The organism is Gammaproteobacteria bacterium, from assembly GCA_028817225.1.
GTDB lineage: Bacteria > Pseudomonadota > Gammaproteobacteria > Poriferisulfidales > Oxydemutatoraceae > Oxydemutator.
Window position 1 is genome coordinate 1 of the sequence record JAPPQC010000030.1, and the last position, 46,388, is coordinate 46,388.

Consider the following 46,388-nt stretch of genomic DNA (forward strand, 5'->3'; position numbering starts at 1 on the left):
CCCCCCCCCCCCCCCCCCCCCCCCCCCCCCCCCCCCCCCCCCCCCCCCCGAGAAACGGCGTCATATCGTGCTTTCCGGCGATTTCTCGCCGACTCCGCACAACAATTCATATGCGATGGTGCCGCAATGTGCGGCGACTTCGGTCACCGGCAGGTTCGGGCCCCACAATTCGGCGGCGTCGCCCGCCTCGACATCGGCGCCGCCGACATCCACCGTCAGCATGTCCATGGACACGCGCCCGGCCAGCGCGCGGCGCGCGCCTGCAATCCACACCGGCGTGCCCGATTCGGCGTGCCTCGGATAGCCGTCGCCGTAGCCGGCGGCGACGATGGCCGCGCGCATCGGCTTGCGGCAGACATAATCGCCGCCGTAGCCGATGCGGTCGCCCTTGTTGAACTCGCGCACGGCGATGACCGGCGCCGTCAGCCGCATCGCCGGCTTCAGGCGGGCGCGGTGGCGCTCGTCGCAGTGCACCGGCGCGGCGCCGTAGAGCGCGATGCCGGCCCGCACCCAGTCGCGGTGCGTTTCCGGCAGCCGCAACGCCGCCGCCGAGTTGGCGAGCGACGCCGGCAGATTGTGTTCGCGGTAGTGCGAGCAGATTTCATCAAACGCCTCGATCTGGCGGCAGTCGGCGACGGCGTCGGCGTCGTCGGCGCAGGCCAGATGCGACATCAGCACCGGCGGCGACGGCAGCCCGCCGATGTCCAGCACCGCCGGCACGATGCGCGCGTGGGCCGACGCCGGAAAACCGAGGCGGTGCATGCCGGTGTCAAACTTGATCCACAACTCAACGCCGCCGCCGGCGTCGCGGCTCCATTCAATTTGGCGCTCGCGGTGCACGACCAGCGCCAGTTCGTGCCCGCGCGCGACGCCGTATTCGCGCGCGTCGCGGCAGCCCTGCAACACCAGTATCCTGTGCGACACCCCGGCGCGGCGCAGCGCCACGCCCTCGCCGACGCAGGCCACCGCAAAACCGTCCGCCGCGCCGAGCGCGCGCGCCGCCGCCGCCAGGCCGTGGCCGTAGGCATCGGCCTTGACGACCGCCATCAGGCGCGCGCCGCCGCACACTTCCCGCAGGTACTCGCAATTGCCGGACAACGCGCCGGCGTCGAGGCTTTTGACGAGCGGCCTGGTCATTGCGGAAGGGGACCGGAACCGGTCAGATTTGCTCGAAGTCGGAGACGACGGCGTCGTTGTAGTCGGGCCAGGACGGCGCGCCGCCGGCGGCCTCTTCCGGGAGATGGCTCTCAAAGCGCGTGTATTTGCCGATGAAGGTCAGCCGCATCTTGAAGGTCGGGCCGTTGCGCTGTTTGACGACCTCGACATCAACGGCGCCGGTGTTGTCGTCCTCGCCCTGCTCGCCGCCGCGGTAGAGCACCGCGATCAGGTCGGCGTCCTGCTCCAGCGCGCCGGACTCGCGCAAGTCCGACATCTGCGGCCTTCTCTCGGGGCGGCTTTCAATGTTGCGGTTCAACTGCGACAGCGCCACCACCGGCAGGTTGACCTCCTTCGCCAGCGCTTTCAGCGAGCGCGAAATCTCGGAAATCTCGACGGCGCGGTTCTCGACGCTGGCGTGCGAACGCATCAATTGCAGGTAATCCACGACCACCAGCGCCAGGTCGCGGTGTTCGCGCCGCAGGCGCCGCACCCGCGCGCGCACCTCGGTCGGCGTCAGGCTCGGGCTGTCGTCCACATAAATCCGCACATCGGAAAAACTGCCGTAGCATTCCGTCAGGCGCGCCCATTCCTCGTCGTTGAGGTTGCCGGTGCGCAGGTGCATCTGATTGATTCTGCCGAGCGACGAATAAAAGCGCGTCGCAATCTGGTGCGCCGGCATCTCCATGCTGAAAATCGCGACCGCGCCGCAGCGCTCCCTGGCGGCGGCGTGCTCGGCGATGTTCAGCGCAAAACTGGTCTTGCCCATGGACGGGCGCCCGGCGATGATGACCAGGTCGCCGGCCTGCAAGCCGTTGGTTTTCTCGTCGAATTCCCGAAAGCCGGTCGCCACGCCGGTGATCAGCCCCGGCGACTTGCTGCGCTGCTCGACCTGTTCATACACTTCCCGCCCCAGCGCTTGCAGCGTGTGGAAGTCCGCCGTCTTGCGCGAGCGGTCGTCGGTGATTCTGAAGATGTTCTGCTCGGCGCGGTCTATCAATTCGGCGCTGTCGCCGTCCATCGAGCGCGCGTCCTCGATGATGCCGGCGGCGACCTTCAGCAACTGGCGGCGCACCGCGTTCTCGTGCACGATGCGCGCGTAGGCGACGATGTTGGCGGCGCTCGGCGTTTCGTTGACGAGGTCGGCCAGATACGACAGCGTGTTGTCGTCGGCGGACGCCGCGCCGTCCTTGCGTTCGCCCTTCAGGCGCTCGGCCACGGTGACCGCGTCGCACGGGCTGCCGCTTTCGGCCAGGCCGCTGACGGCGCGGAACAGCGTGCGGTTGGACTGCGAGTAGAAGTCGTTCTCGGTTACGATGTCGGAGACCTTGTCCCACGCCTCGTTGTCGAGCAGCAGCCCGCCGATGACGGCCTGCTCGGCCTCGATGGAATGCGGTGCGCCCGCCGCCGCGCCCGCGCGCTGCTCCCCGGTCGGTGGCGCGTCCATCGTCAGCTCCGCGCGGATTATTTGCCGACGACTTTCAGCCGCACGACGGCGTTGACATCGGCGTGAAAGTGCAGTTCAACCCGGTAGTCGCCGAGTTCGCGGAACACGCCGTCCGGCAGCCGCACCTCGTGGCGGGCGATTTCAACGCCGGCCTTCGCCACCGCCTCGGCGATCTCGGCGGTGCCGACCGAGCCGAACAGGTTGCCCTCCTCGCTGACCGCGACTTCCAGCACCACCTCGCGCTCGTTGATCTTGTCGGCGCGCTCCTGCGCGGCAGCCTTCTCGCGCTGCGCCTGCTGTTCCAGTTCGGCCTTGCGGCGCTCGACCTTCTCCATGTTCGCGGGCGTCGCGAGTTCGGCCTTGCCGCCGGGAATCAGGCAGTTGCGGGCGTAGCCCGGGCGCGTGCCGACGACATCGCCGATGTCGCCCAGTTTCTCGACCTTTTCCAGCAGTATGATTTTCATGTTCTTCATGTCTTGTTGCGTCTCCTTCAGGCCCCTCAGTCTTTGTTGGCCGGCGCAAACCGGCGGCGCAGGCCGAACAGGCTTTCGACCAAGCCGATTAAAACCACCAGCAGCCACAAACGCGGCTCGATGACGGTGATAACCGCCAGCACCGTGTAAAACGCCGCCAGCGGCAGCCGCCGCTGTTCCAGGCCGGCGAGCAGGCCGTGCACCACGGCCACGCCCTGCAGCAGGAACAGCGGCGCCGCGACGATGGCCAACTGCCTCCAGACCGCGGACTCGGCCTGCGTTGAAACCGCAAAGACCGCGAGGCTGAGTATTGCAATTCCCCCGCCGATTTGCAACGCGGTGAATTCATCGCGAAAACGCCCCGGAGCGTCCAGCAGGGACTGCCACCACCGCCCCAATAGTAACATCAGCGACCAGACCATCACCAGCGACGACAGCGCGATGCCCGTCATCACGGGCACGATGGCCTCAAGCGCCGCCGTCAGGCGCTCGTCGGCGGCCAGCAGCGCGGTGTAATCGCGCAGCGCCTCGCGCCACCAGTCGTCAAGTTCCGGAAACGGCAGCGCCGCCAGCACACCGGCGGCGCCGGCGGCCAGCGCCGCGGTCAGCGGCCACGACAGCGCATGATGGCGCCGCAGTATCCAGGCGAAGCCCGTCAGCGGCAGCCATTGCAGCAGCGAGGTCATGATGATGACCGGCACGCCGGCCTGCCAGCCGCCGGCCAGCAGCGTCAGCGCCGCCAGCACCGCGCAGGCGCCGGCGATGACCGAGCAGGCGCGGCGCCAATCCAGTTTCAGCGCAATCAGCGCGATGCAGCCGCCGCCCAGCAGGCCGACGACCGGCAGCAGCGCGGACAGCAGCGTGAACCCGATGACCGAGACCAGCGCCTGCGGGTAGCCGGAGACGACAAAAGCGGCGATTTTTCTCATGCCCGGCGAGTGGGTGGCCGCGGCGGCGGCGGGGTGCGCGGGAGCGCGGGATTCAGTGGCGGTCGGTGTACGGCAGCAGCGCGAGATAACGCGCGCGCTTGATGGCCGTTGTCAGTTGGCGCTGGAAAACGGCTTTGGTGCCGGTGACGCGGCTCGGAATGATCTTGCCGGTGTCGGTGATGAAGTCTCTCAGCAGCGCGACATCCTTGTAGTCTATCGCGGAAACCCCCGCCTTCGTGAAGCGGCAGTATTTGCGGCCTTTCTGATGGGAGGGCATTTCAGTTCGCGCCTTTGGGGGGTTCTTCGGCTGATTCCGTGGCCGGGGCGGGTGTGGCGGTTGTGGCGGTGGTTGTGTCGGCATTCGCGGCGGTGGCGGACGGTGTTTCGGTGGCGGATTGTGCCGGGGTTGTGTCGCTTTGTGCCGGTGTTCCGGCGGCGGCCTGTGCCGGGGTTGTGTCGCTTTGTGCCGGTGTTGCGGCGGTGGACTGTGCCGGGGTTGTGTCGCTTTGTGCCGGTGTTGCGGCGGTGGACTGTGCCGGGGCGGCGGCCCGCGCCCGGGCCTCGGCGGCGCGCTGTTCTTCCTCGCGGGCGGAGCGCATCAGCGGCGACGGCCCGGTAACCGCGTCGTCACAGCGGATGATCATGTTGCGAACCACCGCGTCGTTGAACTGGAACGAACTCTTGATCTCGCCGACGGTCTCGGATGTGGTCTCGATGTTCATCAGCACATAGTGCGCCTTGTGCACCTTGCTGATCGGATACGCCAGCGGGCGCACGCCGAGGTTTTCCAGCCGGTGCATCGTGCCGCCGCTGGACTGCACCATCGAGCGGTAACGCTCGACCATGCCGCCCACCTGCCCGGTCTGGTCCGGATGCACCAGAAACATGACTTCGTAATGTCGCATTCGTTGATATGGTTGCGCGCGGAGTCTCCCGCGCGGAACCGCGTATTCTATGCGGGGATTGACACGCTGTCAAGAATCCCGCCGATTTGCGCGGTCAAGGCGGCCCGCAGCAGCCGCGTTTGCAGCCAACAACGCAAGCAATGGAAATTGCGCCTCACCCCCGCGCACGGCGGCGTTGTCGACGCTCGAAGAACTTGCGGCGGGCGGCGTCGCCGGGCGGGGCCAGGTCAATCTGGCGTTCCTGCGGGTCAACGCGCATGACGGTCACCTCGGCGACATCGCCCAGCCGCCAGATTTTGCCGCGGCGTCCGCCGACCAGGCGGTGGCGCACCGGGTCGTGCTGGTAGTAATCATCGTCGAGCAGGCGGATGTGCAGCAGGCCCTCGACATGCAGGCCCTCCAACTCGATGAACAAGCCGAACGATGTCACCGCGGTGACCAGGCCGGTGAAGGTCTCGCCGACGCGCTCTTCCAGCGACACGCATTTGTAATAGCGCTCGATGTCGCGCGTCGCGTCGTCGGCGCGCTTCTCGGTGAACGAACAGTTCTCGCCGAAATGCCGCATCGCGCGCGCATCGTAGTCGGCACCGTCGGGCGAATCCAGCGCGCGGTGGATGGCGCGGTGCAGCAGCAAATCGGGGTAGCGGCGTATCGGCGATGTGAAGTGCGCGTAGGATTCAAGCGCGAGGCCGAAGTGCCCGGTGTTGACCGGCGTGTACACGGCGCGCGCCAGCGAACGCAGGATGACGCCGGTGATGACGCGCCGGTGTTCGTGCCCCTCAATCTTGGCCAGCACGCGCGCCATGCCGGCGAGGTCGCCGTCGCCCGCCGAAAACCCGAGGTCGCGCAGAAACAGGTCAAGGCTCTCAAAGGCGTCTTTCTTGAAACCCTGGTGGACGCGGTACAGAAAATGCAGGCGGCGGCGCTCCAGAAAACCGGCGGCGGCGACATTGGCGCAAATCATGAACTCCTCGATCAGGCGGTGGGCGTCGTTGCGAACCAGCGGCGCGATGGCACGCAGGCGCCCGTGTTCGTCAAGCGCCACGCGCGCCTCGGAGGTCTCGAAGTCCAGCGCGTTGCGGCGTTCGCGCGCGCCGCGCAGCGCGCGCCAGGCGGCGTGCGCGGTGCGCAGCATCGCCGCCACCGACGCCGGGCACCCCGGTGGCAGCGCCGCGCCACGCGCGAAAAAGCCGCCGGCCTCGCCGTAGGTCAGGCGCGCGTGCGAATGGATGACGGCCCTGCAGAAGTCGTAGTCAAGCAGTTCGCCGTCGCGCGACAGACGCATCCGGCACACCAGCGCCGCGCGGTCCTCATTCGGGCGCAGCGAACACAGGTCGTCCGACAGCAGCGGCGGCAGCATCGGCACGACGCGCCCGGGGAAATAAACCGAATTGCCGCGTTCGGCGGCCTCGCGGTCCATCGCCGTGCCGGGCTTCACATAACTCGCGACATCGGCGATTGCGACCCACAGCATCGTCGCATCGCCGTCTTTCTCGCAGCACACGGCGTCGTCAAAGTCCTTCGCGTCGCTGCCGTCTATCGTCACAAACGGCATCTTGCGCAAATCGCGCCGACCGGCGCCGGGCTGCGGCACGCGGCGGCGCTTGAACGCCTTGCATTCGCGCAGCACTTCCGGCGGCCATTCGTGCGGAATGTCGCAGGCGCGTATCGTCATGTCCACTTCAAGGTCGGCGGCGCCGCGCCGCCCCAGCACCTGCACCAACGCGCCGCTCAGGTGCGGCGGCTGCGGCGACGGCGGGCGCAGGCGCACGACCACGGCGTCGCCGTCGTCCGGGCGCAGGCCGTCGTCGTCGCTGACCGCAACGCTGCCGAGGTGGCGTTCGCGCAGCGGCACGATGCAGTGGCCGCGCTTTGAGAACAGGCCGACCAGTTCGTGGCGGCGCTCGACGACCTCGACGGCCACCGGCTTCGCCTCGCCGCGCTTCGGGCCGACGCTGCGCAAACGAACCCGGTCGCCCGCGAACAGGCGACGCGACAACCTTTCCGGCAGTTCCACATCATCGCCGCCGGCGCGCAGCGCGAGGCCGCCGTCGCAGCGGACGATGTCGCCGGTCACAAAACGCGGCGCGCGCGCGGCGGCCCAGGCACCGCCGGTGTCGCATTCAATCTCGCCGTCGCGCGCCATCGCCTTCAGCCGCCGCGTGAAAGCGGTGATCTCGTCGTCGCCCTTGAGTTGGAAGTGGCGCAGCAGTTTCTGAAAACGCAGCGGCGCGGCGCTGGCGTCGAGCACCTCGTAAATGGACTGCCTTTCGGGAATGACAACTTTGCTCATGACAGAGGCAAACGGAAGGAGTTGCGGCGCCGCGCGTGACCGCCTGCATTTGACATTCATCCGGCGCGGCTATAAATTCTTTCGTTCGTTACCTGCCATTTTACATGTAAATCCCTGCCGAGGTGGCGGAATTGGTAGACGCGCTGGCTTCAGGTGCCAGTGGGGGCAACCCCGTGGAGGTTCAAGTCCTCTCCTCGGCACCAGCGGGCAACCGGATGGACAAACTGCTGCTTCATTTCGACACCGACGCCGTTCCCGGCACGTTTGACGCCGTCGTCGCCTACGACGGCGGCGCCGACCGCCTCGCGCAGTACGGCGGCGTGTCGGCGGACAACTGCGGCAAACTGACCGAGGGCGCGATCTACACGCGCGCGCCGGCGGACAAGAAAAACACCGCCATCTTCATCAGCGGCGGCGACCTCGACGCCGGCCAGCGACTGCTCGACGCCGTCACCGGCGCCTTCTTCGACCGCTTCCGGGTGTCGGTCATGCTCGACAGCGGCGGCTGCAACACCACCGCCGCCGCCGGCGTCGCGCTGCTGGCGTCGCAATACGACATCGCCGGCAAGACGGCGGCGGTGCTCGCCGGCACCGGCCCCGTCGGCCAGCGCGCCGCGGTCATGCTGGCCGCGAGCGGCGCGCGCCGGGTCGTGCTGACATCGCGCAGCCTCGAACGCGCGGAGCAGGCCTGCGCGCTGATGCAACAGCGCTTCGGCGCGGCGCTCGAGGCGCGCCAATGCCGCGACGCCGCGGAAACGGCGGCGGCGCTGGACGGCGCGCAAATCGCCTTCGGCGCCGGCAAGACCGGCGTGCAACTGCTGGGCCTGCCGCAGTGGCGCGACCTGGCGGCGCTTGAAGCCGTCGTGGATGTCAACACGCGCCCGCCCGCCGGCATTGAAGGCGTCGAGATGACCGACCGCGCGGCCCCGCGCCACGGCAAAATCGCGTTCGGCGGCCTCGGCGTCGGCGCGCTGAAACTGAAACTGCACCGCGCCTGCATCGCCGCCCTGTTCAACACCAACGACCAGGTGCTCGACGCCCCCGCCATCCTCAACCTCGCCCGCTCGCTGGCGGACTGAGACCCGCAACCGGGCCGGGGCGGCCGCCGCCCCGCTGCCTCCGGAAACGCCGTGCTATCATGCGCGGCAGGACGGGAAAATGAACGCCGCAACGGACCAAAACGAGACCCACCACAAGATTGTCATCGGCGATGCCCGATAGTATAAAATACCGGAAATACATCATGTCCACCAACAACCAAGCGGCTATTTCGTTTCCTCCGCCAACCGCGCTCCACCGCCCTCGCTCTCGTAGCCCGAAGAGTCGCTGGTTGAATCATATCCACCAAGGTGATTGCGTTGCCTTAATGGGCAGGATGCCGGCAGAGTCCATCGATTTGAGTTTCTGGTCGCCGCCCTATTTCGTGGGGAAATCTTACGAGAAAGATTTGACCTTCGAGGATTGGCAAGCGCTACTTCGAAACACTATCGGCGCCCACTTTCGCATTCTCAAAAGCGCGGGATTTATGGTGATAAATATCGGCGATATTCTGTGTTTTTCGGACCCCGGCATGCCTTCATTTCAGGCCAATCTTCGCCACGGTAAAAAGCACCGCATCACCCGTGAAGACGTGCTTGCCGCGCGGAAAAAACATCCTGATGCCAACCGTCACCGTCTGGCCTCAATACTGGGTTGCAGCGAACAAACCATCCAGCGCCGATTGGAAAACAACAATGTGCGCGGAGGAAAGCATGGTGCGTCAACCAAAACTCTGCTGGTCGGCGGAATGCTTCAGCAATGGGCGGAAGATGCGGGTTTGTATTTGTATGACCGCCGGATATGGCACAAGGATCCTTGCTGGGCGAACAGCCGATGGCACGGCAATTCCTACCGGTCAGTTGACGAATTCGAATATCTGTTCGTATTCTGGAAGCCCGGCATCGTGGAAGTAGATCGAAAAAGATTGAGTCCGCAAGAATGGGCAATGTGGGGTTCCAGAGGGGTTTGGCATATTCCTTCCGTAACCCGTAATGAACGCCACGAAGCGGAATTCCCGGAAGCACTCGCAGAGCGCGTTGTGCGCTTGTATTCCGATAAGGGAAATGTGGTGCTCGATCCTTTCTGTGGGTCGGGCACAACTGCAGTGATTGCGAAACGCCACAAGAGAAAATACATCGGAATAGAAATTAGCGAAAAATACGTTGGAATGGCGATTAGCCGCGTGTCAAATGCCTCACCCTGACAACGATTGCCATGGACAATGATATTAAAGACATCGACATCTTGAAAATCGAGCAAGTTTGCCAACGCATGGTTGTCCGTGCAATGCGCGATTACGAGGTGAAAGCAAAAGACATCTTTCGCAACGAGGGGGAAGATGCCAAAGAAGTCGCCGAGGATGTCACACGAGAAGCGATGGAAGCGCTCGGGGTTTCCCGGATAGATTACAGACTTTACGGCAAAGTCGATTATAAAAGAGCGGCGTTTGTTTTCCTGCCGGAAAGCGAACAAGGAGTTGCGCTGATGGTTGACTCCAAAGCTGAAAAAGACGGTGACACAGTAACAATCCAGATGTCACAAACTTCCATGGAGGTTCGTCAAAAACGCGGAGGGAAGTCTAAAACGGTGCCCGGTAAACTGGAAAAAACCATAAAAATTAACGGCAAATCTTTGCTGACGGTGACCATTTTCGTGAAGTATGTGTACATCCCTTCCAACGGAAAGGGATTAAATCTTAGAGAAATTGTTGTTGCATGTGTCCCTAATGGGCTATTGCAAGAACGCTACAACCCATCTTCAGAGAAGAAGAGTTTTTGGAGAGCAGGGCGTAATGCCCCTTCTCTCGGCGAAGAGTTTCGTGTCCGGGTCAATCTTAAAACGCTGGCCCAAATCGACGCTTGGCGAGTCACTCGGTGGAGTGTGGAATAAAGTTCGGGGGCTTATATGGGAAAACTAACAAAGGAGTGAATGTCTATTTCCTGCATCGTCATTTTCAATCATCCGCGAATTCAACTCGCAAGTGCATCAAAACAACTGTTGCACTTGCAAGTTGAATCTACATTTATCAATCTTTTCCATGTAATGGTCTTACCAGCTGCCATCTTTTTTCAGGTACGTTTTTCTTTTGTGCTGTTTGTGTTTTTACAAGTCTTCCCTCTTCAATCAACCGGTCAACCATCCTGCTTGTTCTTCGCTTTACCTTCTCTGTCAGCATCTGAAAGTCGTCTAAATCAACCTCGTATATTTCTTTTGCCATTTCTTGTTCGACAGCGAAACCTCCGTCTTCAAGCATGCTTTGAGCCAACCGACAAGATTCATTTAGAAATCCTTTCTCTAAACTTAGCCTGGCAATTATTCTCATCCAGTAAAATTCTGCCCGCGCCTCATCCTTATATTCTTTCATCCTTTCCGCAAATTTTTCGCCTCCCTCTCTCTTATATCTTTCAAACATGTCCTCGCACTTATTTATAGCTTCTTTCCACCTACCTTTCGCCAAATGTTCACGAGCCTCTTTCCATAATTCCATATACTCTTCTCTTTGTTCATCTTCTCGAATACGAGTTTTAATTTCACGCCATAATTTGACTACTGCTTCTCTTTTCATAGGCTTTCCAGTTTCCGTAGAAACGAGGTTGCTTTTGTATTTTTGATTGTCTTCCCCTAGTTTTTCATCCACAGCAAGTGCTCGTTCTATATCTATTTTTGCTTGTTTTATACTTCCCATTTGCCTATTTATCTCTGCCCGCAGGGCATAAAAAACTGCCATTTCTTGCAAGTCAATCGCCTTTGTCAAATCTCTATGTGCCCTCTCCAAGTTTCCGGAAATTGCCCTGATTTGCCCTCGCAGCGCCCAGCCTGACGCATATTTAGGATGTTCTTGAACGACCTTGTTTAGTATTTTTTCTGCTTTATTGTTCTCTCCATTCATAAAGTACTTCTGACCTTCACCAATTAATTTTTCAGCTGTGCTTTGTTGATTAAATACAATCGATCCAACAACAGGAGAAGTTTCTTTATATATTAGCGTCCCGCCTTCAATGCAATATGCTGCCACTTTTTTTATCGCAGGATACTCGCCTACTCTCTCATAATTTACTTTTTGCTTTAGAAGTTTCATTGCCTCCCAATTTCCTTTATTGCCCGGCATTTTTGATTGTGCTTTCCAACTCCAATATACGAATTTTGCCGCTGTATATACTGACTGTTCCGCCCTCTCCCATTTCAAGCTTTCCCCGCCATCGCTCATATAATGTCTTGCAAAAGTTTCCGCTTCTGCTTCCAACTTTTCCCATTGTTCAGTTCGTTCCAACTCGAACCCATTTTGCTCTAATCTCTCATAAAAACCCATCGGATAAAACATGTGCCCAAATGCACCTGGCTTAAATATGCTCACCCCTGCTTGATTTTTGCTTCTACCTGGAACTATGATTACCCTGTTCATCGCCTCTTTCTGTACAGGTGGGATTGTGTAATCTCTATTCGGCTTTTCACTCCAATATTTCACCTTTTTCCAGTTTTTCCCCTCTTTATACATCACCCATCGTGCTCCCTGCTCATCTACATATACCCCATGGCACTTACACTTGAATTCCGGTTTATCAATTATTTGCCCTTCCCTTTCCTCATTACATCTCTTATGCATTGGTTGGTAATTCCAATCTCCAATGAATTCCCTGCTGTTGTCTCGTGTCTTTACATAGTCCTTCGGGATTATGTGATCTTTGGTTGCTTCATTTCTCTTTATATCTTCTCCACAACCACCCGTATGTATTCCGCATTTATAATTGTCCCTCCTTAACAATCTGATAATTCTTTTGTTCATTCTTGACTCCTGTTTTTGGCCTGAGTTCAACCCGCAAGTGCAACTCCACCAGTCGGCATAAAAGGCAAGTTGCGATAACATGCTTGCTTTTCATCCGAAAAAGAGGAGAAGCACCATGCGATATTACACACAACTTGCACAAAAGCAACGATACCGGATTTTGCCCTGATGAAAGCAGGAAATAACCAGACCGATATTGCCTGCATTGTCGGCGTGCACAAATCCACAATCAGCCAGGAGTTTCGATGCAGCCTCATCAAGCCAACTGTTGCACTTGCGAGTTGAATCTGCGAATCTTCAATCAGAAGCGAGATGCAGCGGCTGGGTTGGCGCGAAGAAAAGCGGTGACAGAAACCCGCCCCGGCGCACAACGCCGGGGGCGCCGGATGCGAAGACCGGACAAACGACGAGGATGTTGTCAGCGCCCGCCGAGGGTGCGTTTGTAGAGGCGGTTGCGGGGCAGGCCGCTGAGTTCGGCGACGACGCCGGCGGCGGCGCCGGGCGGCAGGTGGCGCGACAGTTCGCGCAGCAGGTCTTCGGCGGACAGCGTGATTTCGTCGTCCGGCGCGGCGCCACCCTCGACCAGCAGCACGAACTCGCCGCGCCCCCGCGCGGTGTCGCCGTCCAGCCACCGCCGCACATCGGCCAGACGACCGCGGACGACGGCCTCGTGCACCTTTGTCATCTCCTTCGCAAGACAGACGGTGCGCTCCGCGCCGAACACGGCGGCGAGGTCGTCCAGCATCGGCGCGAGACGGTGCGGCGCCTCGAAGAAAACCATCGTGCGCCGCTCGCGGCGCAACTCGCGCAGGCGCGCCGCGCGCGCCGCCGCGGTGGCCGGCAGGAAACCCTCAAACACAAACCGGTCGGCGTCGAGGCCGGCGCACGACAGCGCCGCCGACGCCGCGCCGGCGCCGGGCAGCGGCGACACGCGCACGCCGCGCTCGTGGGCCGCGGCCACCAGACGGCGTCCGGCGTCGCGTATCAGCGGCGTGCCGGCGTCGCTCAGCAGCGCGAGGTTGTCGCCGCGCAGCAGTTGCGCGACGAGCGCGCCGCTTTTGCCGGCCTCGTTGTGGCGGTGCAGACTGACGGCGGGCGCGGTGATGCCGTAACGCCGCAGCAGCACCGAACTGGTGCGCGTGTCCTCGCACAGGATGCGGTCCACACCGCGCAGGACTTCCACCGCCCTGAAAGTGAAGTCGCCGAGGTTGCCGATGGGCGTGGCAACCACATACAAAGTGCCCGTGATGTTTTCTTTCTCCGTCATGCCCCGACTCGCCGCGTTTCGCCGCGCCATGCGCCATTATAGTAAGATACCGGCGGCAACCGCCCCTTGATGCCGCCCCGATGCAGATTCTCCCCCAAACAATGACACGCCAGACGACAACACGCCCGCCGCGGCGCGGCCCGCGCCTGCGCCGTCTTCTCGCGCCGGCGTGGCCGGCCATCGCCGCCGTTGCCGTCGCCGGCTGCGCCGCCCTTGATGTGCAACTGAACCCGCTGCAACAGTTCTGGATGAACAGCGCCTACGAGAAGGCGGCGGAACTGAGCGCCGAGGGGCGCTACGCGCAGGCGGCGGAGACATTGTGGGACACCGCCGACGACCTGCCCTCGCCGCACCGCGAGCGCATGCAGATCAAAAGCGTGCGCGCGCTGATCAACGGGCAATACCTGCTGAACGCGCACCAGCGCCTCGCCGAAATCCGCGAGACCGGGCTGAAACCGTCCGAACTGCTGGAAAAACGCATCCTCGAGGCGGCCTTCCACCGGCAGACCGAGCAGCCCGCGAAAGTGCTGTCGCTGCTGTCGGAGGAACTGATCAGCGGCGGCGGCGCGGCGCTGAAGAGCGAGGCGCTTGACCTGCTGGCGGGCGCGCTGTTTGACGCCGGGCGCTACGCCGACAGCGTCGCCGTGCGCGTGCGCCGCGAAAGTCTGCTCGACGGCGAGGCCGCCGCCGACAACGCGATGCAACTGTGGGAGGCGCTGGTGCTCGCCGGCGGCGACGAGGTCGAGGAACAACTGGCCGGCAGCGACGACCGCAAACTGCGGGCGTGGCTTGAGCTGCACGCGCTGGTGGCGCCGCCCGGCATTGACCGCCCGGCGCTCGAAAGGGCCTACGCCGACTGGCGCCGCAAAAACAACTTCCTGGTCGTGCCCGACGCCGTCCGCGAGCAACTGCAAGCGCGCTGGAACTACCTTGATTTCCGCCCGCGCAACATCTCGCTGCTGCTGCCGCTGACCGGGCGCTACGCCCGCATCGGCAAGGCCATCCGCCGGGGTTTTCTCGACGCCCACGAGGCCGGCGGCGGCGGCCTTGATGTGCGCTTCCACAACACCGACCAGGAACGCGGCGCGACCGAACTCTACCGCGAGGCGATTGAACAGGGCGCCGAACTCGTCATCGGCCCGCTGCTGAAAGAGGCGGTGGACGAATTGCTCGGCGCCGCCAACCTCGGGGTGCCGCTGATTACGCTGAATTACCGCAGAGACCGGCGGTTGCAGCCGCAGGGCGAGTGGTTCCAGTTCGGCCTGCTGCCCGAGGACGACGCCGCGCAGGTGGCCGAGAAACTGCTCCAGAAAGACCACCGCCACATCCTCGCGCTGACCTCCGACGACGACTGGGGCGGGCGCCTCTACCGGCAATTCGCCGAACGCTACACCGAACTCGGCGGGCGCATCCAGGAGGCGCGGCGCTACAACATCAACATCCTTGATTACGCCAACACCGTGCAGGCGGCGCTGCAACTTGATGAAAGCCGCGCGCGCGGCGCCGCCGTCCAGCGCACGCTCGACGCCAAAGTCAATTTCACGCCGCGCATACGCGACGACATCAGCGCCGCGGTGCTGTTCGCAAACCACGAAAAGGCGGCGCTGATCTACCCGCTGCTGAAATACTATTACGCCGACGAACTGCCGGTGTACGCGACCTCGCATGTCTATGCGCCGGACCGCGAGAAAATCCTGCGCGAACTCGACGGCCTCATCTACTGCGACATCCCGTTCATGCTCGACGCCGACGCCGAGATACCGGACGAACACCCGCGCCTGTTCGCGCTCGGCGCCGACGCCTACCGCCTGGCCTGGTCCATCCGCCGGGTTGCCGGCGGCAACGCCAAAATCAGGGGCGCCACCGGCCTCATCTCGCTTGGCCGCGACCGCCGCCTCTACCGCCAACTGTCGTGGGCGCGCTTCGCCCGCGGCAAGCCGGTGCCGCTCGGCGAAGGCTGGTGACCGGCACTGTCGGCGGCGACCGCCGCGCCGCCGGGCGCGCGGCGGAAGACGCCGCGCTTGAGCACCTGCGCCGCAACGGCCTGAAACTGATCAAGCGCAACTACCTGTCGCGCTGCGGCGAGATTGACCTGATCATGCGCGACGGCGCCACGCTGGTCTTCATTGAAGTGCGCTACCGCGCGCGCAAAAGCCACGGCAACGCCGCCGAGACGGTGGACGGCCGCAAGCGCGCGAAACTGATCGCCACGGCGCAATCCTACCTGCAGCGCAGCCGCTGGCGCCACGCCTGCCGTTTTGATGTCGTCGCGCTGTCGGCGGACAGCGTGGACTGGATACGCGACGCCTTTCGCGGCGACTGAGACGCGCGCATACGCTATAATCAGCGCCGTGACAACGCCCGCGACCACGCCCGCTCCCCCCGCCGCCGACGCCGCCGCGCAAAACGACGCCGCGGCGGGCCGCGAGCGCGTGCGCGCGCTGTTCAACGCCAGCATCGAGGCCAAGCGCGAGGCGCTCGGCGCCGTCGAGGGCGCGATTGCCGAAGCCGCCGCGCTGATCGCGCAAAGCCTCGCCGACGGCGGCAAAATCCTCAGTTGCGGCAACGGCGGCTCCGCCGCCGACGCCCAGCATTTCGCCGCCGAGATGGTCAACCGCTTCGAGACCGAGCGCCCGGCGCTGGCCGCCGTCGCGCTGACAACCGACTCGTCCATCCTGACATCGGTCGCCAACGACGACGATTACTCAAGAATCTTCGCGCGCCAGGTCGAGGCGCTTGGCCGCGCCGGCGATGTGCTGCTGGCCATCAGCACCAGCGGCCAGTCGGGCAATGTCAACGCGGCCATCGCCTGCGCCCACGACCGCGGCCTGCGCGTCGTCGCGCTCGGCGGCAGGGACGGCGGCGCCATGGCGCAGGCGCTGAAAGACGGCGACATCGAGATTCGCGTGCCCGCCGCCTCGACCGCCAGAATCCAGGAAGTTCACCTGCTGACGCTGCACTGCCTGTGCGACCTGACCGACCGCCTGCTGGCCGGCGCGGCGCGCTGACGCGCGGCGCCGCGACCGCCGCCTGAAACATTGGCGCTGACCGCCGACTTCATCGAACGACTGCGACACGCCTGCGCGCCGCCGCGCGTGCTGACCGAAGCCGCCGAATGCTGGCCCTACGGCTACGACAACAGCCGCCTGCACGCGCCGCCCGGCGCCGTCGTCTTCCCCGAAAGCCATGACGAGACCGCCGCCGTCGTGCGCGCCTGCCGCGAACACCGCGTCGCGCTGACGCCGCGCGGACGCGGCACCGGCACCACCGGCGCCGCGGTGCCGCTGCGCGGCGGCGTCGTCGTCTCGTTCGAGCGCATGGACCGCATCCTTGAAATGGACGCCGCCAACCGCGCGCTGCGCGTGCAGCCGGGCGCCACCAACCGCGCGGTGCAGGAACACTGCGCCGGCGCCGGTCTGTTCTGGCCGCCGGATCCGGGCAGCGCCGACTACTGCACCGTCGGCGGCAACCTCGCGTGCAACGCCGCCGGCCCGCGCGCCGTCAAGTACGGCACGCCGCGCGAGAACACGCTGCGACTGAAGGCGGTGACCGGCGCAGGCGAAACGCTGCAAACCGGCGCGCTGACCAGCAAGAGCGTCGTCGGCCTCGACCTGACGCGGCTGCTGATTGGCTCGGAGGGGACGCTCGCGGTCATCACCGAGGCCGTCCTGAAACTGACGGTGCTGCCGCCGCGCAGGCGCACGATGCGCGCGCTCTACGACTCGGCGGAAGCCGCCGGCGAGGCGGTGTGCGCGATGATGTCGCAGCCGGCGGCGCCGTGCGCGCTTGAATTGATGGACGCCATCTGCCTCGACCTGCTGCGCGCGCACCGCGGCTGGGCGGCGCACCCGAAGGCGCGGGCGCTGCTGATGATCGAGGCCGACGGCGGCGACGACGCCGTGCGCGAGGCTGCGGCGGCGCTGCGCGGGGCCGCCCGCAACGGCGGCCTGATTGCGTTTGAGGAGGCGGCGACCGACGACGAAAGCGCGCGCCTGTGGCACGCGCGCAAGACGCTGTCGCCGGTGCTGAGAAATTTCAGGCCGTGCAAGATCAACGAGGATGTCGTCGTGCCGGTGGCGCGCATCGCCGACCTGCTGCGCCGCCTGCAAGAGATCGGCGGGCGCCACGCCGTCGCCATCGCCGCCTTCGGACACGCCGGCAACGGCAACCTGCATGTCAACATCCTGCACCACCCGTCCGAGGCGCGCGCCGCCGAAGACGCGCTGGCCGAAGTGTTCTCGACCGTCGTCGGCATGAACGGCTCGATTTCCGGCGAACACGGCATCGGCCTCGGCAAGCGCGATTTCGTTTCCCTTGAAGTGGATGCGGCGACGCTTGAAGTCATGCGCCGCGTGCGCGACGCGCTCGACCCCGACGACATCCTGAACAGCGGCAAGGCGCTGCCGCCGCGCTGAGTGTTCGCGCCGCGCGCCGGTTAGACGCCGCCGCGCTTCGGTTCAAACGCCGCCGCGCGCCGCTTCAGGCGCCGCCGACACTGAAGACGCGGTGTTCAAGGCACGGGAAACTGCGCCGCAGTTGGCGCTGGCGGTCGAAGTCCACCTCGGCCACCGCGACGCCCTCGCCGCCGGAGACGCCGGTGCGGACGACGCCCCAGCAGTCCACAATGCAACTGTGACCGTAGGTGCTCTTGCCGTTGGCGTGGCGCCCGGTCTGGTTGGCGGCGATGACGCAAACCTGGTTTTCTATCGCGCGCGCGCGCACCAGCGGATCCCAGTGCGCGGCGCCGGTCGCCGCGGTGAACGCCGACGGCATGGCGATGATGTCGGCGCCCATTTCGGTCAGCAGCCGGAACATCTCCGGGAAACGCAGGTCATAGCACACCGCAAGGCCGACGCGCCCGAACGGCGTGTCGGCGACGACGGCGTCGGCGCCCGGCTCGAAGGTGCCGGATTCGCGGTAACTCTGGCCGTCTTCCGGCAGATCCACATCAAACAGGTGTATCTTGCGGTAGGCGGCGACGGCGCCGCCGCCGGCGTCCACCAGCGGCGACAGCGCCCAGGCGCGGTCGCGGTCGGGCGATTCCACCGGCAGCGTGCCGCCGACCAGCCACACGCCGTGGCGCGCCGCCTGCTCCGACAGAAAATCCCGGATGGGGCCGCCGTCGGCGGCCTCGCGCACGCCGAGTTGGTCGCGCTGGCGCTCGCCGATAAACGCGAACATCTCCGGCAGCACAACCAGCGCCGCGCCCCGCGCCGCAGCCTCGGCGACGAGGCCGGCGGCGCGCTTCAGGTTGTCACGCAAGTCCGCCGACGAGGTCATCTGGATTGCGGCGCACGACAGCGTGCCACCGGCCCTTGTTTCGGCCCTCGTTTCAGTGCTCGTTTCAGTGCTCGTTTCGGTGTTCGTTTCCATCACAATGGCATGATAGCCCATTCCGGCGCCGCCGGCGCGGGCGCGGGAACAGGAACCGGCATGCGCGCCGGCGGCGTCATTCGCACCAGTCGGCGAGGCAGTCCGAGAATCTCTTCCACAACGGCCCCGGTTCGCCGGCGCCGACCCGGTTTCCGTCCAGCGTCGTCACCGGCACGATGCCGCGCGTTGAACTGGTCAGCCAGATTTCGTCGGCGGCGGCCAGTTCGGCGGCGGTGACGGTGCGCTGCTCGCAGCCGACGCCGCACACCGCCGCCATCTCGATGACGACGCCGCGCGTGATGCCGCTCAGCAGTTGCGGCCCTTCGGGCGGCGTCGCCAGCACGCCGGCGGCGGCGATGAACACATTGCTGGCGGCGCCTTCGGTGACGCAGCCGTCGCGCAGCAGAATCGCCTCCGATGCGCGGTAATCGCGCGCGCGGCGGCGCAGCAGCACATTCGGCAGCAGGCTGACCGACTTGATGTCGCAGCGACTCCAGCGCGTGTCGTCGGCGCTGATGGCGGCGACGCCGGCGGCGGCGTCATTCGGCGGCGGCGGCATCGTCATCGCAAACACCGTCGGCGCGGCGGCGGCGGCGATGACATGCTCCCTCGGCGCGACGCCGCGCGTGACCTGCAGATAAACGACGAGACTGGACAGGCCCGAACGCTCAATCAGCCCGTCCAGCACCTCGCGCCAGCGTTCGGGCGGATACGGGTCTTTTATTTCGGCGCGCTCAAGGCTGCGGGCGAGGCGGTTCATGTGCGCCTGGTAGCGGAACGGGCGGCGGCGCCAGACCGGCATCACCTCATAGACGCCGTCGCCGAACAGAAAGCCGCGGTCGAGCGGGCTGATGCAGCAGTCTTCGAGTTCGAGAAAACGACCGTCGTGGTAGGCGGTCATTCAAACAGCCGCATAAAGCCGTCGCTCAGGCGCCTGAAAAAGCCCCCTTCGGGCACCATTTCCAGCGCCGCCAGCGGCTCCTCCCGGAGCAGGCGGTCGGAGAAAAACGCCCGCGCCGCGCCCAGCGTCTGGTGGCGTCCGACCGGCGCGCTGACATCCTCGCGCACCGACAGTTCGGTGCGAACCTTGCCGCCGCTGACTTTCGGGTAGGTCACATAGAAGTCGTTCATCAGGCCGAGGTCGGCGTACTGGCGAAGCCCGCCCCAGACGCGCACCTGCGTCAGCGCCTGCGCCGACTCGAACAGGCGCGAGGTGCGGTAGAAACGAAAGCCGTAGCGCAGCAGTTCGGTGGTCTGCTGAAAGCGTTTGGCGTCGCCGGCGCTGCCGAGCACGACCGACACCAGGCGCATGTCGCCCTGCTTCGCCGACGCCGCAAGGCAATAGCCCGCGTCTTCGGTGTGGCCGGTCTTGAGGCCGTCCACGCCGAGGTCGCGCGCCTGCCACAGCAGTTTGTTGCGGTTGTGCTGGGTGATGCCGCCGTAGGTGAATTCGCGCTGCGCGTAGAGGCGGTAATGGTCGGGAAAATCGCGGATCATCGCGCGCGACAGCGTGGCGACATCAAGGGCGGTCATGTAATGGCCCTCTTCCGGCAGGCCGCTGACATTCCTGAAATTTGAACCCGAAAGTTTCAGCAGGTCGGCGGTCTCGTTCATCATGCCGACAAACGCCTCCTCGGTGCCGGCGATGTGCTCGGCCAGCGCGATGCTGGCGTCGTTGCCGGACTGCACGACCATGCCGGCCACCAGGTCGCGCAGCGCCACCTCCTTGCCGACCTCGACAAACATCCTTGAACCGCCGGTGCGCCACGCCTTCTCGCTGATTCGGACGCGGTCGTCCATCGCCACCAGTTGGTCGGCCAGCGCGCGGTACACGACATAGGCCGTCATCAGTTTGGTGATGCTGGCCGGCTCAAACGGCTCGCCGGCGTCTTTCTCGGCGAGAATCGCGCCGCTGTGGTAGTCCATCAGCAGGTAACTCTTGACCGGAAAGTCCGGCGCGCGCGGCGCCCAGTCGCCCGCCGCCGCAGCCGCCGCGCTCCACAGCAGCAGCGCGACGCCGCAACACCACGCCCAATGCCGTTTCATCGCGGCAGCACGATGTAGTTGTGGAAACCGCCGGTCTTCAGCAGTTTCTCGACGACCACCAGTTCCGGCGACGCATAAGGCCCGAGCCGCACGCGATAGACCGGGCGCGACGCGAAAGGCTGCGTCTTGTCCACGAACGGCTTGAGGTTGTGGCGCCGGATGAGGCTTGCGACCCTCGCCGCCCGGTGGCGGCTGGAATACGAGCCGACCTGAATGAAGGCGCCGGAGCGCACCGGCGTTTTCAGCACCTCGACCACGACCGGCACGACGCCGTCGTTCACCATGTCAATCCGGCGCGCGGCGGCGTAGGACAAATCAATAATCCGCTCCTTGCGAAAAGGCCCGCGGTCGTTGACGCGGACGACGACGCTTTTCCTGTTCTTCAGGTTGGTCACCTTCACATAGGACGGCAGCGGCAGCGTCCTGTGCGCCGCCGTCAGTTTGTTCATGTCGAAAATCTCCTGGCTGGAGGTCGGGCGCCCGTTGAAACGCCCGCCGTACCACGACGCCTCGCCGCTCTCGCGGTGGCCGACCGGGCGCGGGCGCACCCAGTAGCGCCGGCCCTTGACGACATATGAACTGAGCGCGTCGCCCGGCCCGGCGTCGGCGGGCGCGGGAATGCCGCGCGCGCGTTTGGCGCGACCGGCGCGCGGTTTCTCGATCAGGTCGTCGGGCACGGCGAGCGGCTGCGGCTGGCGCACGCCGCCGCAGCCGCCCAGCAGCGACACCGCGACCACGGCGGCGACCGCCATCGCCGCCGCGCGCGCGGACGCGCGCGCGACCGGGACCGGGTTTGCTGTGGCTGCGTTTCGCATGAAAATTCGTTGGCTACTGTTCAGCGGGCCGGTACGCGCCGTGAATCATCTGCGCCAATTGATGGACGGCCAGCGCGTAGCGGCGGCTCGTATTATAGCGCGTGAGCACGAAAAAGTTCTGGTAGCCGACCCAGGTCTTGCGGCGCCCGTCCTCGTGCTGGAAATCAAACAGCGAGAACTTCTCCTCGCGCGGCATGAAGCCGCCCATGCGGATGCCGCGCACATCAAGGTCGGAGGCCGAAAGCCACGGCTGCATCTTGCGGTTCAGCAGCGGTTCGTAGTCGCCCTCGGGCGCCGCCACATATTCGCCGAGCGGCGCGCGACCGCGCCAGCCGTGGCGCACCAGAAAATTGGCGACGCTGCCGATGGCGTCCGCCGGGCTGTCCCACAAATCGCGCGCGCCGTCGCCGTCGAAGTCCACCGCATAGGCGCGGTAACTGCTCGGGATGAACTGACCGAGGCCCATGGCGCCGGCGTACGAACCGCGCACTTCGGCGCAATCCATCTTCTCCTCGCGGCACAGCAGCAGAAATTCGGTCAATTCGCGCAGGAAAAAGCGCGAACGGCGCGGGTAATCAAAGCCCAGCGTCACCAGCGTGTCGAACACCGGAAAGCCCCCGGTGATGCGCCCGTAGTAGGTCTCGACGCCGATGATCGCGAGGATAATCTCCGCCGGCACGCCGAAGCGCCGCGATGCCCGCTCCAGCGTCTCGCGGTGCTCGCGCCAGTAGCGCGTGCCGGCGCGCACCCGTTTGCGGGTCAGGAAGATGTCGCGGTAGGCGTGCCACGGCTTCGCCTCCGCCGGGCGGTCCATCGCCTCGATGGCGTCTTCGCGTTTCTCGACATCGCGGAACAGTTGCTCAAGCGCGTCGCGCTCGAACGAATAACGCGAGACCAGTTCGCCGATGTAGAGCTGCACCCGTTCGCGCTCGTGGTACGGCTGCGCCGCCGCCGGCGCGGCCAAGGCCGACACCGCGGCAAGCGCCGCGAACGCCGCGGCGCGGGTTGCGGTGGTGATGAAACTTCTCATCCGGAATTCAATGTCACTGGGGCACGGGGGGCACAGGGGCACGGGAAGGGGGCAAATTGACAGGTTGCCCGGCGCTTGTCAACCGCCCTACACAATCCCCCTTCTCATCATCGGGCGGTAGGTGGAAATCGCCATCAGGATGCCGAACGAGGCCAGCAGCGTCGCCGCCGAGGTGCCGCCGTAACTCAGCAGCGGCAGCGGCACGCCGACGACCGGCAGCAGGCCGCTGACCATCGCCAGGTTGACCAGCACATAGACCGCGAACGAGAAAGTCAAACTGCCGGCCAGCAGGCGGCTGAACTGGTCCGCCGCCGACACCGCGATCATCATACCGCGCACGACGATGCCGAGATAAACCGCGAGCAGCACGCAAACGCCCATGAAGCCGAATTCCTCGGCGAACACCGCGAACACGAAGTCGGTCGAGCGCTCCGGCACGAAGCCGAGATGCCCCTGGGTGCCGTTCATCCAGCCCTTGCCCCAGAGGCCGCCGCCGCCGATCGCTATCTTCGACTGGATGATGTGGTAGCCGGCGCCCAGCGGGTCGCTTTGCGGGTCGAGAAACACCAGCACGCGCTGGCGCTGGTATTCGCGCAGCGCGTTCCATATAAAAGGCGCCGCGCCCAGCGCGCCGGCCAGTATCAGCACAATCCAGCGGTAGTGCAGGCCGGCCAGGAAGATGACGAACAGCCCGGAAACCGCGACCAGAAAGGCGGTGCCGAGGTCCGGCTGCAACAGAATCAGCGCCGCCGGCAGCGCCAGCAGCACAAACGCAATCGCCGTCCTTGAAAAACCGGGGCGGGCGGCGACGCTGCCGGCCAGCAGCGCGCACAACAGCATCGGCGTCGCGATTTTCAGCAGTTCCGACGGCTGGAAACGCACCAGCCGGATGTCGAGCCAGCGCTGCGCGCCCTTGATGACCTCGCCGGCGAAAAGCACCAGCAGCAACAGCACGAGGCCGCCTGCGTACAGCGCCGGCACCCAGCGGCGCCAGGCGTGCACCGGCACCGTCGCCAACGCGAACATCAGCGCGAAGCCGATCAGCAGCCGAACCAGTTGGCGCTCGATTAGTTCGGCGTCGCCGCCCGCCGAACTGACCAGCGTCATCACGCCGATGAGCGCCAGCGCCAGCAGCAGAAACAGCAGCGGGTAGTCCACCCGCACCAGGCGGAGCAGCCGCGCAAGATGGTATGCGCGCGCCATCAGCCGGAAGCGTGCAGCGAGAATTGCGCGCGCAGCAGGCCGAAATACACATCGAGCAGCCTGCGCGCAATCGGCGCCGCGGTGCGGGCGCCGCTGCCGCCGTGCTCGACGACGACGGCGACGGCGATTTCCGGGTTGTCAATCGGCGCGAAGGCAATGAACATCGCGTGGTCTTCCAGTTCGCTGCCGGGTTCGTGCTCCTCTTTCTCGGCGAGGCCGTAGCGGACATCCTCCTTGATCTCCCTGACCTGCACGGTGCCGGTCTTGCCGGCGGCGACATAGTCCATGCCGCGGCTGATGCGGTAGGCGGTGCCGTTGGGGCTGTGGATGACCGCATTCATCGCGTCAATCACATAGTCCCAGTGTTCGGGCGGGCTGGCGATGACGCGCTTGCGCTCGGCCACCGGCAGCGGCTTCCACAGGCCGGTGTCGGACTGGCGCACCGCCTTGACCAACCTCGGCACGACGCGCTCGCCGCGGTTCGCCAGCGTCGCCGCCATCGCCGCCATCTGCAGCGGCGTCGCCAGCATGTAGCCCTGGCCGATGCCGGCGATGATCGTCTCCGCCGGGAACCACGACTGCCCCAGTGCCTCGCGCTTCCACTGCGGCGACGGCACGATGCCGGCCAACTCGGCGGTGGTGTCCACGCCGGTCGGGCTGCCGAGGCCGAAGTCCTCGAGAAACAGCGCCAGCCGGTTGATGCCGAGGCGGTGCGCGGTGTCATAGAAGAACACATCGCACGACTGGACGATGGCTGTGTTCATGTTGATCCAGCCGTGCCCCTCCTCGCGCCAGTCGTGGTAGCGGCGCGAGTAGCCGGGCAACTGGTAATACGGGCCGGCGAATATCTTGCGCTGCATGTCGCCGACGCGGTTGTGCAGCGCGGCCAGCGCCACCATCGGCTTGATGATCGAGCCGGGCGGGTACTGCCCCGACACCGCGCGGTTGAAGAACGGCTTGTCGGGGCTGTTCAGCAGGTGGCGGTAGCGCTCGCGCGAAAAACTGCCGGAGAACAGGTTCGGGTCGAAGGACGGCTTGCTGACCAGCGTCAGCACATCGCCGCTGCGCGGGTCGAGGGCGACGACGGCGCCGTCGTAGTCGCCGAGCGCCGAATACGCCTGCTCCTGCAGCGCCGTGTCGATTGTCAGCATCACATCGCTGCCCGGGCGCGGCTTGCTGCCGCCGATGGTGCGAATCAGGTGGCCGCCGGCGTTGACCTCGACGCGGCGAAACCCGGGCAGGCCGTGGAGTTCGCGCTCGTAGTGGTTCTCGATGCCGGTCTTGCCGACATGGCGGGCGCCGCGGTAGCGGCGCTGGTCGAGGGCCGCCAGGTCGTCGCGGCTGATGGCGCCGACATAGCCGATGGCGTGCGCGAACAACTCGTCGTAGGGGTAGTGGCGCACGAGGCGCCCGACGACATCGGCGCCGCGCAGGTGGTGGCGTAGCACCGCGAAACGCGCGACTTCCTCCTCGCTCAGGCGCGTGCGCAACTCGATGCTGCGCGTGAAGCCGCCGGCGCGCAGCATCTTGCGAAAGCGCCGCAGGTCGTCTTCGCCGACCTCGACGACAGCGCGCACCTGGCGCAGCAGCGCATCCATGTCGGCGACCAGCGACGGCGTGATCTCAAGGCTGTACACCGTGCGGTTGTCGGCCAGCAGCAGCCCGCTGCGGTCGTAAATCAGGCCGCGCGGCGGCGGCGACGGAATCAGGCTGAGCCGGTTTTCGTCCGACAGCGTGCGGTAGTGGCCGTGTTCGGTCACCTGCAGCGTGAACAGGTGAAACGCCAGCGCCGCCACCAGCGCCAGCATCACCAGCGCGGCGACCCGCGTGCGCTTCAGAAACAGCAACTGGCGCGCGCGTTCGCTCACGCCGGGGCGCCCTCCTCCGCGGCGCCGGTGCAGCGCCGCACGCTGTCGAGAATCTCGGCGCGGGTCTTGTCGGCGCCGAGCCAGCCCTCAACCTTGACCCACTTGCCCGGCTCGAGTTTCTTGTAGTGCTCGAAGAAATGCACCATCTGGTCCACCAGGTTGGCGGGCAGTTGCGCGACGGTCTCAACCTCGTCGTAGCCGCCGTTCATGCCGCGCACCGGAAGTGCTACGATTTTCAGGTCGCGGCCCGATTCGTCGCTCATGTCGAGCGCATCAATCGGGCGGCACGGCAGCACGCAGCCGACCGCGACCGGCACCGGCGTGACGACGAGGACATCCAGCGGGTCGCCGTCTTCCGACAGCGTGTTCGGCACAAAGCCGTAGTTCGCCGGATAGTACATCGGCACATTGATGAAACGGTCCACCAGCACCGCGCCGCTTTTCTTGTCCACCTCGTACTTGACGGGCGCGGCGTGCGCCGGAATCTCGATGACGACATTCAGGACATCGGGAACCGGGTCACCGGGCGGCAGTCGGTCCAGGTGCACGCCGTCACTCCTCGGCGCCGCCGACGGCGTCGTCCACCATCTTCTGCAACTCGCCGCTGGCGGCCAGTTCCAGCGTGATGTCGCAGCCGCCGACCAGTTCGCCGTTGATGTACACCTGCGGAAAGGTCGGCCAGTCGGCGTAACCCGGCAGACTCTCGAAAATCTCGTGGTCGAGCAGCACATTGACATAGACGAACTTGTGCCCGCACTGCTTCAGCGCCTCCGCCGCGCGGCTCGAAAACCCGCACTGCGGCAACTGCGGCGTCCCTTTCATGTAGATGACAACCGGATTGCCCTCCACCTGCCTTTTGATGCGCTCCATGACATCCATTTCAGCCTCCTTTGTTCTCTCGGCAAATAAAGAATAATTTACCACAACGGCAAGCCGAGGGGCAATTCCAGGCAAGTCCGCGGCATTGGGCGCCGCCGCCGGCGCGTTCGGCCCCGTTGCGCTGATGATGCCCGGCGTTCTCGCCTCACCGCTACTGTCGGCATCACCACTGCGTTGCCGCCGCATACCCTGACCTTCGCGCAGGCGCAGTTTGGCGCGCAAAGAGAGCCTATTCCAGGTCGAAAGCATACCGGGAAAGGTCGCTTCTTTGGCCACCCTGCAATCTGAGTTCAAAGTTTCCTTCAGCAACAAATATTCGCACATGCCACCGGAGAATCTGGTTTGTGTCTTTGTCATATGCTGGATTCAGTTTTTCCTTGATTTCACTGAATTCCTTGATAGAAAGCGCAATCGCCCCGGTTTGCCCCTCCATCCCAAAAAGAAGATAGCCCTTGTCCGCATTCTGAAGAAAGTCAACAACCTTCTTTCTAGGACCAAACCAAAAAAATTGGTTTCCTTTTTCTTCGTACAATTTTGAGATGTAACAGCCAACACAAATTGTTTTCGACTCATTGTAAAATGTCGCTTCACTCCTTTTAAGCAATGTCACATTCTCCCTGTCCTGGAAAGCAATGAGAACTTTTTCTCTCAACCCGGGTGTTTTTTCTCTTTTCTCTTCAGCCTTAACGTCTTTCCCTGTCTCTCGCCGGATAGTTTTCGGTTTTGTAAACGCCTTAATCTCGACTATCGGAAATATCTGGCATGCCTTTTCCAGGAAATTTCTTGTGTCAGCCTCGTCTGCCTTTGAAATGTGCGGCTTATTTGATTGGTTGTCATTGTCAAGATCGCATCGGTTGATTTCCTCCGCTTTTTCTATCAGATACGACTCCATCCATTTGAAAGGATTCGCCATAATTAATGCCTCCCTTGAAATTAATCGTTGCATTTTACCACACTACGTCTCTCCATCCCCGCTTGGGTCGCCTGTCACCATCAGTCTGCCACACTCAGAATATCGCCGGCGACAGGCGTCTGCGTTGTCATCGCGTTTCAGCAGCGAGGGCGCAGTGCAACACCATCCACCGAATGACCCTCATTTTTTCAGAAGCAGCAAAACAAGCCCGATGATTTTCTCCTTTTCTTTCGGGTCGGATTCGGCAATCAGCAGGGTCAGCGCGGTCAGGGTTTGTGCGGTTATTTTTTCCTGAAAGCGCAGTTTCGCTTTTTGCAGAAACCAGACAAAGGCAAACGCCCCGGCGCGCTTGTTGCCGTCGTTGAACGGGTGATTTTTGACGGTGAAGTAGAGCAAATGGGCGGCTTTTTCCTCTATGCTCGGATACGCTTCTTTGCCGAAGGCGGATTGAAAGACATTGCCCAGGATTGCGTTCAGACTTTCCCCGCTTTTTTCCTGCGCGAACAGTTCGGTGGCTTCGCCTTTTCTCATCAGTTCCGCCTTGAAAGCGGCGATGTCGGCATACAGGTCCCGCGCCTGCACTGTGAGCGTCTTTCTGGTCAGCCCCTTTTGCGGAAACTGCTGTTTGTCGTAGGCGTCCAGCGAGAACCATGTCCCGGCAAAGGCGCCGACCAGTTCCAGAACATCGGCGTTCGCCAGTTTGTCGTTTCCGGCGGAAAGCGTTTTGATGTCGGCCACCGCGCGCATGAACTTCCGGTAATTTCCGCTGATGCGTTTTTTGTTTATCGTGTAGCCGTCCAGCAGATGCTGTTTGAGGGTTTTGGTCGCCCAGATGCGAAATTGCGTGGCTTGCCGGGAGTCCACCCGGTAGCCGACGGAGAGAATCATGTCCAGATTGTAGTATTCAACCTGATAGGTTTTTCCATCGGTGGCAGTTGTTGCAATTTTTGCAACAACTGAATGTTGCTCCAATTCTCCCGCCTTGAATATATTTTTGATATGCCGCGAAATAACCGACTTGTCGCGGCCAAACAACTCGGCGATTTGATTGAGATTCCCCCAAATGGTGTCACGCTCAAGGTCCCCGCGGAACTCGATTTTCCCACTTTTTGCCTGGTAAATAACGGCTTGCTTTTGTGCCTTGTTTTTCATCTGCCCGGGTGCCAGATCAGGCGGATGGGTAAAGTGTCTTCTTCTTTACTCATGGTCATCCCCGCCGACAGAGTATATCGCCAGTGGCCAACAATGGGGAAACCAGTGTTTTCCCGGCGCATTCCGGCCTTTGGGGCTCTTGTCTGGCGGCGGCTACACTGACAGATTGAATCCACAACATCGCACGACTTCCCCGCCCAGCCAGAACCCCTTCTGTTTTCGGGCTTTTCCGCAAATTTAGAGGAAAGACTAAAATTTGGCGGGTATGCTGAATTTACAGCACTGTATCATGCAAGCCGCGATGAAAAACAACCTGTCCCGTCCCGAACAAATCACCCGCCAGGTGCGCGCCTGGTGTCGTGAACTGGGTTTTGACGGCGTCGGTTTCGCGCACACGCGGCTGGAGAAATACGAGGCGCGGCTGATGGAGTGGCTTGGCGACGGGATGCACGGCGAGATGCATTACATGGCCGCGCACGGCGACAAGCGCAGCCGTCCGGCGCAACTGGTGGAAGGAACCGTCAGCGTTATCTCGGTGCGGATGAACTACCTGACCGACGCCGCCGACCCGTGGCGGGTGCTGGAGCAGCCGCGCCTCGGTTATGTGTCGCGTTACGCGCTCGGGCGCGACTACCACAAACTGATGCGCAAGCGGCTTCAGGCGCTGGCGACGCGGATGGAGCGCGCGTTCGGGCCGTTCGGCTACCGCGCCTTCGTGGACAGCGCGCCGGTGCTGGAAAAGCCGCTGGCCGAGCAGGCCGGCCTCGGCTGGATTGGCAAGCACACCAATTTGATTGACCGCGCATCCGGCTCGTGGTTTTTTCTCGGCGAACTCTACACGACGCTGCCGCTACCGCCCTCGACGCCGCAAAGCGACCACTGCGGGCGCTGCCGGCGCTGCCTTGACATCTGCCCGACGCAGGCCATCGTCGCGCCGTACCGGCTGGACGCGCGGCGCTGCATTTCGTACCTGACCATCGAACTGAAAGGCTCCATCCCGGTCGAATTGCGCCCGCTGATGGGCAACCGCATCTACGGCTGCGACGACTGCCAGTTGGTGTGTCCGTGGAACCGCTTCGCGCGCCTTTCCGGCGAGAGCGACTTCCGCCCGCGCCGCGGCCTCGACGGCGCCGCGCTGCTGGAGTTGTTCGCCTGGGACGAGCGGCAGTTCAGGCGCAAACTGGCCGGTTCGCCGATTCGCCGCATCGGACACGAACGCTGGCAGAGAAACATCGCCGTCGCCCTCGGCAACAACGATTATTCACGCGACATCGCCGCCGCGCTGGAAAAGAAACGCGACGACCCGTCCGCGCTGGTGCGCGAACATGTGCGCTGGGCGCTGAACGAGATGGAGCGGAAGCGCGGCGCGCGCAGCGCTCAGCCGCCCCACTCGCGGTAGCGGCGCGCCAGACCCCGCGTTGAGGCGTCGCCGCCGACATCGGCGCCGGATTGCAGTGCGCGGTGGATGCCGCGCGCCAGCGTCTTACCGGCCTCGACGCCGGACTGGTCGAACGGGTTGATGTTCCAGACGACGCTTTGCGTGAACACCTTGTGCTCGTACAGCGCAATCAGCGCACCCAATGTGCGCGGCGTCAGGCGGCGCAGCATCAGCGCGTTGACCGGGCGGTCGCCGGCGTGGCGGCGCCACGGTTCGGACGCCTCGACGCCGTGCATCAGCAGATGCGACTGCGCCAGAAAGTTCGCGCACGGCCACGCATCCGCCGCCGCCGGGCGCGCGCTGATGATGAAGTCCGCCGGCACCAGGCGCGTGCCCTGGTGCAGCAACTGGTAAAAAGCGTGCTGGCCCTCAAGCGCGTTGCCGCCCCACACGACCGGCGCGCTGTCGCGCGCCAGCGCCCGCCCCTGGCGGTCCACCGACTTGCCGTTGCTTTCCATTTCAAGTTGCTGCAAATACGCCGGCAGCAGCGCCAGTTCGTCGTCGTACGGCAGCACCGCGCGGCTTTGCGCGCCGTGGAAATTGACATACCAGACATCGAGCAGCGCCAGAATGACCGGCGCGTTGGCCTCCGGCGGCGCCTGTTCAAAATGCCGGTCCATGCAGTGCGCGCCGGCCAGCATCTCGTCGAATGCGTCCATGCCGGCGTGGATTGCAAACGGCAAGCCGGCGGCGGCGCACAGCGAGTAGCGCCCGCCGACCCATTGCGGCAGCGGCAAGTGGTGTTCGGGCGCGATGCCGAAACGCCGCACCTCGCCGGCGTTGGCCGACACCGCAATGAACTGTCCGCGCGCAACACCGCCGAGCCAGTCCGCGGCGCGGCGCGCGCTGTGCAATGTCTCGGGTGTCGTGAACGACTTGGAGACGACGATAAACAATGTCCGCGCAGGGTCGAGTGACGGCAACAGGCGTTCCAGTTCGCCGGCGGCGGACACGAAGTGCACTCGTGGTGCGCCGTTGGGCGGTGCGTTGTGAGGCGGCGTGCCGCCGGGCGGCGCTTCGGCGAAGGCGCGCGCCGCCATCAGCGGGCCGAGGTGCGAGCCGCCGATGCCGATGCTGACGACATCGCACACCGCAGCGCCGCCCGCGCCGCGCCACTCGCCGCAGCGCAGCGCGTCGCTGATTTCTCTCATGCGCGAACGCACATCGGCGACCTCGCGCATCACATCGCACCCGGCGACCGTCAGCGGCGCGTCCAGCGGGCGCCGCAGCGCGGTGTGCAGCGCCGGACGCTGCTCGGTGGCATTGACCTCGCCGCCCGACAGCAACCGCGCCCGCCACTCGTCAAAGCGGGCGGCGCGCAACAAATCAAACAGCAGGCGCAGCGTCTCGCCGGTGACCCGGTTTTTGGAGTAGTCCAGGAACAGATCGCAGCATTCCAGCGAGTAGTTGTCAAAACGCGCCGGGTCGGCGTCGAACAAATCGCGGATGCACGCATCGCCCGCGCCGTCGCGGTGCGCGCGCAACGCATCCCAGCAAACCGCTGATTGATTGGTCATGCCTGCCTTGTCCGCCTGTTCCACAAATCGTTCAGACGATTATATCGGAAAGCCGGCAAACCCCTTGTGTGCGTCATTCATTCCCGCTCCAGCCCGGCCGGATTCGCCGGAATACTTGACTTTTTCGGCAAGTATATGTTATCATTCCGCAGTCGGGAGTTACCACTTTAACCATGTAAAGGAGACCATTGTGATGAGCAAACAAGAGCACAAATTGCCTGATGGCCGGTCAATGAGCCAAATGACCGCCGCGGAAGCGGAAGAGCATGAGCACGCCCGCGCCGTCGTACAAGAAAACGCCTCGCTGGCCGAGGAGGAACTCGACAAAATACACGGCGGCCTGACTTTCCGCGAGACGAAATGGGATCGGTTCCGTTTGTGGAACTACGCGTTCTGGAACGGCGAATTGGACGTCATGTCGGACCTCATGCAGGGCAAGCCGTTGAGCGAAATCTCCTGGAGGCCGTGATCGCGACATAAGCCAATGAGGGCACGGTAAATCCTTCCGCGCCCTCAATTCACCGCCCCACCCCGTCTATCACCGCCGCAGAGGTGCAAAAACTGCACCGGTGCGGCCCATTTCCCCCAGTCTTTCCCGCCTGCTAAAATGGCGGCACGCAAAACATTGCCGGCAAACGGGCGGGTCGGGCGCCCGGAGGCGAACGGCAGATGAACGACACGCCAACGACAGGAGACTTGCCATGAAAAAACAACGCTTCACACCCACCGCGCCCGGCACATCACGGCGGTCGTTTTTGCGCGGCGCTGCCGCCGCGGGCGTTGCCGCCGCAGCCGGGCCGTGGATTGTCAGCCCGCGCGCGCTGGCGTCGTCGGGGGAACTGAATATCCTGATGTGGTCCGACTACCTGCCGCCGGATTTTCTGGAGGCGTTCACCGGCGAGACCGGCATCAGGGTTCGCTACACCGGCATCGGCTCCAACGAGGAAATCATCAACAAGATGAAAGCGACACGCGGGCGCGGCGTGGACATCTGCTCGCCGACCAACCTGCGCTCGGGGCAGTGGGTGAACCTCGATTTGCTGCAACCGTTCGACTACGCCCGCATCGGCAACCTGAAAAATGTCAACAAGGCGATGCTGAAGGTCGGCGACAACGAGTGGAACTTCAACGGCAGGGGTTCGCACTGGCTGCCGCACATCTGGGGCACCGAGGCCGTCGGCTGGCGCGCCGATTTGTGGGCGCCCGAGGACGACCTGCCGAGTTACGGCGACATCTGGCAGCCCGAAGTGCGCGGCAAGACGATGTGCCGCCCGCACTCGGGAATGCTCGGCGCCGGCCTCTACATGGAGACCATCGGCGAACTGGAGCCGGGCGACATCTGGAGAGCCTACCGCGGCGAGGATGTGATGCGCCCGATCTGGTCGAAGATTACCGACTGGTGCATCGCGCGCAAGGCGCAGATCAAACTGTTCTGGAACGACGCCGACAGCCAGAAAAACGGCCTGCTGAACGACGGCGTCGTCGTCGGGCAGACCTGGGACGGCCCGGTGCTGGCGCTGAAAACGCAGGGCGAGCCGGTCGCCTACCGCGCGCCGAAGGAAGGCGCGCTCGCGTGGGTGGACGGCATGGCGCTGTCGGCTGCGGCGGAGAACACCGACGAGGCCTACGCATTCATTGACTTCTGCTTCCGGCCCGAACCGGCGGGCAAGGCGATAGACAAGCACGGCTACAACTCGGCGGTGGCCGGCGCCGACCGCCACGCCGGCGATGTGTACAAGAAGAACTTTGACGACGCCTACCCCGGCGACGCGCTGTCCAACCTGAACCCGTGGCCGCTGGAACCGCAGTGGTACGCCGATGTTCGCACCGAGTACCGAAACAAGTTCGTCAACGCCTGAGTGACGGCGCCGTGGCCGTGCCCCCGCCCGCGACCGGCAGCGCAAAACCCCGATGACCTCGGAAGTCGCGCTGGAGAATGTGTGGATACGCTTCGGCGACTTTGTCGCCGCGCGTGACATCAACATCACGATACGCGCGGGCGAGTTTTTCAGTTTTCTCGGGCCTTCGGGCTGCGGCAAGACCACGCTGCTGCGGGCGGTGTCGGGCTTTCTCGAGCCGAGCGAGGGGCGCGTGCTGATTGGCGGCGCCGACATGGCCGGCATCGGCCCGAACAAGCGCCCGACGGCGCTGATCTTCCAGAACCTCGCGCTGTTTCCGCTGATGTCGGTGTGGGAGAACATCACCTTCGCGCTCGAGGTGCGCGGCGTCGGCGCGGCGCGGCGTCGCAAGCGCGCCGACGAACTGCTGGAATTGATCGCGCTGCCCGGGCAGGGCGACAAGACGGTCGGCGAGTTGTCCGGCGGCCAGCGCCAGCGCGTCGCCGTCGCGCGCGCGCTGGCGGCGGAGCCGGAGGTGCTGCTGCTGGACGAGCCGCTGTCGGCGCTCGACCTGAAACTGCGCCAGCACATGCGCACCGAACTGCGCGACATTCAGCGGCGCGTCGGCATCACTTTCATCTACATCACCCACGACCAGGGCGAGGCGCTGACGATGTCCGACAACATCGCGGTGATGCGCGAGGGCGTCATCGAGCAGGTCGCCGACGGCAACACCCTCTACGACAGGCCGGACACCGCCTTCGTCGCGTCGTTCGTCGGCGAGAACAACCTGTTTCGCGGTCGGGTCGGCGCGGTGGAACGCGGCGCCGTCACGGTGGAAACCCCGGTCGGCGCGCTGCGCGCGCGTTCCGCAAGCGGCGGCGCGCTCGCCGTCGGCGACGATGCGTTCGTGTTCATCCGCCCGGAGTCGCTCCGGTTCGACGACGCGATGACAATGGAAAACCGCATTGACGCGCGGATTCAGCGGCGGGAATTCGAGGGCAGTTTCTGGCAGGTGTTCTTCGACGCCGGCGGCGGCGAGCAGCAACTGAAACTGTCCATGGTCAACGACGGCGCCGCCGTCGCCCGCCGCCCCGGCCAGCGGGTGACGCTCGGCTTTGCGGCGGAACTGGCGGTGGCCACCCCCGCCGGCCCGCTCGCCGCCGGGTAACCGCCGCGCGCACGCGAGTTGACGATGACGCTTGTGCGCCACCTGCGCGAATTCCACCGCCGCAACGGCGCCGGCCTGTCGGTGTTTCTGCTCGGCGCGACGGGCTTCTGGATATTGTTCATGATCGTGCTGCCGCAGTTGTTCATGGTGGACTTCTCGTTTCGCGCCAATGTGCCGCCGCCGAAATGGGGCACGCCGGAGCACCACTACACGCTGGAGCACTACCGCTACATGATTTACGGCGGCGGCGGCGAAGGCTCGTTCAATGTCATTGATTTGCAGGTGTTCTTCAAGACCATCGCCGCGGCGATTCTCGTCACGCTGTTCGACGCGGCGCTGTGCTACCCCATCGCCTGGTATCTGGCGCAGGTCGCGCGCGGCGGCTGGGCGCGGCTGATGGTGCTGGCGCTGGTCGTGCCGTTCTGGATCAACGAGATTCTGCGCGCCTTCGCGTTCCACATCCTGTTCGGCGCGAGCGGCGTGCTCAACCGTGGGCTGATGGCCGCCGGCGTTCTCGACGAACCGTACGACTTCGTGCGCGAAGACATCGCCCTCTACGCCGGCCTCGGCTACGCCTTCATCCTGCTGATGATCTTCCCCATCTACAACGCCATCGAAAGCCTCGACAAAAACCAGGTCGAGGCGGCGCGCGACCTCGGCGCGCCGTGGTGGCGCATTCACTGGCGCGTCGTCATTCCCCACGCCAGGCCCGGCATCACATCCGGCTGCACGATGGTGTTCATGCTCACGGCGGGCGCGCTGGCCGCGCCGCAGATACTCGGCGGGCCGGGCAGCCTGTGGTTCACGCAGATTATCTACCAGGCCTTCAACCAGGCCGGCAACTGGGCGCGCGGCTCGGCCTACGCGATCATCCTGCTGGTGTCGTGCATCGTGCTGGTGCTGGCGCTGATGAAGGCGTTCAAGGTGCGCCTCGGCGAGATTGCGAGATGACGGCGTTGCTGACAGCCGCCGCCGCGCGCGGGCCGGCGGCGCGCATCGGCCTGGCGCTGTTTGTCGCGCTCTTTTTCGCCTACCTGTTCGGGCCGCTGGTGCTGATGGGCATGACCGCGTTCAACAGTTCGGCCTTTCCGCGAGTGTCGCCGTGGGAGTGTTTCTCGGTCGAGTGGTTCGAGGTGCTGGCCGCCGACAAGGCGCTGATGGAGGGCCTGCGCAACAGCGTCGTCATCGGCCTCGGCGTGGTCGCGCTGGCGGTGCCGACCGGCCTCGCCGGCGCGCTGATGCTGATGCAGATCGGCGAGCGCGCGCGCCCGTGGTATTACACCGTGGTCATCTCCCCCATCCTGATTCCCGGCGTGGTGCTCGGCATTTCAACGCTTCTGTTCTGGGATCGCATCGGCGCGATGTTCGGCGCCGGCCACAAGACCTTTTTCTACGACGGCGTGTTTCTGACCGTCATCGGCCAGGCGACCTTCATCTCGGCGTACTGCATGCTGGTGTTCATCTCGCGCTTGCAGCGCTTTGATCCGGTGCTGCACGAGGCGGCGCTGGATCTCGGCGCGACGCCTGTGCAGGCTTTTCGCAGGGTGCTGCTGCCGTTTCTGAAGCCTGCCATCGCCTCCGCCGCGGTGCTGGCGTTTCTCGCGTCGTTTGAGAACTACAACACCACCGTGTTCACGATTGTCTCCGAGAGCACGCTGACAACGGTGCTGGCGGGCAAGGTTCGCTACGGCATCAACCCCTCAATCAGCGCGCTGGCGGTGGTGGTTGTCGCCGTCACGCTGTTCTTTGCGGCGGTGTTCGAGGTGGTCCGGCGGCGCGGGCGAAGGGCCGCCGCCGAATCGGAAAAAACCGCGCGCAACCCGCCGCGTCGTTCGCGCACGCGCAAGAAACCGCTGCTGCTGGAGCCGGCGCTGCTGTTGATTCTGGTCGTGTTTGTCGCGGGCATCGGCACCGCGTGGTTCGCGGGCAGCGTCGGCCTGGAGGAATGCAAGGCCGCGGTGCTGGAGGAAAAACGCCGCGACGCCGAAGAGCGCGTGCGCACATTCCAGCAGCGCCGCATGTTCCGCCGCGCCGCGCCGGCAACGGATTAACAATCCGCCCGTTTTGCTGTACAATGGCCCCCTGCACTTTCCCCCAACCACCATGCGACCGGAACAAATCAAAGCCGATCGCCGCTTGCGTACGCGCGTCAAAATTCTGGGCAGCCTGCTGGGCGATGTCATCAAGGAACAAAGCGGCGAACCCGTGTTCAGCGCCGTCGAAAGACTGCGCCGCGGGTTCGTGTCGCTGCGAAAAGCCGACAACCGCAAAAAGCGCGACCGCCTGCTGAAGTACATCGCCGGCCTCGACCTGGAGACGCTGAACTGGGTCATCCGCGGCTTCTCGATGTATTTCAGCCTGGTCAATGTGGCCGAGGAAATCGCGCGCCACCACCGCTTCAGCCAGGCCGCGCTGAACCCCGGACAGGGGAGCGCGCGCGGCGGCGGCTCCATCGAGGGCGCGCTGACGGCGCTGCGCGACAACGGCGTCAGCGGCGAGGAATTGCAGGCACTGCTGAACCGGCTGAGCTACATCCCGGTGTTCACCGCGCACCCGACCGAGGCTAGGCGGCGCACCATCATGCACCTGCTGGACGGCATCCTGAACACCGTGCGCGAACTGGAGACGCAGCGCGACAGCGCGTCGAAGGACATTATCATCGGCAAACTGAAGGGGCAGATACAGGTGCTGTGGAAAACCGACGAGATGCGCCTCAACAAGCCGACGGTCGAGGCCGAGGTCAGGAACGGACTGTATTACTTCAAGGCGTCGCTGTTTGAGGCGGTGCCGCAAACCTACCGCAACCTGGAGGCCGCCGCCGCCCGCATCTACCCGGACGACGACATCACGGTGCCGAGTTTCATCCGCTTCGGCTCGTGGATCGGCGGCGACCGCGACGGCAACCCGTATGTGACGCCCGAGGTCACGCGCAAGACGGTGCGGGTGCAGGCGGAGGAGGTGATCGGCGAATACGACCGGCGCCTCGACGAACTGACCGGCATACTGGCGCACTCCAACAACCTGGTCGAGGTCTCGGAGAACTTCATCCTGCTGCAGGAGCGCGACCGCCCGATTGCGCGCCTCGCCTTCGAGGGCGCCGACACCGACTTCACCAAGGAGCCGTACCGCCGCAAGATTTCCGTCATGCGCTACCGGCTGAAGCAAACGCTCGGGCGCATCCGCGCGGGCGGCGACGGCGAACACGCCTACCGCAGCGTGCACGAATTTCTCGACGACCTGCGCTCGATTGACGAATCACTGCGCCACCACGGCGACGACCGCGTCGCCGACGCCGAACTGCGCGACCTGACACGCCTGGTCGAGACCTTCGGCTTTCATCTGGCGCGGCTCGATGTGCGCGAGGTATCCACGCGGCACGCGCTGGCCGTCGCCGAAATCGCGCGCCAGTGGAACTGCGAAAACTACGCCGGCCTGTCCGACGAGGAACGCACCGCCTTCCTGACCGAAAAACTGCAAGCGCCGGCACTGCCGCCGCTCAACGACGACCAACTCGGCGACGACGCGCGGCGCGTTGTCGAGGTGTTTCACTGCGTCGCGCAGATTCACCGCGAAGTCGGGCGCAACGCGATTGGGCGTTATGTCATCTCAATGACGCGCCATGCGAACGATGTGCTTGAAGTCATGCTGCTCGCCAGGCTGGCCGGGCTGGTCGGCCCCGGCGACGGCGGCGCCAGCGGCAACGGCGGCAACGGCAACGGCGGCGGTGCGTTCTGCCACTTGCAGCCGTCGCCGCTGTTCGAGACGATAGACGACCTCGACGGCGTCCGGCAGACGCTGGAAGACCTGTTCACCAACCCCGCCTACAAGGCGCTGCTGGCGGCGTCCGGCAACCTGCAGGAAATCATGCTCGGCTATTCCGACTCGTGCAAGGACGGCGGCATTCTGGCCTCGACCTGGGGGCTTTACCAGGCGCAGAAAGGCATCACCAGCCTGGCGGTCAAGCACAATGTCGTGTGCCGCCTGTTCCACGGGCGCGGCGGCACGGTCGGGCGCGGCGGCGGCCCGACCTACCGCGCCATCACATCGCAGCCGCCCGGCACCGTGCACGGACAGATCAAGATTACCGAACAGGGCGAGGTGCTTTCGTTCAAATACAGTTACAGGGAAACCGCGAGTTACCAGCTCTCAACCTCGATTTCCGGGCTGCTCGAAGCCAGCCAGCACCTGGCGATGGCGCACCGCCTGGACCTGAAGTCAAAGCCGAAGGACGAACAGGCCCATCTCGAGATCATGACCGAACTTGCGCACCTCGGCGAACGCAGTTACCGCGAACTGATTGACGAGACCGACGGCCTGCTCGACTACTTCTACGAGGCCACGCCGGTGCTTGAAATCGGCGAGATGAGCATCGGCTCGCGCCCGACGCACCGGCGCGGCGGCGACCGCTCGCGCCAGTCCATCCGCGCGATTCCGTGGGTGTTCGGCTGGTCGCTGTCGCGCCACACGCTGCCGGCGTGGTACGGCCTCGGCACCGCGCTGGAAAGTTACGCCGGCGCCGCGCCCGGCAACTTCGACAAACTGCAATCGCTCTACGACAACTGGCCGTTCTTCCACAACCTGATGGAGAATGTGCAGATGGCGCTGTCAAAAGCCAACATGGCGACCGCGCACGAATACGCCGGCCTTTGCAGCGACCGGGAAACCGCCGACGCAATCTACCGCCGCATCGAGGCCGAGTACCGCAAGACGGTGGCCTTCGTCCTCAAAATCAGCCGCTGCGAACAACTGCTTGCAAACCAGGGAACGCTGATGCTGTCGCTGCAAAGACGCGACCCGTACCTCGACCCGCTGAACCACATCCAGTTGTCGCTGATTCGCCGCTACCGCTCCGCCTACCTGAAACAACGCGCCGACGACGAAACCACCGCCCCCATGGAAAACGAACCCCTGTCCCTGGTCCTGCGCTCCATCAGCGCCATCGCCATCGGCATGAGAAACACCGGCTGACAAAGCCGGTCAGCAAAGTCCGTCAAACACGCAAATCGTCGCGGGCGCGGACGGCGACGCAGCCGAAGCGTTTTTGCAGGCGGTGCAGGGCGCGTTCGCCGAGTTCGAATTGCAGTGTCCAGCCCTCGCCGGGGTCGTAGCGTTCGCTCAGGACGCTGCCGTTGTCGTAGAGGAAGGCGCGCAGGGCGGGGGCGGCGACCGGCACGCGCAACTGCCAGGCGCGGCGGCGCGGCGCCAGTTCGTCCTGGACGGCCTGTTTCAGCAGGTTGATGCCGCGGCGTGAGCGCGCCGACAGGCGCACGGCGGCGGCGCGTTCGCCGTTGCCGCCGAGCAGGCCGGGGGCGTCGCCGGTGAGGTCAATCTTGTTGAAGACATTGATTTTCGGTATCTCCGACGCGCCGATGGCGGCGAGCACCGATTCAACCTGTGCGCGGTGGCCGGCGCAGTCCGGGTCGGAGGCGTCCTCGACATGCAGAATCAAATCGGACTGGCGCACTTCCAGCAGCGTCGCGTTGAACGCCTCGACCAGTTCGTGCGGCAGGTCGCGGATGAAGCCGACGGTGTCGCTGACCAGCACCGCGCCGCCCGGCAGTTCAAGCCGGCGCACCAGCGGGTCGAGCGTCGCGAACAGGCGTCTTTCACCGGCGACACCGGCGCCGGTCAACGCGCTGAACAGCGTGGATTTGCCGGCGTTGGTGTAGCCCACCAGCGCGATGGAAAACAGCGCGTTCTTGCGGCGGCGCCTTCTGCGCTGCTCGCGCTGGCGCTTGATGCCCTCCAGTTGGCGGGCGACGCTGCCCATGCGCCGGCGCAGCAGGCGGCGGTCGGTTTCCAGTTGTTTCTCGCCGGGGCCTCTGAGACCGATGCCGCCCTTCTGCCGCTCCAGGTGGCTCCAGCCGCGCACCAGGCGCGTGGACAGGTATTCCAGTTGCGCCAGTTCAACCTGGAGTTTGCCCTCGTGCGACTGCGCCCTTTGCGAGAAGATGTCGAGTATCAGGCCGGTGCGGTCGAGCACCCTCGCCTGGATGCGGCTTTCCAGGTTGCGTTCCTGACGCGGCGTCAGGTCGTGGTCCACAATCAGCAGGCGCACATCATGGTCGCCGACCCATTGCCTGATTTCGTCGGCCTTGCCGCTGCCGATGAAATAACGCGGGTCGGGCCGCGCGCGGCGCGCACCCATCAAACCGCGCGCATCAACGCCCGCGGACGCCGCCAGTTCGGCGAACTCGTCAAGATCGCGCCGCCCGTCCGGCGCGCCGACGGCAACCGACAGCAGCAGCGCCGCACCGCGGTTCGCGCCGGGCGCGCCCGTGTCCATCATCGTTTCTATCGTGGGCGTCCCCATCGCCTCCATCATACCAGCCTTGTCAGGCGGCGTCTCGCCCGCGCCGCCGTGGAAACGAAAAACTCCGTGCCAAAACGCGGTAACCGATTAATCCGTGTGCATGACTATCACGCTGCCGGACGGCGCGACAGGTCAAGCGCAGCCGAACTGCGTGGCGGCGCAAGTTCGTGACCGGGATTGGAAGGCGCCCGGAAGGTGATTGCTTCGTAATAATCGTCCAGTGAGACAAAGGCGCCGTTGGCTTCCGCCCATTCCCGCATTCTCCGGTTGCAGGAGTGCGCCCACGACAAGACTTCGATTCTCCAGTTGCGCCCATGCATCCGCTCCAGCGTACTGTGAAAGCCCCGGCCTTCAATATAGCCGGCGCCATCACCGGTCAGCAGTGTGACAACGCCGGGATTGCCGTTGTAATCTAGACCGTCCTCCAGCATACGCAATTGCAGCCACTGGTCGGGAGTTCCCTGTTCTCCACGGTCCGGGGCGCCCCGGTCAAACAGATTAACCTCCACACCCCGGTTTTCCATCCGGTTCCAGAGCTGGCGCATTTCCGGCGGCACGGAACCGGCGGCAACGGCTTTCTCCAGCGTGCGATCGGCATGTGCCAGGCGCAGCATATTGTCAAAATTAATGCGAATCAGATAGCGGGCGCCGGGGGTGGCTTCTTTTTCCTCGGCAAGACGCTGTGCCTCATGAAAAATATTGGAATTGTCCCAATAAATGAATACACCGCTCATTGCAATACCTCGTTGTTGCGTCGCTTCAGCGACTTGGCGACTCTCAGTGTATCATGCCGAATACCAATACACATCCCCATCGCCTCCATCATACCAGCCTTGTCAGGCGTCGCGCCACAATCCGCGGATGGCGGCGATGCCGTGGCCGCCGTGACGACGGCACAGCACGACATCGCGCGGCTCCATGCCGCCGAGTGCATAGACGGGCAGCGGCAAATCGGCGATGAGCGCGGCGAAAGCGGGCCATCCGAGCGGCGCGGCGCCGGCGTGGCTCGGCGTCGCCCGCACCGGCCCCAGCACCGCGAAGTCGGCGCCGACAGCGACGGCGGCCTGCAATTCGCGCGCGTTGTGGCACGAGGCCGCAAACCAGCGGTCGGCGGGCACCGGTCTGTTGCGACATTGCAGCAAGGCGGTGGCGCTGAGGTGAATGCCGGCAAATGCTGCTTTGTTGCCAGCGCCGCCGCTGCCGTCATCAATGCCGCCATCACTTCCGACGCCACCACCATCATCGACACCAGCACCAACACCGCCAACACCGGCACCACCGGCATTGACACCGCGGTTATGCAGCAGAACTTTCGCGCCGAAGGCGGCGGCCTCGTCTGTCATCTCGCGTGCGACCTCCGCGCAGGCGGCGTCATCGAGGCGCTCATCTCTCAACACGGCAAGACGCACGCCGTTTTGAAGCGCACGCCGGAAACAGCGGATAAAATGCCAGCGGTCGCCGACGACGGGGGTAATCAGGTAGTGGTCGGGCAGACGCAGCGCGTTGATGATGACGCGGCTTGCGGGCGGAAAATCGGCGGCGCGCAGCGCGCCCGTCGGCACCCAGCGCGCATCGCCGCGCACATCGCCGTCAAACGAACGCACCGTGAACACATCGAAATGCAGGCGGCGGTCGCCGTAATCCCAGTTGAAGCGAATCAGCGGGCGGGCGTCGCGCGCTGTCAGGCCGGTTTCCTCCGCCAGTTCGCGCGCAACGGCCTGCGCGGAGGACTCGCCCGGCTCGACCTTGCCGCCCGGAAACTCGCACAAACCGCCCTGGTGCACACCGCGCGGACGCCGCGACACCAGCACCGAATCACCGCGCCGGACAACGGCGATTGCAACCGGAATCAGACGGGAATCCGGCAAGTCATTCGCGCCCGGTGTGTCTGGTTGCTGTTGCAACCTTTGTCAAAACAGGACGGCATTGTCTGAACAAGCGATGGCGGAGCACCCTGCTCTGCGGCAGGGGAAAAGTGAGAGCGGGCCAGCATAACTCGGAACATCTTCCTCCAGTTCCTTGCGGAGACTGAAGGCTGCACTGGGCTCTTGCAAACCAGTACTCTTTTACACCCGCTCTTGCCCGGATTATACCACCCGCCTGCGGCTTTCCGTCAAGCCGCAGGCGGCGCCATAACACGCCGCGCCGCCAGGCGCGTTTGACAACAGTGTGCAGATCAGGCCATGCGGCGGCGCCGCAGCCGTGATGCTGACAGCAACAGCAGCGCGGCCAGCATTGCCAGCACGATGAGCGCAACAAGGCCGAGCGCGCCGCTGCTGCCGCTACCGCCGCCGCCGCCAATGCGGACGCCGAGCGGGTCCTTGATGACGCCGTTAGCCACGCCATCGTCGTCGTTCGGGCCGCCGTCCGTTACATACACTGCCAGGCAATCGCCTGAGGCAAGGCTGTACAGGCCGTCCGCATCATCAGGGCATCCGCCATCTTCGGTGCGGCGCATGGCAAAGCCGTAGCGGTCGCCGCCGCTGCGGTCAAACTGTCCGCGCCCCACCTTGAACACCTCCACGCCTGCGCCGCGAAACGCTTGCGGCAGCGGAATAATCACGCCCGCCATGCCGCCGGTCGGTGTCGCCGATGACACCGCCGCGTAATCCACTTCGTATATCGTGAAGTCATACACGACCGAACCGGTGGCAAACTCGGACGCCTGCCAGGCGTTGTAATCCACCGTGTCGGCGGCGGCCACTCTCGCCAGCGTCTCATCACCCGCGCGCAGGCGGTGTGAACGGAACACCGGGCGAATGTGGCGCACCGCCCCGGTCGCCGACACCGGCAGGTGCGACAGGCTATCAAAGTCGTCCAGCATGTCGGCGATGCCGTCGCCGTCCGCGTCGCCCGATGACGCCAGCGGGTGGTTCGTCGCCGACACCACCGGGTAGCGGAACACCGCAGAGACACTGCCGCCGCCGCCCGGCAGACGCACTGCCACATCCGTTACCGTACCGGCAAGGCCGGCAAGTTCAGCAGATGCAATCGTGTGCGTCTCGGTTGTGATGACGCCGCCGTTCTCCAACGGGATGTGCAACTCGTGGGCCGAGCCTTCGGCCAGCGCATTGACGACATCGGAGCCGCGCATCAGCAGCGGGCGTCCCGGCACCGGCGGTATCACGCTGTCTGCGGCGGCCACGACGACGACTGTTTGCGTTGTCAGGCCGAGCGAATAATCGCTGGCCGTCGGCGGCGTTGGCGACGGGCGCCACAGCGAGACGCTGCTGCCGGCCACCTGATCCATTGTCCAGACGCCGTCCGCCGAGGCCGAGGCGGTGAATGAACGGCCATCGTCCGCCGTTGCGCGCACGGTTACCGCAGCGCCGGTCGTGAACAGGCGTTGCGACGCCATGTTCAGTTCCGGTATCCGGTAAATGGTTTGTTCCGGCAGGTTGCTGTCGGTGTTGAGGTTCACGGCCCACACACCTTCATCTGACTGCACAAGCCATGCAATCGTGTGGTCAACGCCCGGTGCGATGTTGCCCCAATCCACCGGCGCGCAGCCGCCGTCGGCAAGCGGCGCGTCGTAGTTGGCCGGGAATTGGCCGCTGGTGCACTGGTAGGTTCCGTCATGGCCGAAGGTGTCGCTGCGGTAATAGGCGGCAACCCGCTGCGCCGCTGTCTGCCCTGTCGTCGCCACGCTTGACACACCCAAATGCGCCTGCACGCCTTGTACGCGAATACCGGAATATGCGATGGGCTCCTGCGCCGCCATGCGGCTGATAGAAAATGTTGGCTGTTGTTCCGGGGTAACCTCCACAAACGGGTTGCCCGCGTCAGTGGCGATTCTCGCCTCAACCGCGTCCGGTATGCCGTCGGTGTCGGCGTCCGCGGTCGCGTTCGGCATCAGCACCAGCGTTTCGGCGGCCATCAGATTGCGCCGGTTGTTTCGCGCAAGGCCGCGTTCCACCGCCGTGTCGTAAATCGCCTGACTGCCGACGCGCTCGTAGGCGACTTGCAGGTTTTGTGCGTTGACGGCGATGGCGCGCGCCAGCGTCAGTTTCAGCGCGCGGTGCTGCGTTACCGCCTCAATGCTGTTCACCGCAATCGTCGCCGACGACGGATTGCCGGAGTTCTCAATGATTGTGAAGTCGCGGCTGTCCAGCGTTGTCCCGCTCGGCGTTTCGGCGGGCACTGTGGCGCCGTCGGCGCCGTCCGGGTACAGCAGTATCTTGAAGTCCTCGTTCACTTGCAGCCACAGCACCGACTGGCCGCCGCTCCAGCCGGGCTGGTCGTTCTGGGCGGCCAGTTGCGGCGGTGTCGTGTCATCGGTGATGTAGTTGATGGTCGCCATGCCGCTGTCGGAAGTGGTTACCGTGCCCCTGCCGGGAGAAGCGATGGTTACCGTGCCGAGGGTGACGGTCAGCGTGCGCGAATCGCCGTCGCCGAGGTCGGCGTTGGACGGAATGCGGATGGAGATGTCGGCGGCGGTGGAGCCTGCGGGGATTTGCAGGTTTCCGCTGGCCGGTTCCGGCGTGCCGCCCATGCTACCGCCGATGTCGGCGGTCCAGGCGACGGTTACGATGCCGGCGCTGGCCTTGTCCAGGGTTACCGTGAAGGTGGCGGACTCGCCTTCCTGCACGGCAGGGGCGTCTGCGACGGTTACGCTGGTGATGTCGTCGTTGTCGTTGATGGTCGTGGTTGCGCCACCGCCGCTGATGATGCCGTCACTGGGGTTGCCAAGAGTCAGTGTCAGGTCTTCGGCGGCCTCGTTCAGCATGTCGTCGGTGATGGCGATGTTGAGTGTCTGGCTGCCGAGGGCGGTGAAGCGCAGCGTGCCGTCGGTGTCGGCGCCGCTCAGGCGATAGTCGGATGCCGAGGCGGCGCCGCTGACCACCCAGTCCACGGTCACCGCCGCGCCGGATGCCGGCGCGGTGTCGCTCAAGGTGACGGTGAACACGGCGGTGTCGCCCTCGGCGGTGTCGGCGTTGTCCACGGCGACGGCGAGGGTGGGTTGGTTGTCGTTGGCGCGGATGGTGATGGTGATGGGGCCGACGGTGTTGGTCGGGGTGATGGTGCCACCCGACCTCGTCACCACCGGGATGATGATGGTTTCATCCGGTTCAGGCATGTTGTCATCCGTAACGGTGAACACTTGTTCGGTAAGTGTATAGGAGTTAATAACATTAAGAATATTCGGCAAAAAAATGGCGGCCGAATAATCCACATTAGGGGTGGCGGTTCCTTCAAAAGTGACTTCACTTATGGTTAAGAATCCACCGCTCGCGCCGGTCAGGCTGTAGGTGATGGAGACGGCATCGCCCTCGTCCACTTGCAGGCCGGGTGCGTTGATGTCGCGGTCGCCGTTGCTGCCGGTGACGGTAAAGGAGAGGGTTTGGGCGTGGGTTGCCGGGGCCGCGAGAAAGAAAACGGCGGCGAGGATGGCGAGGAGTACGCCGCTAATTAACCCCGGAATCGCCGGGGGGGGGGGGGGGGGGGGGGGGGGTGGCCGGTGCCCGGGGCCCCGCATGCACCCCACCCGGCCCCGCCGCGTGTGTGCAGGCCGTGTGCGCGCGGCGGGCGCGCGCACAACTA

Annotated in this window: 40 protein-coding genes, 1 tRNA gene and 2 pseudogenes; 16 read left to right on the forward strand and 27 right to left on the reverse strand. The window is 64.5% G+C overall.

Annotated elements, in window-relative coordinates:
* Positions 1 to 60 precede the first annotated feature (60 nt).
* The 7 genes from alr to rnr all read right to left on the reverse strand — a co-directional run bounded on the left by alr (position 61) and on the right by rnr (position 7,202).
* Positions 61 to 1,137 carry an alanine racemase gene (gene alr / locus OXU50_04245; GenBank protein MDD9869088.1) on the reverse strand — a complete coding sequence of 359 codons (1,077 nt, stop codon included), beginning with the start codon at positions 1,135 to 1,137 and terminating at the stop codon, positions 61 to 63.
* A gap of 22 nt (positions 1,138 to 1,159) precedes the next feature.
* Positions 1,160 to 2,602 carry a replicative DNA helicase gene (gene dnaB / locus OXU50_04250; protein ID MDD9869089.1) on the reverse strand — a complete coding sequence of 481 codons (1,443 nt, stop codon included), beginning with the start codon at positions 2,600 to 2,602 and terminating at the stop codon, positions 1,160 to 1,162.
* A 17-nt stretch (positions 2,603 to 2,619) separates the two neighbouring features.
* Complete coding sequence (gene rplI, locus OXU50_04255; protein ID MDD9869090.1) at positions 2,620 to 3,066, reverse strand: 50S ribosomal protein L9; 447 nt, start codon at positions 3,064 to 3,066, stop codon at positions 2,620 to 2,622.
* A gap of 35 nt (positions 3,067 to 3,101) precedes the next feature.
* Entirely contained in the window at positions 3,102 to 4,004 is a 903-nt protein-coding gene (locus OXU50_04260; protein ID MDD9869091.1) for a hypothetical protein, read from the reverse strand.
* Between the two features lie 52 nt (positions 4,005 to 4,056).
* The gene (gene rpsR / locus OXU50_04265) at positions 4,057 to 4,281 is read right to left on the reverse strand and encodes a 30S ribosomal protein S18 (GenBank protein ID MDD9869092.1); all 225 of its coding nucleotides are present in this window, start codon (positions 4,279 to 4,281) and stop codon (positions 4,057 to 4,059) included.
* Position 4,282: 1 nt separating this feature from the next.
* Complete coding sequence (gene rpsF / locus OXU50_04270) at positions 4,283 to 4,909, reverse strand: 30S ribosomal protein S6 (GenBank protein MDD9869093.1); 627 nt, start codon at positions 4,907 to 4,909, stop codon at positions 4,283 to 4,285.
* Positions 4,910 to 5,063: 154 nt separating this feature from the next.
* The gene (gene rnr / locus OXU50_04275; GenBank protein MDD9869094.1) at positions 5,064 to 7,202 is read right to left on the reverse strand and encodes a ribonuclease R; all 2,139 of its coding nucleotides are present in this window, start codon (positions 7,200 to 7,202) and stop codon (positions 5,064 to 5,066) included.
* Positions 7,203 to 7,318: 116 nt separating this feature from the next.
* Here rnr and OXU50_04280 point away from each other — a divergent pair.
* The 4 genes from OXU50_04280 (at position 7,319) to OXU50_04295 (ending at position 10,130) form a co-directional block, all read left to right on the forward strand.
* Positions 7,319 to 7,405, forward strand: a tRNA-Leu gene (locus tag OXU50_04280).
* Between the two features lie 12 nt (positions 7,406 to 7,417).
* The gene (locus OXU50_04285; GenBank protein ID MDD9869095.1) at positions 7,418 to 8,281 is read left to right on the forward strand and encodes a methylenetetrahydrofolate dehydrogenase; all 864 of its coding nucleotides are present in this window, start codon (positions 7,418 to 7,420) and stop codon (positions 8,279 to 8,281) included.
* 164 nt (positions 8,282 to 8,445) lie between these two features.
* The gene (locus OXU50_04290; GenBank protein MDD9869096.1) at positions 8,446 to 9,444 is read left to right on the forward strand and encodes a site-specific DNA-methyltransferase; all 999 of its coding nucleotides are present in this window, start codon (positions 8,446 to 8,448) and stop codon (positions 9,442 to 9,444) included.
* Between the two features lie 11 nt (positions 9,445 to 9,455).
* Positions 9,456 to 10,130 carry a BglI family type II restriction endonuclease gene (locus OXU50_04295; GenBank protein ID MDD9869097.1) on the forward strand — a complete coding sequence of 225 codons (675 nt, stop codon included), beginning with the start codon at positions 9,456 to 9,458 and terminating at the stop codon, positions 10,128 to 10,130.
* 136 nt (positions 10,131 to 10,266) lie between these two features.
* Here OXU50_04295 and OXU50_04300 read toward each other — a convergent pair whose 3' ends face one another.
* From OXU50_04300 to rsmI, 3 genes are all read right to left on the reverse strand, one after another.
* Complete coding sequence (locus OXU50_04300; protein MDD9869098.1) at positions 10,267 to 12,024, reverse strand: hypothetical protein; 1,758 nt, start codon at positions 12,022 to 12,024, stop codon at positions 10,267 to 10,269.
* Positions 12,025 to 12,050: 26 nt separating this feature from the next.
* The gene (locus OXU50_04305; protein ID MDD9869099.1) at positions 12,051 to 12,281 is read right to left on the reverse strand and encodes a hypothetical protein; all 231 of its coding nucleotides are present in this window, start codon (positions 12,279 to 12,281) and stop codon (positions 12,051 to 12,053) included.
* 161 nt (positions 12,282 to 12,442) lie between these two features.
* On the reverse strand, positions 12,443 to 13,291 hold the full coding sequence (gene rsmI / locus OXU50_04310; protein MDD9869100.1) for a 16S rRNA (cytidine(1402)-2'-O)-methyltransferase: 849 nt from the start codon (positions 13,289 to 13,291) through the stop codon (positions 12,443 to 12,445).
* Between the two features lie 101 nt (positions 13,292 to 13,392).
* Here rsmI and OXU50_04315 point away from each other — a divergent pair, with 101 nt between their 5' ends.
* The 4 genes from OXU50_04315 to OXU50_04330 all read left to right on the forward strand — a co-directional run bounded on the left by OXU50_04315 (position 13,393) and on the right by OXU50_04330 (position 17,706).
* On the forward strand, positions 13,393 to 15,255 hold the full coding sequence (locus tag OXU50_04315; protein ID MDD9869101.1) for a penicillin-binding protein activator: 1,863 nt from the start codon (positions 13,393 to 13,395) through the stop codon (positions 15,253 to 15,255).
* Complete coding sequence (locus tag OXU50_04320; GenBank protein ID MDD9869102.1) at positions 15,252 to 15,614, forward strand: YraN family protein; 363 nt, start codon at positions 15,252 to 15,254, stop codon at positions 15,612 to 15,614. Before OXU50_04315 ends, OXU50_04320 begins: the two co-directional genes overlap by 4 nt.
* A gap of 109 nt (positions 15,615 to 15,723) precedes the next feature.
* Entirely contained in the window at positions 15,724 to 16,299 is a 576-nt protein-coding gene (locus OXU50_04325) for a phosphoheptose isomerase (GenBank protein ID MDD9869103.1), read from the forward strand.
* Between the two features lie 30 nt (positions 16,300 to 16,329).
* Entirely contained in the window at positions 16,330 to 17,706 is a 1,377-nt protein-coding gene (locus tag OXU50_04330) for an FAD-binding protein (protein MDD9869104.1), read from the forward strand.
* Positions 17,707 to 17,770: 64 nt separating this feature from the next.
* Here OXU50_04330 and OXU50_04335 read toward each other — a convergent pair whose 3' ends face one another.
* The 12 genes and pseudogenes from OXU50_04335 to OXU50_04390 all read right to left on the reverse strand — a co-directional run bounded on the left by OXU50_04335 (position 17,771) and on the right by OXU50_04390 (position 28,570).
* Positions 17,771 to 18,571 (reverse strand): carbon-nitrogen hydrolase family protein, encoded by an 801-nt coding sequence (locus tag OXU50_04335; protein ID MDD9869105.1) that lies wholly within the window; start codon positions 18,569 to 18,571, stop codon positions 17,771 to 17,773.
* Positions 18,572 to 18,740: 169 nt separating this feature from the next.
* Positions 18,741 to 19,565, reverse strand: coding sequence for an aminotransferase class IV (locus OXU50_04340; GenBank protein ID MDD9869106.1), 825 nt, complete (start codon positions 19,563 to 19,565; stop codon positions 18,741 to 18,743).
* Positions 19,562 to 20,710 (reverse strand): D-alanyl-D-alanine carboxypeptidase, encoded by a 1,149-nt coding sequence (locus OXU50_04345; protein MDD9869107.1) that lies wholly within the window; start codon positions 20,708 to 20,710, stop codon positions 19,562 to 19,564. The genes OXU50_04340 and OXU50_04345 overlap by 4 nt, the downstream gene beginning before the upstream one ends.
* A complete protein-coding gene (locus OXU50_04350; GenBank protein ID MDD9869108.1) occupies positions 20,707 to 20,976 on the reverse strand; it encodes an SPOR domain-containing protein in 270 nt (89 codons plus the stop codon). The genes OXU50_04345 and OXU50_04350 overlap by 4 nt, the downstream gene beginning before the upstream one ends.
* Positions 20,959 to 21,237, reverse strand: a pseudogene (locus tag OXU50_04355) (septal ring lytic transglycosylase RlpA family protein). The gene OXU50_04350 and the pseudogene OXU50_04355 overlap by 18 nt, the downstream one beginning before the upstream one ends.
* Before the next feature lie 301 nt (positions 21,238 to 21,538).
* Positions 21,539 to 22,555 carry a lytic murein transglycosylase B gene (gene mltB, locus OXU50_04360; protein ID MDD9869109.1) on the reverse strand — a complete coding sequence of 339 codons (1,017 nt, stop codon included), beginning with the start codon at positions 22,553 to 22,555 and terminating at the stop codon, positions 21,539 to 21,541.
* Positions 22,556 to 22,642: 87 nt separating this feature from the next.
* Entirely contained in the window at positions 22,643 to 23,758 is a 1,116-nt protein-coding gene (rodA, locus tag OXU50_04365) for a rod shape-determining protein RodA (GenBank protein ID MDD9869110.1), read from the reverse strand.
* Positions 23,758 to 25,626 (reverse strand): penicillin-binding protein 2, encoded by a 1,869-nt coding sequence (mrdA, locus tag OXU50_04370; GenBank protein ID MDD9869111.1) that lies wholly within the window; start codon positions 25,624 to 25,626, stop codon positions 23,758 to 23,760. Before mrdA ends, rodA begins: the two co-directional genes overlap by 1 nt.
* Entirely contained in the window at positions 25,623 to 26,174 is a 552-nt protein-coding gene (gene ppa / locus OXU50_04375) for an inorganic diphosphatase (GenBank protein ID MDD9869112.1), read from the reverse strand. The genes mrdA and ppa overlap by 4 nt, the downstream gene beginning before the upstream one ends.
* Positions 26,175 to 26,178: 4 nt before the next feature.
* Positions 26,179 to 26,505: a Grx4 family monothiol glutaredoxin gene (gene grxD, locus OXU50_04380; protein ID MDD9869113.1), complete on the reverse strand. Its 327-nt coding sequence runs from the start codon at positions 26,503 to 26,505 to the stop codon at positions 26,179 to 26,181.
* 229 nt (positions 26,506 to 26,734) lie between these two features.
* Complete coding sequence (locus tag OXU50_04385) at positions 26,735 to 27,451, reverse strand: hypothetical protein (protein MDD9869114.1); 717 nt, start codon at positions 27,449 to 27,451, stop codon at positions 26,735 to 26,737.
* Between the two features lie 147 nt (positions 27,452 to 27,598).
* Positions 27,599 to 28,570, reverse strand: coding sequence for a virulence protein RhuM/Fic/DOC family protein (locus OXU50_04390; GenBank protein MDD9869115.1), 972 nt, complete (start codon positions 28,568 to 28,570; stop codon positions 27,599 to 27,601).
* 301 nt (positions 28,571 to 28,871) lie between these two features.
* On the opposite strand from OXU50_04390, the gene queG reads away from it, so the two are divergent.
* Complete coding sequence (queG, locus tag OXU50_04395; GenBank protein MDD9869116.1) at positions 28,872 to 29,969, forward strand: tRNA epoxyqueuosine(34) reductase QueG; 1,098 nt, start codon at positions 28,872 to 28,874, stop codon at positions 29,967 to 29,969.
* On the opposite strand, the gene pgi is transcribed toward queG, so the two are convergent.
* Positions 29,948 to 31,525: a glucose-6-phosphate isomerase gene (gene pgi, locus OXU50_04400; protein MDD9869117.1), complete on the reverse strand. Its 1,578-nt coding sequence runs from the start codon at positions 31,523 to 31,525 to the stop codon at positions 29,948 to 29,950. The two genes, queG and pgi, sit on opposite strands and share 22 nt — an antisense overlap.
* Before the next feature lie 193 nt (positions 31,526 to 31,718).
* Between pgi and OXU50_04405 the strand changes: the two genes are divergently transcribed.
* From OXU50_04405 to ppc, 7 genes and pseudogenes are all read left to right on the forward strand, one after another.
* Positions 31,719 to 31,994 (forward strand): hypothetical protein, encoded by a 276-nt coding sequence (locus tag OXU50_04405; protein ID MDD9869118.1) that lies wholly within the window; start codon positions 31,719 to 31,721, stop codon positions 31,992 to 31,994.
* 232 nt (positions 31,995 to 32,226) lie between these two features.
* On the forward strand, positions 32,227 to 33,384 hold the full coding sequence (locus tag OXU50_04410) for an extracellular solute-binding protein (protein ID MDD9869119.1): 1,158 nt from the start codon (positions 32,227 to 32,229) through the stop codon (positions 33,382 to 33,384).
* A 52-nt stretch (positions 33,385 to 33,436) separates the two neighbouring features.
* A pseudogene (locus OXU50_04415) lies at positions 33,437 to 33,934 on the forward strand (ATP-binding cassette domain-containing protein).
* A 123-nt stretch (positions 33,935 to 34,057) separates the two neighbouring features.
* Positions 34,058 to 34,534, forward strand: a complete 477-nt coding sequence (locus OXU50_04420; protein MDD9869120.1) for a TOBE domain-containing protein — start codon at positions 34,058 to 34,060, stop codon at positions 34,532 to 34,534.
* Between the two features lie 24 nt (positions 34,535 to 34,558).
* Positions 34,559 to 35,485, forward strand: coding sequence for an ABC transporter permease (locus OXU50_04425; GenBank protein MDD9869121.1), 927 nt, complete (start codon positions 34,559 to 34,561; stop codon positions 35,483 to 35,485).
* Entirely contained in the window at positions 35,482 to 36,585 is a 1,104-nt protein-coding gene (locus OXU50_04430) for an ABC transporter permease (protein MDD9869122.1), read from the forward strand. Before OXU50_04425 ends, OXU50_04430 begins: the two co-directional genes overlap by 4 nt.
* 52 nt (positions 36,586 to 36,637) lie before the next feature.
* Entirely contained in the window at positions 36,638 to 39,502 is a 2,865-nt protein-coding gene (gene ppc, locus OXU50_04435; GenBank protein ID MDD9869123.1) for a phosphoenolpyruvate carboxylase, read from the forward strand.
* A gap of 22 nt (positions 39,503 to 39,524) precedes the next feature.
* Here ppc and hflX read toward each other — a convergent pair whose 3' ends face one another.
* The 4 genes from hflX to OXU50_04455 all read right to left on the reverse strand — a co-directional run bounded on the left by hflX (position 39,525) and on the right by OXU50_04455 (position 46,323).
* Positions 39,525 to 40,847 (reverse strand): GTPase HflX, encoded by a 1,323-nt coding sequence (gene hflX / locus OXU50_04440; GenBank protein MDD9869124.1) that lies wholly within the window; start codon positions 40,845 to 40,847, stop codon positions 39,525 to 39,527.
* Positions 40,848 to 40,954: 107 nt separating this feature from the next.
* Positions 40,955 to 41,581, reverse strand: coding sequence for an NYN domain-containing protein (locus tag OXU50_04445; GenBank protein ID MDD9869125.1), 627 nt, complete (start codon positions 41,579 to 41,581; stop codon positions 40,955 to 40,957).
* A 102-nt stretch (positions 41,582 to 41,683) separates the two neighbouring features.
* The gene (locus OXU50_04450; protein MDD9869126.1) at positions 41,684 to 42,715 is read right to left on the reverse strand and encodes a thiamine phosphate synthase; all 1,032 of its coding nucleotides are present in this window, start codon (positions 42,713 to 42,715) and stop codon (positions 41,684 to 41,686) included.
* 308 nt (positions 42,716 to 43,023) lie between these two features.
* Positions 43,024 to 46,323: a hypothetical protein gene (locus OXU50_04455; GenBank protein ID MDD9869127.1), complete on the reverse strand. Its 3,300-nt coding sequence runs from the start codon at positions 46,321 to 46,323 to the stop codon at positions 43,024 to 43,026.
* Positions 46,324 to 46,388 lie beyond the last annotated feature (65 nt).

Bases quoted from the DNA above. Each gene is read 5' to 3' on its own strand.
- grxD (MDD9869113.1), bottom strand. From the start codon at position 26,505: ATGGATGTCATGGAGCGCATCAAAAGGCAGGTGGAGGGCAATCCGGTT.
- OXU50_04315 (MDD9869101.1), top strand. From the start codon at position 13,393: ATGACACGCCAGACGACAACACGCCCGCCGCGGCGCGGCCCGCGCCTG.
- OXU50_04410 (MDD9869119.1), top strand. From the start codon at position 32,227: ATGAAAAAACAACGCTTCACACCCACCGCGCCCGGCACATCACGGCGG.
- OXU50_04420 (MDD9869120.1), top strand. From the start codon at position 34,058: ATGCGCGAGGGCGTCATCGAGCAGGTCGCCGACGGCAACACCCTCTAC.
- rsmI (MDD9869100.1), bottom strand. From the start codon at position 13,291: ATGACGGAGAAAGAAAACATCACGGGCACTTTGTATGTGGTTGCCACG.
- hflX (MDD9869124.1), bottom strand. From the start codon at position 40,847: ATGGGGACGCCCACGATAGAAACGATGATGGACACGGGCGCGCCCGGC.
- ppc (MDD9869123.1), top strand. From the start codon at position 36,638: ATGCGACCGGAACAAATCAAAGCCGATCGCCGCTTGCGTACGCGCGTC.
- rplI (MDD9869090.1), bottom strand. From the start codon at position 3,066: ATGAAAATCATACTGCTGGAAAAGGTCGAGAAACTGGGCGACATCGGC.
- OXU50_04285 (MDD9869095.1), top strand. From the start codon at position 7,418: ATGGACAAACTGCTGCTTCATTTCGACACCGACGCCGTTCCCGGCACG.
- rpsR (MDD9869092.1), bottom strand. From the start codon at position 4,281: ATGCCCTCCCATCAGAAAGGCCGCAAATACTGCCGCTTCACGAAGGCG.
- OXU50_04455 (MDD9869127.1), bottom strand. From the start codon at position 46,323: ATGCGGGGCCCCGGGCACCGGCCACCCCCCCCCCCCCCCCCCCCCCCC.
- OXU50_04260 (MDD9869091.1), bottom strand. From the start codon at position 4,004: ATGAGAAAAATCGCCGCTTTTGTCGTCTCCGGCTACCCGCAGGCGCTG.
- OXU50_04345 (MDD9869107.1), bottom strand. From the start codon at position 20,710: ATGAAACGGCATTGGGCGTGGTGTTGCGGCGTCGCGCTGCTGCTGTGG.
- OXU50_04390 (MDD9869115.1), bottom strand. From the start codon at position 28,570: ATGAAAAACAAGGCACAAAAGCAAGCCGTTATTTACCAGGCAAAAAGT.
- dnaB (MDD9869089.1), bottom strand. From the start codon at position 2,602: ATGGACGCGCCACCGACCGGGGAGCAGCGCGCGGGCGCGGCGGCGGGC.
- OXU50_04385 (MDD9869114.1), bottom strand. From the start codon at position 27,451: ATGCAACGATTAATTTCAAGGGAGGCATTAATTATGGCGAATCCTTTC.
- rodA (MDD9869110.1), bottom strand. From the start codon at position 23,758: ATGGCGCGCGCATACCATCTTGCGCGGCTGCTCCGCCTGGTGCGGGTG.
- OXU50_04295 (MDD9869097.1), top strand. From the start codon at position 9,456: ATGGACAATGATATTAAAGACATCGACATCTTGAAAATCGAGCAAGTT.
- rpsF (MDD9869093.1), bottom strand. From the start codon at position 4,909: ATGCGACATTACGAAGTCATGTTTCTGGTGCATCCGGACCAGACCGGG.
- pgi (MDD9869117.1), bottom strand. From the start codon at position 31,525: ATGACCAATCAATCAGCGGTTTGCTGGGATGCGTTGCGCGCGCACCGC.
- OXU50_04425 (MDD9869121.1), top strand. From the start codon at position 34,559: ATGACGCTTGTGCGCCACCTGCGCGAATTCCACCGCCGCAACGGCGCC.
- mltB (MDD9869109.1), bottom strand. From the start codon at position 22,555: ATGAGAAGTTTCATCACCACCGCAACCCGCGCCGCGGCGTTCGCGGCG.
- OXU50_04405 (MDD9869118.1), top strand. From the start codon at position 31,719: ATGAGCAAACAAGAGCACAAATTGCCTGATGGCCGGTCAATGAGCCAA.
- OXU50_04340 (MDD9869106.1), bottom strand. From the start codon at position 19,565: ATGACCGCCTACCACGACGGTCGTTTTCTCGAACTCGAAGACTGCTGC.
- OXU50_04300 (MDD9869098.1), bottom strand. From the start codon at position 12,024: ATGAACAAAAGAATTATCAGATTGTTAAGGAGGGACAATTATAAATGC.
- OXU50_04430 (MDD9869122.1), top strand. From the start codon at position 35,482: ATGACGGCGTTGCTGACAGCCGCCGCCGCGCGCGGGCCGGCGGCGCGC.
- OXU50_04305 (MDD9869099.1), bottom strand. From the start codon at position 12,281: ATGAGGCTGCATCGAAACTCCTGGCTGATTGTGGATTTGTGCACGCCG.
- OXU50_04445 (MDD9869125.1), bottom strand. From the start codon at position 41,581: ATGAGCGGTGTATTCATTTATTGGGACAATTCCAATATTTTTCATGAG.
- queG (MDD9869116.1), top strand. From the start codon at position 28,872: ATGAAAAACAACCTGTCCCGTCCCGAACAAATCACCCGCCAGGTGCGC.
- OXU50_04335 (MDD9869105.1), bottom strand. From the start codon at position 18,571: ATGACCTCGTCGGCGGACTTGCGTGACAACCTGAAGCGCGCCGCCGGC.
- OXU50_04290 (MDD9869096.1), top strand. From the start codon at position 8,446: ATGTCCACCAACAACCAAGCGGCTATTTCGTTTCCTCCGCCAACCGCG.
- rnr (MDD9869094.1), bottom strand. From the start codon at position 7,202: ATGAGCAAAGTTGTCATTCCCGAAAGGCAGTCCATTTACGAGGTGCTC.
- alr (MDD9869088.1), bottom strand. From the start codon at position 1,137: ATGACCAGGCCGCTCGTCAAAAGCCTCGACGCCGGCGCGTTGTCCGGC.